This window comes from Chromobacterium sp. LK11 (genome assembly GCF_001043705.1).
GTDB lineage: Bacteria > Pseudomonadota > Gammaproteobacteria > Burkholderiales > Chromobacteriaceae > Chromobacterium > Chromobacterium alkanivorans.
The window spans coordinates 1-42,620 of record NZ_LDUR01000032.1 but is presented as its reverse complement, the minus strand read 5'-3'; the positions used below and the strand labels follow the sequence as shown (position 1 = coordinate 42,620).

Genomic DNA, 42,620 nt, shown 5'->3' with positions numbered 1-42,620 from the left:
GAACCTGTTTACGATCTGCTGCGCGTTGGCGATACGGCGTTGAAAACGCCTTCGAAATGCTCATGTACCGTGTGTACATTCCGCTTTCTTAGCCGTTTTCGCCTTGTCTCGCCTTAGCTCGCGAGATCGTAAACACGTTCTTAGAACTTGTTCAAAGTCTACTGCGCTTCGTGAAACTTGGCACGGTGAGTACCGCTTCGAAATGCTCATGTACCGCTTGTACATTCCGCTTTCTCAGCGGTTTTCGCCTTGTCTCGCTCTAGCTCGCGAGACTTTGAACAGGCTCTTAAACCCCCTCAGCGCTTGAGCTTGGCGAAGGCCGCCGCCATCGCGGTGTCGCCGGCCGGCTGCTGGCCGCGCTGGCGGTCGCCGCCGCGCCGGTCTTGCCCGCGCGGGCCGTCGTTGCGCGGGCCGCGGCTGTTGCCGGCGCCCGGCGCGTCGTCCAGCCGCATGGTCAGCGCGATGCGCTTGCGCGCCGCGTCCACTTCCATCACCTTGACCTTGACCACGTCGCCGGCCTTGACCACCTTGCGCGGGTCGTCGACGAATTTATTGGACAGCGCCGAGATGTGGACCAGGCCGTCCTGATGCACGCCGATGTCGACGAAGGCGCCGAAGTTGGCGACATTGGTGACCACGCCCTCCAGCACCATGCCCGGCTGCAAGTCCTTGATGTCCTCGACCCCGTCCTGGAAGGTGGCGGTCTTGAACTCCGGACGCGGGTCGCGGCCCGGCTTGTCCAGCTCGCGCAGGATGTCCATCACCGTGGGCAGGCCGAAGCGCTCGTCGGTGTAATCCACCGCCTTCACCGTTTTCAGGAAGCCGGAATCGCCCAGCAGCGACTTCATCTCGCGGCCGCTCTTGAGCACGATCTGCTCCACCACCGGATAGGCTTCCGGGTGCACGGCGGAGCCGTCCAGCGGGTTGTCGCCGTCGCGGATGCGCAGGAAGCCGGCCGCCTGTTCGAAGGTCTTGTCGCCCAGCCGCGGCACTTTCAGCAATTGCTTGCGGTTGCGGAAGGCGCCGTTCTGATCGCGGTAGGACACGATATTGGCCGCCAGCGTGGCGTTGAGGCCGGAGATGCGGGTCAGCAGCGGCGCCGAGGCGGTGTTGACGTCGACGCCGACGGCGTTGACGCAATCCTCCACCACCGCATCCAGCGCGCGCGCCAGCTGGCTCTGGTTGACGTCGTGCTGGTACTGGCCTACGCCGATGGACTTGGGATCGATCTTCACCAGTTCGGCCAGCGGGTCCTGCAGACGGCGGGCGATGGACACCGCGCCGCGCAGGGATACGTCCAGGTCCGGGAATTCCCGCGCCGCCAGTTCCGATGCCGAGTACACCGAGGCGCCGGCTTCGGACACCACGATCTTGGTCATGCCCAGTTGCGGATAGGCGCGGATCAGCTCCTGCGCCAGCTTGTCGGTTTCGCGGCTGGCGGTGCCGTTGCCGATGGCGATCAGATCGACATGGTGGCGCGCGCACAAGGCACCCAGCACCGCCAGCGAACGGTCCCAGTCGCGGCGCGGCTCGTGCGGATAAATGGTGGCGGTGTCCAGCAGCTTGCCGGTGCCGTCCACCACCGCCACCTTGCAGCCGGTGCGCAGGCCCGGGTCCAGGCCCAGGGTGGCGCGCTGGCCGGCCGGGGCCGCCAGCAACAGGTCGTGCAGATTGTCGGCGAACACCTTGATCGCTTCGGCGTCGGCGGCGTCCTTGAGCCGCGACACCAGCTCCAGCTCCAGCGACAGGAAGATCTTGGCGCGCCAGCACAGGCGCACGCCGTCCAGCAGCCATTTGTCGGCAGGGCGACCGGCGTCGCGCACGTCGAAGCGCGCGGCGATCAGTTGCTCGTAGGCGGAGCGTTCGGTGATCGGGGTTTCGTCCGGCTGGTACTTCAGCGTCAGGCTGAGCACGCCCTCGTTGCGGCCGCGCAACAGCGCCAGCGCGCGGTGCGAGGGCGTGGAGCGGATGGCTTCGCGGTGTTCGAAATAATCGGAGAACTTGGCGCCCTCGCTCTCCTTGCCGGCCACCACCTGGCCGGCCAGCTCGCCCTCATTCCACAGCTTTTCACGCAACTGGCCCAAGAGTTCGGCGTCTTCGGCGAAGCGCTCGATCAGGATGGCGCGCGCGCCGTCCAGCGCCGCCTTGGCGTCGGCCACGCCGGCCTCGGCGTCGACATAGGCTGCCGCGACGGCGTTGGGGTCCTGGCTAGGATCGGACAGCAGGCTGTCGGCCAGCGGCTCCAGCCCGGCTTCGCGCGCGATCTGCGCCTTGGTGCGGCGCTTGGGCTTGTAGGGGAGGTAGAGGTCTTCCAGCGTGGTCTTGTTGTCGGCGGCGTAGAGCGCGGCCTCCAGTTCCGGACTCAGCTTGCCTTGCTCGGCAATGCTGCCGAGGATGCTGACGCGGCGCTCGTCCAGCTCGCGCAGATAGACCAGGCGCTCGGCCAGGGTGCGCAATTGGGTGTCGTCCAGACCGCCGGTGGCTTCCTTGCGGTAGCGGGCGATGAAGGGAACGGTGGCGCCGCCGTCTATCAGGTCGATGGTGGCGGCCACTTGCGCCTCGCGGACGGAGAGTTCGGCCGCCAGGCGGCTGGAAATGCTTTTCAACATCGGTTTTTATTCTTTCGAGTTGAACAAAAACCGCTACTGTACCGCCATCGCCGACAAAATCAACCGGGACGCCCCATTGAGCGTCCCGGAGGGCACGGCGCAACGGCGGTGCTGGAGGGCAAGCTAGGTACCCGCCGCCACCGGGCTTTCCAGCCAGGCCTGGGCTTCTTCGGCGGTGTCGAAATACTGGGTGCGGGTATTGGACAGCAGGCCGGCGATGTGAGCGGCCAGCTTGATCCAGACGTCGCTGACCACCAGCGCCACGCGGCCGACGTGGTTTTCGTGGGCGCGCATGAATTTGACCTCTTCCACCGCCATGTCCAGCGTGAAGTCCTTCAACTCGGTCAGGTCCAGCAGCAGATCCGGCTTGGCGCATTCGGACTGACGCTTGAGCAAGGCCTCCTCCAGCAGTTTGAAGTCCGCCAGCGTGAATTCGTTGTACAGGGCCACGTCCAGGCCATAGTGTTGTTCGCGTATCGAGATCATGCCCTTCTCCATTTAACGGCGGTTTGCTTCATTGTAAATCCAGCCTGTCCGGCGCCGGCAAGCTTTTTCAGCCCTCCGCCCGAACCTGGCCCAGAGTCTTGAGCCAGGCGACAAGCCGCCCGCGGGCATTGCGGCAGGGCGAGGCGGTGTTGAACTGTATCATCCGCCCGCGCGTCCATTTGTCGTACCAGGGACGGCCGTACAGCGCCTGGTCGGAAAAACCCTCCACCAGCGCTTCCACCTGGCGCTGGCTGTCGTCCAGCATCGCGCACAGCCGGGCCCAGTCGCCGATCTCGCGGTAGTCGCGGTAGAACTTCTGCGCCAGCAGGCCCAGCTGGTTCCAGCGGTAGCCGGCGTCGGGGAAATCGATGGCCGCGCCCTCTCGCTCCAGCCGGTGCCACTTCAGCACCAGCGCCTGCCAGCCCAGCAGATAGGCCAACAGGTCCGCCGCGCTCATGCGGCTGCCCTTGGCGTGCCCGTCCAGTTCCCGGGCGAAGGCGCGCTCCGGCGGCACCCGCGCCAGCACCGCGCGCAAGCGCCGGTATTCGTCCCTCATCGCCGCCAATAAAGCGGCCTTGTCCGTCGGCACCGCCATGTTCGCCTCCCCCGCTCGCCGGGCATTGGCTACAGCTTAACGCCGGCTGGCCAGCATGCCGCTGACGATGATCAAACCCATCGCCGCCAGGCCGCCGGCGCTGAGCGGGTCTCCCCACAGGCCGACGCCCAGCAGCGTGGAGAACACCACGGTCAGGTAGGAGAGATTGGCGGCCAAGAGCTTGCGGCCCACCTTGTAGGCGCGGGTCATCGCCAATTGGGCGATGGTGGCGGTGGCGCCCAGGCCCAGCAGCAGCCAGACGTTTTCCAGCGTCACCGGATGCCAGGTTTCGAACAGCATCAGCAGCAGGCCGCCCAGCGTGGAGATCAGCGCGAAATAAAACACCACCTTCCATTCCGGCTCGCCCTGGCGGCCCAGTTCGCGCACGTGCAGATAGGACCAGCCGGCCAGCAGGCCGGAACCGACGCCGAGCAGGCCGGCCAGCCAGGCCTCGCTGGACAGCGTGGGCCGCAGCAGCAGCACCACGCCGACGAAGCCCAGCGCCAGGCCGGCCAGCGCCTGCTTGGGCAGGCGTTCGCGCAGCAGGACCACGGACAGCAGCGCCAGGAACATCGGCGAGGTGTAGTTGAGCGTCACCGCGGTGGACAAGGGCAGATGGGCGATGGCGTAGAAATACAGCAGCAGCGAGGCGTAGCCGATCAGGCCGCGCTGCACGTGGTAGCGCAGCAGGGGGGTGGCGAAGCGCTCGCGCCGCCACAGGGCCGCCGCGCCCAGCGTGACCGCGCCCACCAGGGTGCGCCAGAACACCAGCTCGGTGGAGGAGAAATACTCGGCGCCCAATTTGACGAACACCCCCATCAGGCCGAAAAACACCGCCGCCACCACCATCCAGCCCGAACCCAGGCGCCACTTTCCACTAGTCAAACCACGTTATCCTTATTCATTGTCGTTCAATCATCAGGCTCCGCCTCGAAACCGGTTCCAAGCCTCGCGAGCCAAGGCGAGACCAAGCGCAGCAAACTTTGGAAGCGGCTCAGCGCAAGGCCGCCATCAGGCCGGACCCCACAATCAAGGCCATCGCCGCCAGCGACCACCCGCTCAAAGAATCGCCCCACAGTAAGACGCCCAGCAACACGGAAAACAGCACGGTCAGATAGCCGAAACTGGCCACCAGGTATTTGCGCCCGTCCTTGTAGGCGCGGGTCATCGCCAGCTGCCCCAACATGCCGCAGACGCCGACGCCGAGCAGCGGCAGGACATTGTCCGCCGTCACCGCGCTGAAGCCCGGCCCCAAGACCAGCCAGACGCCGCCCAGCACGCTGGAAACGGTGAAGAACCAGAACACCACCTTCCAGGACGGCTCGCCCATCCGCCCCAGTTCCCGCACCTGGAACACCGCGTAGCCGGCGCTGACGCCGGACAGCAGGCCGATCAGGCCGGCCAGCCACTGCGCCGAGCTGAAAGTGGGCCGCAGCAGGATGACGATGCCGACGAAGCCCAACAGCAAGGCCAGGCCGGTGCGCGGCGTCAGCCGGTCTTTCAGCTTGACCACGCACAGCAGGGCGAAGAACAGCGAGGAGGTGTAGTTCAGCGTCACCGCGGTGGACAGCGGCAGCCGGGTCAGCGCGTAGAACAGCGCCACCATGGACGCGTAGCCGACGAAGCTGCGCTTGATGTGGCCGCGCCAATGCGGCGTCAGCGGCGATTGCCGCTTCCAGCCCATCGCCGCGCCCAGCGCCAGCGCGCCGATGGCGGTGCGCCAGAACAGCAGCTCGGTGGAGCCGAAGGCGTCGGCGCCCAGCTTGACGAACATGCTCATCAAGGCGAAACACAGCGCCGCCACCACCATCCAGCCGGAGCCCAGGCGCCCCTGGCGCAAGCGCAGTCCCAAGGCCCGCGCGCCGTCGCTCAGCGCTGGCGTCATCGCTTCAACAATTCCAGCGACAGGCAGATGGCCTCCATCTGCCGACGGTAGGTCTTGAATTCCGACGCGTTGGCGGCGCAGCGCGCCTCGGCCATGCGTTTCTTGTCCCCCAGCTGGAACACGTGCAGATTGTGCCGGACGATCCACAGCCGGTTGGAGACGAAGCGGCCGTCGCGGTATTCGGTGACCAAGCGGCCGCTGCGGCTGTTGCCGCGGGCGAAATTGGCGGCCTCGCGGTTGTCGCCCTCGCGGCGGTATTTCTGCGCCAGCCGCGCCAGGGTGTCGCCGCGTCCCGGCTTGCGCGAGAACACCTGCACATCGATGGCGGCGCGCTCGCGCTGATCGGCCTTGGGCGGCACCACGCGCAGCACGCGCTGGCCGTCCACCACGCTGGGGCGAACCTTCCAGCCCGGCGGCACATTAAAGCGCACCCGGCTGGCGGCATCGGTATAGACGGCGGCCTGGGCCAGCGGAGCCAGCAGCGCCAGCGACAAGGGCAAACAGCGGAAAAGCGTTTTGAGCATGGAATCGGGCAAACCGGAAGATAAGAGCCCGCTCAAAGTCTGCGGCAAACTTTGAACAGGCTCGTAAAAAAGGCGCGGACCTCGCCCGCGCCTTTGCATTATGACACCGCAAGCCGTCGCTTAACCAGCCAGCGCCGCGCCCATCTTGCGCCGGTAGAACTCGTGGAAGTGCAGCATGCCCTCCTCGGTGGGCGATTGGTACGGCCCCACCTCGTTCTCGCCGCGCAGCCACAAGGCGCGTCGGCCTTCGTGCATCCGGTAGCAGATTTCGTCGTCTTCCTTGGCGGTCTCGAAGTAAGCCGCCTGTTCCGCCTCGATGAACTCCGGCTCGAACCACACCACGTCCTCCGGGTAGTAAAACTCGGTCAGCACCGTGCACTGCTCCGGCCCGCGCGGCATCACCACGCTGACCACCAGCACGTGCGGATACCACTCCACCATGATGTTGGGGTAGTAGGTCAGCCAGATGGCGCCGAACTCCGGCTGCTGGTCGGCGTAGCGGCGGCGCACTTCCTCGTGCCATTTGCCGTAGACGCGGGAGCCCGAGGTGGCCAGCTGGTTTTTCACGCCCACGGTCTGCACATGGTATTGCGCGCCCCACTCCCACTTCAGATCGCCGCAATCGACGAAATTGCCGAGGCCAGGGTGGAAGGGATCGACGTGGTAATCCTCGGAATACACTTCGATGAAGGTCTTCCAGTTGAAGCCGTACTCGCTCAGATGGCTGGAATGGTAGGCGTAGCCGTCAAAGCTCATGTGCTTGGCCACGCCCAGGTTTTCCAGATCGCGCGCCACATTGCGGCGCGCGTCGAACAACAGGCCGTTCCAACGCGTCAGTTCCGTCTGGTTCAGGTTCAGGCACGGCGTCTCCGGAAAATGCGGCGCGCCCAGCAAAGTGCCTTCGGCGTCGTAAGTCCAGCCATGCAGATTGCAGACGATGTGATTGCCGTTGCCGCGGCCTTTGTAAATAACGGCCTGGCGATGGCGGCAGACATTGGAGATCAGCTTGATCCGGCCATCCACATTCTTGAGCATCTTGCCGTGGCCCATCCACTCCAGGGTCTGATAATCGCCGGCGTTCGGCGTCATCAGCTCATGGCCATAGTAGATGGGCGCGTCTCCAAACAGCAGCCGCTGTTCCTGAGCGTAATAGGCAGGATCGAAATAGGTATAGACGGGTAGCTGAGCGGCAGAAGCTTGAAGCAACTGCGCGGAAGCCAGATCAGACATTATTCCCACACCTCCGTGGTAGAAGATATAAGACCAGCCGAATCTCGCTTGAAACGAGTTTGCGGGACTATCAAAAACAATCAACAAAAACAAGGCCGAACCTTGCGACCGAGGGGCGGATTATGCCCCCGCCCCCCCACCGGGGCAAGCCTTTCCTCTCTGCTGGAAGCGGGTTTTTGGCGTAAAAACATCAGCTTGCCATACCCAATTCATACTTAGAAAAATATTTTTGATTGAAATCAAAGCTTTATCATTCACGCTGCAATGCAACATTAGAGTTGCTTAATTCATGATGTTATAATCGCCGACATCGCCGCAGCCCGGCCTTGGGGCTTTGCCCCATCTGGACTGTAGCCGATATGCCGCCAGTTACAATGCCTGCCGCGTAAAAGCAGGCGCAGCCATGCTTTTCACCGGCGTGCCGCCGCGCTGACGTCGGCTTCCGGCAATGCTATACCGATTGAAAAGCCGCGTCCGCCGCTGCGGGAATCCATCCCCGCCGCCGCTGCCGCAAGCTCGGGTCCCATGGCGACAAAACCGCTGATTTTTGCCTAAATGCCGAATTTAACGACTCATCGCGCCATGCGCCTGCAGCCTGCGACACCGCTCGGTCGGTGCCGGACCGTCATTCGCGACCGCTCCCGCCGCGCGTCACCGGAAAGCCTCTGAACACATGCAAACCTTTTTCCTCGCACCCATCGGCTTCAACGCCGGCCTGACCTCGGTGGCGCTGGGCGCCATCCACAGCCTGGAGCAAGCCGGCCTGCGCGTCGGCTTCGTCAAACCCATCGCCCAGGGCGCGGACCCCAAGGAGCCGGAACGCTCCACCCATTTCGCGCGCGCCATCTGCCGGCTCAATCCGCCGGAACCGATTCCGATGGAAAGGGTGGAGCACCTGCTGTCCAAGGGCCAGGTGGATCAATTAATGGAGGAAGTGGTCAGCCTGTACCAGCAGGCGGCCAATCAGGTGGACGTGGTGCTGGTGGAAGGCCTGGTGCCGGATCAGAAGCAGGTGTTCTCCACCTTCCTCAACACCAAGATCGCGCGCAATCTGCAGGCGCAGACCATTCTGGTCAGCGCCGCCGACAACCTGGCCAGCCACGAGATCGCCGAGCAGCTGGAAATGAGCATCCAGGCCTTTGGCGGCGGCCAGGGCGGGCAAGTGGCCGGCTACATCCTCAACCGGGTGCCCAAGGACCAGAACGCCCAGGACATCGCCACCGAGGTGCTGGAAAGCGGCAGCCTGATGAAGAAGGTGCGCCTGCCGCTGCTGGGCGCCATCCCGCACGAGCCGGAGCTGCTGGCGCCGCGCACGCTGGACGTGGCCAACCACCTGAAGGCGCGGCTGCTGCACGCCGGCCAACTGACCAGCCGCCGCGTGCGCACCATGGTGGTGACCGCCCGCACCGTGCCCAATATCGTGCACCTGCTCAAGCCCGGCGCGCTGATCATCACCCCGGGCGACCGCGAGGACATCGTGCTGGCCACCGCGATGGCGGCGATGAACGGCGTGCCGCTGGCCGGCCTGTTGCTGACCTGCGACTCGATGCCGGACCCGCGCATCATGTTGCTGTGCCAACAGGCCTTCACCGGCGGCATGCCGGTGATGGCCAGCGAATCCAACACCTTCGACACCAGCAGCGCGCTCAACAATATGAGCTTGCAAGTGCCGTCCGACGACCGCGAACGCATGGAGCGCGTGATCGAATTCGTCGCCGAGCACCTGAACGTGGCGCCGCTGAAGCAATACATCGGCGCGCCGCAAGAGCTGCGCCTGCCGCCGCCGGCCTTCCGTTACCAATTGATGGAAAAGGCGCGCAAGGCGAATAAGCGCATCGTGCTGCCGGAAGGCAACGAGCCGCGCACCATCCAGGCCGCCGCCATCTGCCACGAGAAGGGCATCGCCCGCTGCGTGCTGATCGGCCAGCGCGCCGAAATCCTGCAAGTGGCCGAGGCCCAGGGCGTGACGCTGCCGGAATCGGTGGAAATCATCGACCCCAACGAGGTGCGCGGCCGCTACGTGCCGCCTATGGTGGAGTTGCGCAAGAGCAAGGGCCTGAACGCGCCGATGGCCGAGCAGCAGCTGGAAGACAATGTGGTGATGGGCACCATGATGCTGGCCTTGAACGAGGTGGACGGCCTGGTGTCCGGCGCGGTGCACACCACCGCCAACACCATCCGTCCGGCGCTGCAGCTGATCAAGACCGCGCCGGGCGCCAGCATCGTTTCCAGCGTGTTCTTCATGCTGATGCCGGAACAGGTGCTGGTTTACGGCGACTGCGCGGTGAACCCGGACCCGGACGCCGAGCAATTGGCCGACATCGCCATCCAGTCGGCGGACTCCGCCGCCGCCTTCGGCATTCCGCCGCGCGTGGCGATGATCTCCTACTCCACCGGCTCCTCCGGCAGCGGTTCCGACGTAGAGAAAGTGCGCGAGGCCACCCGCATCGCCAAGGAAAAGCGCCCGGACCTGCTGATAGACGGCCCGATGCAGTACGACGCCGCCAGCGTGGAATCGGTGGGCCGGCAAAAAGCGCCGGACAGCGCGGTGGCCGGCCGCGCCACCGTCTTCGTGTTCCCGGACCTGAACACCGGCAACACCACCTATAAGGCAGTGCAGCGCTCGGCCAACGTGGTGTCGGTGGGCCCGATGCTGCAAGGCCTGCGCAAGCCGGTCAACGACCTGTCGCGCGGCGCGCTGGTGGACGACATCGTCTACACCATCGCGCTGACCGCGCTGCAGGCGGAGCAAGGCGAGGCCTCTTAATCCCCTCTTCCCCAACCGCCTGCCGCCCGGCAGGCGGTTTTGCCGTTCCGCGCAACACCGCCCCTCCCCTTTGCCGCCCTGTCCGGCCATGCCATTGCGTTAATTCAAACAATTGTTTTACATTGGAGCGCCATTAAGAAGCTGTTCAAAGTCTCGCGAGCAAGGGCGAGACAAGGCGAAAACTAGCGAAAAAGCGGAATGTACAAGTGGTACATGAGCATTTTGAGCTGGTTTTTAACGCCGTATCGCTGAAGCGCAGCAGACTTTGAACAGGTTCTAAGAGCCGCACAACAACAAGCTGCGTCCGCAGCCGCGTCTACAACGCATCAGAGGGGCACTCCATGTCGATTCAAACCATCACCGAATGGTTCATCCCGGACCGCGTCCGCCAATCTCCGGAACAGGCGATCCGCGGCCGCACCGTCGTCGGCGTCGGCCTGCTGGCCGGCCTGGTGGCGCCGCTGTTCGCCGTCGAATACCTGCAACTGGGCCATCGCGCCATGGCCGCCGGCATCGCGCTCGGCGGCCTGGGCCTGCTGCTGGGCCCGCTGCTGCTCAAGCTCAGCGGCGCGGTGCGCTTCAGCGCCGAATTCATCACCAGCTGCATGTACGCGATGGTGTGCTGGATGGTCTACGTCAACGGCGGCATCCAGTCCACCAGCATCGTCTGGTTCGCCGCCATTCCCTTTACCGCCGTCTTCGTCGCCACCCGTGTCTCCGGCATGGTCTGGCTGGCGCTGACCGCGGCCGCCATCGGCCTGTTCCTGTGGCTGAGCGCCCGCGGCCTGCTGCCGGCCAACCCGATTCCCCACGCCGAAATCCCCAAGCTGCAGGCCAAATCGCTGGCCGGCCTGTCGCTGGTGGTGCTGGCCCTGGCGCTGGCCTTCGACAAGGCCAAGGTGAAAAGCTTTGAAAAGCTGGAAGGCGCGCGGCGCGAGGCCGAGCAGGCGCAGCAGGCGATGCGGCAGCTGATGGCCCAGCTGACCCAGTCCATCCAGGCCGCCTCCAGCGCCAGCCGCGACATCGCCGGCAGCACCGGCAATATGGCCGACACCATGGCCAGCCAGCGCGAACGCTCCGAGGACATGGTGGTGATCGCCCAGCAGATGGCGGTGGTCACCAGCCAGAACGCCGAGCAATCGGTGACCGCCACCCAGCTGGCGCACACCGCCGGCCAGGCGGCGCTGGGCGGCGGCGCGGCGATGGACCAGGCGGTCAGGCAGTTGAGCAAGGCCGGCGAGGTGATCGCGCTGGCCTCCGGCCGGCTGGAACAGCTGGGCGAGCGCAGCGCCGAAGTCAGCGGCATCGTGCAGCTGATCCGCGACATCGCCGACCAGACCAATCTGCTGGCGCTGAACGCCGCCATCGAAGCGGCGCGCGCCGGCGAGCTGGGCCGCGGCTTCGCGGTGGTGGCCGACGAGGTGCGCAAGCTGGCCGAGCGCACCCAGAACGCCACCCTGGACATCGAGCAGAAAATCCGGCTGATCGTCGACGGCACCAACCAGGCGCTGGTGGCGATGCGGGACGGCAATCAGCAGATGCGGACCGGCCGCGACCACTCGGTGGACGCTCAGCAAAAGCTCTCCGGCATCATCCGCGAGACCGGCGAACTGGCCAGCCTGCTCAGCCAGATGTCGCAGGCGGAGGCCAATCAGAACCAGGGCTTCGCCCAATTCGCCCACGACATCACCGCGGTGGGCGAATCCACCCGCAGCCTGTCCGGCGAAACCCAGGCCATCGCCGACGCCATCGCGCGGCTGGACCGCTTGCTGGTGGAGCTGGGCCAGAACACCCGCCACCTGCAGCCGCAAACCGCCGCGGCATGAAAAACGCCGGCCCTGGGCCGGCGTCGTCCTTTGGACTGGCGAACGCCCTTACTGCGGCAACTCGCTATTGCTGAACACCTCCAACTGCACCTGCTTGACGCGCTTGTCCGCGGCCAGCCGCTGCTGCAAGGACAGCAGCTCGGCCTGGGCCGGCGCGTCGAACACCACCACGCTCTGAGTGCGGTAACGCACGCTCAGGCTGTGGTCGCGCGCCAGCGCGGCCTCGTCGCGCGGCGAAGCCAGCTTGACCATCACCACGCCGCTGACCTTGGACGGCGCCAGCTCGCCCTCGGAGCGCAGCACGTCGCCGCGCTTCAGCGTCACGCCGCCGTCGCTCGCCGTCGAGCGGGCGCTGACGCCCTGCGGCAGCTTGCCGGCCGGGGCCGCTTGTTTGTAATAGGTCTTGCCGTTGATCACCAGCGGCTGGCCGCCCGGCTTCTGCTTGAAGGACGGAACGTCGGCGGCCTGGGCGCCGGCGGCCAGGGCCAGCAGGCCGGCCAGAATCAGGGAATGTTTCATCGTTATGCTCCTTTGTGGCCGATGAAGCGGATGGACCAAGACCGCAGGGTGCCGGTGGCGTTGGGCAGGCTCAGCGTGCTCTGGCCCTGGCCGTCCCGGTAGTCGTAATAGTACTCGGCGCCGTTGGTGTCGATCACGCGCAGCCGCCATTGGCCGCGCGCCGATTCGCCGTAGAAATGGTTGGACAGCAGGCGCTGCTGGTTCAGGCCGTAGCTCTCATTCACCAGGCCGGTGCGCGGCGACAGCAATACCGAGCGGGTGCCGGCCGGCGAAATCAGCTCCACCGCCAGGTCGTTGGCGCGGCCGTGCTTGGCGTCCACCAGCACTTGCACCGCTTCCACCGTCAAATCCTCGGCGTGAGTGTACGCGCTGTCCAGCCCGGCTTCGTTGGCGTCCGGAATCGCCTTCATCACCGACACCGTCTGCCAGCGGGTCTTCTCCAGCGCCGCCAGCGGCTTGTGAGTGCGGCCCAGTTCCACCGCCTTGTCCACGTCGATCAGGCCGAAACCGTAGAACGGGTGGAAGGCGAGACCGGCGGCGTTGTTCTGCCAACCCGGCAAGGCCTGGTAGCTGTGCGCGCCGCCCTTGGCGTCCTTGAAGGCCAGGGTCACGCCGGCATGGTTGGCGTCCACCTTGCGCGCCGACTTGATCAGCAGGTGGCGCACGTCGCGCGCGCTCAGATTGGGGTAAGCCGACATCAGCAGCGCGAACGAGCCGGAAGCCGCCGGCGCCGCGGCGGAAGTGCCGTTCATGGTGCCGCGGTAATCGCAGTTCGGGTCCAGCGCGGTGCCGCCGTGCAGCTGGTTGGTGGACGGACGCAGCGTGGAGTTGGAGCCGCGGTCGCAACCCACCAGGTCGGTGGTCACCATCGCCGGGCTGGCGGTGCCGTACTCCCCGCCCGGGGAGGTCAGCAGCACATTGGCGCCCACCGAGGAGTAAGACGAGCGCACGCCGTCGGCGTTCAAGGCCGACACCACCACGTTCCAGTAATTGCTGTTGTCGGTGGTCAGGTTGGAGTCCTGCATCGGCAGGCCGTCGTTGCCGGCCTTGGCCGAGACATAGGTGGGCTTGCCTTCGCTGTCCGCACCGGACTGGAAGAGGACGTAGGCGTTGCCCGCCGATTTGACGAACACCGCGCCCTTGCCGCCGTTGCTGCGCAGGCTGACGTCCTCGTGCGCTTCGTCGCGCACCCGCAGCGTCATATCGGTGTCAGGGTTGCCCGGAATCGAGCGGATCGCCGAGCTGCCGTAGCTCTGGTTGAACACGCGGGAGCTGGTCGACGACTGGCCGGCGCCGTCGCTCGGCGATTTGCCGTGCGACAGCATCCAACCGGCGGTGGTTTGCGCCTTCAGCCAGTTGAAGCCGTTCAGGCTGGCCGCCGGCGCCACGCCGCGGCCGCCCAGATTGTTGAAGCCCACCGCGGCGGCGATGCCGGACACGGCGGTGCCGTGGCTGTCGGTGGCCGAGCTGGGGGTCGGGTCGTCGCTATTGTTGGCCAGGTTCTTGGAGCCCGGCACCACATTGCCCGCCAGGTCGGGATGGCGAATCTCCAGGCCGTCGTCGATGACGGTCACCGTCACGCCGCGGCCCTGGATATTGCGCGAATGGCTAAGCGCCAGGTTCAGATCGATGCCGGCCACGCCGCCGCGCTGCGAGAACGCGTTCTGCCCCGTGTTTTGCAGGAACCATTGCTGGGACACCAGCGGATCTCCCGCTTGCAAGGGCGTTGCGGCCTGACCGGCCAGGGACGCCAGGGCCAGCGAAACCGCGCCCACCGTGATATGGATACGCATTGCATCTCCTAAGTGTCGAAACTGCTGTCGATAGGGAACAACCGCCGCGAGTCCGGGGCTGCCACCCCATCGCTCCCGGCCATTCGCCGCCGCCTGCCAGCGACGGCGAAATCCTCGGTCCTCCGCGCCGGCGTCCGGCTTGGAAAACCAAGCCCTCCTCATCCGGACGCCCTGCGGCGAACCTGCGTCGGCGCTCGCGCCGGGCCGCCGAAGCCGCTTTCCTCGCCGCGCTCCGGCCGGCCCCGCCGGCGTCTGCCTAAGCAGTGAACCATCAAAATCGAAAATGCCAAAGTCCTATTTATTTTTATCGTATATAAAAACTTCATAATACAAAATGCAATAATTCCCATTCGCAAATATGACATTAGAAAGAAACAAGGCAGGGAAAATCTTGTCAAAATCAACCGCTTAGCATGACAAGGCCCGCGAACCGCACAGCCGCCCGCGCGACGAGCCGCCGGCGGCAAGCGCCGTCGGGGCGGCGCGCGGACGTCAGGATTTGTCAGACAGAAGGGCGAAGGAAGGGAACAAAAAGGAACAAAGACACAAATAAAAAACGCCCCGGACGGGGCGTTTCGATGGGTAGCGAGCTTGCCGCGACGTTTAGTCGCGTTCGCCGGCAAAGGCCAGCAGCAGTTGCAGCAGGCTGGTGAACAGATTGTAGATGCTGATGTAGATAGACAGCGCGGCGGAGATATAGCTGTCCTCGCCGCCGTCCACCACCACCTTGACCTGCCACAGAATCATCAGCGAGCTGAACAGCGCGAAAGCCGCGGAGATCATCAGCTGGAAAGCCGGCATGCGCAGGAAGATGTTGGCCACCACCGCCACCATCAGCACGATGGCGCCCACGGTCAGGAAGTTGCCCAGGCCGCTCAGATCGCGCTTGGTGGTGGTGGCGATGCCCGCCATCACGAAGAACACCAGCGCGGTGGCCGCGCCCGCGGTCATGATCAACTGGCCGCCGTTGGAAAACTTGAACGCCAGTTGCAGCAAGGGTCCCAACAGCAAGCCCATCAGGAAGGTGAAACCCAGCATCAGGAACACGCCGGCCGAGCTGTAGCGGTTCTTCTCGATGGCGAACACCAGGCCGTAAAACACGGCCAGGATCGCCAGCATGCCGATGATGGGGCTGCCGGCCAGGAAGCCGAAATTCATATTGGTGCCGACGATGGCGCCCATCACCGTGGGAATCATCGACAGGCCCAGCAAACCATAAGTATTGCGAAGAACCTTATGGCGTACCTCGGCCATACCGGTCGTCTGATAAGCCGTCTCAAGGTTCGGGTGCATAATTAAGCCTTTCTCCAAAGGGATTTTTATCAAATTGTACCGACAGTGACAGCCGCCGTGGCAATAAGTTTCCAGGCGGCCCGGCTTGCGCCTCGCAAACGCTTCGGGTATTCTTGCACTCCCTTGCAAATGCGGGCTTCCGGCCGAATTTGCAAGCGGCATCGAAGCGAAAGTGGCGGAATTGGTAGACGCACTGGATTTAGGTTCCAGCGCCGCAAGGCGTGAGAGTTCGAGTCTCTCCTTTCGCACCACCCCTGCAGTGATCTCCTGACCCTTCCCCCTTTAAAGCCCGCCCCGCGATGACTTCCGCCGTCCGGAATTATCAGGCCGGTCCCAAGCAAACCCCGTCGCTTACGCAACAACTTGCCCCAGCCGCGTCCCGCAGCCTGCCGCGCCATGAAAAACGCCCCCGAAACCGTTCCGCTTCGAGGGCGACAAGCCGGGCTTCGGCTTCGAATCAGCTCGCGGCGGCCGCCTGCTTGTCCATCATGATTTTCAGAATCTGCGCATCGGTCTGCACCATGCCCTGGCTGGCCAGCTTGCCGAGGTTGGCGATGGAGGCGTCCAGTTCGCATTCGACGATGCCGTCGCTGCCGGCCACGCACACCCCGTCCAGCGCCATCAGCACCGCCTTGTAGGCCGAGCCGGCCGAGGTGGACACCTTCATCGCGCAACTATTGGACGCGCCGTCGCAAATCATGCCGGCCAGGTCGCCTATCATGCTGGAAATGGCCATGCCCGCCACCGCGTAGCCGCCGCCCAGCAACTGGGCCATACCCGCCGCCGCGCCCATGGACGCGGTGGTGACCGCGCACAGCGCGGACAGCTTGGGCAAGCGGGCGTGGATGTAAATCGCCATCAGGTGCGACAGCATCAGCGCCCGCGTCAGCGCCTCGCGGTCGGCGCCGACATGCTCGGCCACCACCACCACCGGCATGGTGGCGGCGATGCCCTGATTGCCGGAGCCGGAGTTGCTCATCGCCGGCAAGGTGGCGCCGCCCATGCGGGCGTCGGACGCCGCCGTGGTGCGGGTGAGGATGCGGGTCAACAGATTGTCCGACAGCAGGCCGGCGCTCACCTGCTTGTGCAGGGTCGCGCCGATGTGCAGGCCGAACTGCCCTCCCATGCCCGCCCGCGACAGCGCCTCGTTCAGCGTGGCCGCCTCGTGGATGAAGTCCATCATTTCCAGCGGCGCCTGGACGGCGAAGTCGTAGACATCCCGCGCCGTCGCATCGGAAAAGTCGTATCCGGCGCCGGCCTGGCCCGCGGTTTCGGCTTCGGCGCGGAACAGCGCCGCGCCGTTGCGCTCGATCAGCACCACATGGGTGTGCGAATCGGCGATGCAGACGCGGGCCGTCTCGTCGCCGGCGAACACCCGGGCTTCCGAATACAGGATATTGGGCACGTCCGCGATGTGCAGCGTCACGCGCTGCTCGGCCAGCATGCGCTTGGCAGCTTCCACCACTTCGCCGCTCAAACCCTTGAGCACCTCCAGCTTGCCGTCCGGGTCGCCGCCCAGCGCGCCCACCGCGGCGGCGATCTGCAGGCCCACGGCGCCGGTGCCCGGCACGGTCACGCCCATGCCGTTCTTCATCAGATTGGGCGACACCCGCGCCTCGATGCGCTCAGGCGCGCGGCCCAGGGTCTTGGCGGCGATGGCACAGGCCAGCGCCAGGGAAATCGGCTCGGTGCAGCCCAGCGCCGGCGCCACTTCCGCGCGCGCCGCCTTGACGAACTGCGGCCACAAATCGGTGTTGAGAGTTGCTGTACACATGATGATTACGCTTTCAAATCAAATAAATGCCTTGCCGCCGCCCGCAAGAGCGGCCGGCGACGGAAATCAGGAAAAGGCCAGGAAGGGCGACACGCAGAGCAGCAGGCCGGTGGCGATGATGATCTTGAGCGCGGTTCCCTTGTATTTGTGCAGGAAGGGCACCTGGTAAACCAGATAGGCCGGAATCAAGCAGCCCACCAGACCAAAGACCGGGCTGCAGATCGAGGTGAAGCTCAGCACCGGGGCGTTCAGCACGATGGCGCCCCAGGACAGCAGGACGGTGAACGCCATGATGCCCTTGGCCACCCACTCCGGCCGGATGCTCTCCTCCGGCATCACCCGGCGCAGCAGATTCATCGCCAGACCCTGGCAGGCCTCGCGGAAGCCCAGATAGACGCCAAAGTAAGCCGTCATCACCGCGAAAATATTCAGGATCAGGCTGAACAGCTTGACGATGTCGCCCGGCATGCTGCTGGCCACCATCGCCAGCGCCGAGATGTTTTCATGCGAGGCCTTGACCGCCTGCTCATGCCCCATCGCCAGGGTGAAGGACACCGCGTAGAAGAACACCGTGACGAAGAGGATGCCGAAAGCGATGTTCATCGCCCGCATCGCCTTGTACTGCGCCACCTTGCGCGACTTCTCCCGCGCGCGGTAGGAGATCACCATCGGGCTCAGGCTCTGGATGAACAGGATGGACGTCAGCGTGAACGGCAGCATGATGATGGCGTCCTTGATCAGGCTGCCCAGCGACGGAAAGGCGCCGACATTGACCATCCTCCATTCGGACACCATGGCCAGGCCCAGCACCGCCACCACGCCCAGCTTGGTCAGCACCATGCCGGTGGAAATCTTGAACAGCAGCTGCTCGCCGCGGGAGGCCAGCGCCACCAGCAGGCAGATCAGGCCCAGGCCGTAAAAGGGATTGGCGGACAGCAAGGTCTTGGTGACGCCGAAGCTGTGCAGAAAGGAGGCGCTGTCGTTGGTGATGGCCGTGGAGTACACAAAGACCCAGATCACCAGCATGATGAAGTACAAAGCCCCCAGCAGAATGCCCCAGTTCTTGCCCAGATAGCCGCTGATCACGCTGGGATAGTCCTTGCACTCGGGCGACTCCGCCAGGGTGTTGATGAACAGGCGCTGGAACAGATACATCGCCGGATAGCCGATGACGGACGACAGCAGGAACACCCACAGCCCCATCAGCCCCACCTGCACCGGCAGAAACACAATGCCGGCGCCTATCGCCATGCCTATGCTCATCACGACCCAACCGCGGTCGACGCCGTCGAAACGCACCGCCTCCCGCCACTCCGCTTCGCTCATGCCCGCGCGTTCGGCAGCGCTTGCCCTGGGCTTGACGCCCACCTGGGTGATGTCCATACTCTTTGTTCCTTTAGTGGTTCATCTGCTGTCTCAAGCCCTCCGGCGCCAACCGGAAGCTTGGGTGTCCCCGCCGCGCTGCGCCAACAGCGCGGGAAGGGATTCTCGGACGCGTATCGGAAGCCCTCAGTCGCGGCACAGCTTCAGATAGCGGTAAAGCGTGGGTTCGGAAATCTCCAGCGCCTGCGAAGCCTTGCCGACGAAGCCGCGGATAGAAAACAAGCCGCGCTGGTTCAACTCCCTGATCACCTCCAGTTTTTCATCGCCGGACAAACGCGCCGGATCGATAGCGTACTGCTCCAGCACGCCTTGCATGATGCCCACGCCGACGTCGTCTATGCCCAATGACAAGGTTTCCTGATGCGGATCGTGAGACAGCTCCGCCGGCAGCAGCGCCTGCACCGCCTCCAGCGCGCGCTTGTAGCGGCTGTCGTCGGAATTGACGCAGAACATGGCCTGCGCGCGGCCGGCCTCGTCCTTGATCACCAGGGTGGACGAGCGCAGCGACACGCCGCCTCGGGTCTTGCTGCGGTAGTTCAGCCGGTAGTCCTCGCCGCCCTTGCCGGAACACTCCCGCGCCATGCTCAAGGCGAGATCGGTGGCCGGCGCGCCGACGCTGCGGCCGGACACATACCCGTTGCGGATGATTTTGAGCGAGGCGCTGGGATCGGACAGATCGTGCACCGCCACCTCGCTGTCCGGCCCCAACAGGGCCGACACGAAATCGGCGAGCACTTCGGCGTCTAGTTGCAGTTTCATGGCGATGACAAAAAAATTATCACGGCGAGATTCTATGCATCACCTCTCCGCCATGTCATGCGCAACCACGAGCGCATTTGACGCGCGTCAAATCCGTCCAGACCGCCGCCCGCCGCAAGCGCGGCGCCCAATGAAAAAAACCCGCCAAAATAGCGGGTTAGACAGGAAAGAAACGGCCGCCCCGGCCCGGCGAATTTGAGCGGCGGGCTCAGAAACCCGTGTCTTTCCTTCTTACCAAGCCTCGTCCGCCGGCAAACGCCTGGCGAACAGATCCACCGGCGTGTCCGGGATGAAATCCAGACTCACCCGCCCCTCCGCCACGAAGCCCAGCTTGCCCAGCACCCGCGCGGACCCGGTGTTGTCGGGGTGCACCAGGCCCACCAGCCTGTCCAGCGCGTAAACGTCCCGCGCCAGGCGCAGACAGGCGCGGCCGGACTCGGTGGCGAGACCCAGGCCCCAGTACTCGGGCAGAAAGCGGTAACCCAGCTCCACCGCGTCCACCGCCGCCATGTATTTCAAGCCGCTGAAGCCTATCACCTCGCCGCGGTCCTTCCACACGCAGGCCAGCCGGCCGAAGCCGTAGCGCTCGTAGTCCGCCAGCGGTCCGTCGCGCATCGCCTGCAAAGCCTGTTCGCGCGAGCCGAACGGCGTGTTGCCGACGTAGCGGATGGCCTCGGCCACGGTGCCCAGCCGGTAAAAGGCGTCCAGATCGTTCTCGTTGAAAGGCCGCAGCAATAGGCGGCCGGCATCCACGGCTTGCATCATCGTTTTCCGTCCGTTCGCAAAATCATGACAATGGAAACAATTTGCCAGCATTCCTCCGTCCGCGCCATGGTTTTTGCACCGCAACAAATCCGCCGGGCAAACGCGCCGGGCGGATCAGCTGATATACTGTCGCTTTGATTTTCCCCGCCGCAGAACCCCGCCATGAACGATCTGTTTGCCAATGAACCGAAGAAACCGCTGGCTGAAGCGCTGCGTCCCGGCCGCCTCGACGAGGTGATCGGCCAACGGCACCTGATCGGCCCCGGCAAGCCGCTGCGGCTGGCGGTGGAGGCGAGCACCCCGCACTCGATGATTCTGTGGGGCCCGCCAGGCGTCGGCAAGACCACGCTGGCGCGCATCCTCGCCGCCAGTTTCGACGCCGAATTCATCCCGCTGTCGGCGGTGTTCTCCGGCGTCAAGGACATCCGCGAGGCGGTGGAGCGCGCTCACGCCGCGCTGCAACGCTCCGGCCGCCACACCATCTTGTTCGTCGACGAGGTGCACCGCTTCAACAAGAGCCAGCAGGACGCCTTTCTGCCCTTCGTCGAATCCGGCCTGCTGACCTTCATCGGCGCCACCACGGAAAACCCCTCCTTCGAGGTCAATTCCGCGCTGCTGTCGCGCGCCCAGGTCTATGTGCTGAACAGCCTGGACGAGGAGGAACTGCGCCAGCTGTTCGAGCGCGCCGCCGCCAACGGCGCGCTGGACGGGCTGAGCTTCGACGACGCCGCCGTCGACACCCTGACCGGCTACGCCGACGGCGACGCCCGCCGCTTCCTCAACCTGCTGGAGCAGACCCGCACCGCCGCCTACGCGCGCAAGACCGGCCAGATCGACCGCGATTTTCTGTCCGAGGTGCTGACCGTCAACGCGCGCCGCTTCGACAAGGGCGGCGACGATTTCTACGACCAGATCTCCGCGCTGCACAAATCGGTGCGCGGCTCCAATCCGGACGCGGCGCTGTACTGGCTGACGCGAATGCTGGACGGCGGCGCCGACGCGCGCTACCTGGCGCGCCGGCTGGTGCGCATGGCCTGGGAGGACATCGGCCTGGCCGACCCGCGCGCGATGCAGATCGCCAACGAAGCGGCCGCCACCTATGAGCGGCTGGGCAGCCCGGAAGGCGAACTTGCGCTGGCTCAAGCCGCGCTGTATTTGGCCATCGCAGCCAAGAGCAACGCCGGCTACAAGGCGTATAATGAGGCCCGCGCCTTCATCAAGCAGGACAAGTCCCGGCCGGTGCCGGTACACTTGCGCAACGCGCCCACCCGGCTGATGAAGGAGTTGGGCTACGGCCACGAATACCGCTACGCCCACGACGAACCCCATGCCTACGCCGCCGGCGAGACCTATCTGCCGGAAGGGCTGGAGGACATGCGCTGGTATCAGCCGACTCCGCGCGGACTGGAAAGCAAAATACGGGACAAGCTGGATTTCCTGCGTCAGCTCGACGACGACGCCCGGCAAGACTCCGAATAAGTGAAAGAAACAGGACCAACCTAACCATGCTCGACATCAATCTGCTTCGCAACGACATCGAAGCCGTCGCCGCCCGTCTGGCCGGCCGCGGCTATGCCCTGGACACCGCAGCCTTCAACCAGCTGGAGTCCGAACGCAAATCCCTGCAGACCCGCATGCAGGAACTGCAAGCCAAACGCAACGCCTCCTCCAAGCAGATCGGCGTGGCCAAGGGCAAGGGCGAAGACGTGTCAGCCATCCTGGCCGAAGTGGCGACGCTGGGCGATGAGCTGAAAGCCGCCGAACAAGGCTTCGACGCGGTGCAAAAGCAGCTGGACGCCTGGCTGATGTCCATCCCCAACCTGCCGCACGAATCGGTACCGGCGGGCAAGGACGAAAACGACAATGTGGAAGTGCGCCGCGTCGGCGTGCCGCGTCAGTTCGACTTCGAAGCCAAAGACCATGTCGACGTCGGCGCGCCGCTGGGCCTGGACTTCGACACCGGCGCCAAGCTGTCCGGCGCGCGCTTCACCGTGCTCAAGGGCGACATCGCCCGGCTGCACCGCGCCATCGCCCAGTTCATGCTGAACACCCATACCGGCGATCACGGCTACGTCGAGCACTACACCCCCTACATCGTCAACGACAGCGCGCTGCTGGGCACCGGCCAACTGCCCAAGTTCGCCGAAGACATGTTCAAGGTCAGCAAGGGCGGCGAAGAAGGCAATGTGGACCAGTACCTGATCTCCACCTCGGAAATCACCCTGACCAACACCGTCAGTAACAGCATCCTCAAGGCCGAGGAGCTGCCGCTGAAACTGACCGCGCATTCGCCCTGCTTCCGTTCCGAAGCCGGCAGCTACGGCCGCGACACCCGCGGCATGATCCGCCAGCATCAGTTCGACAAGGTGGAGATGGTGCGCATCGAGAAGCCTGAAGACTCCTACGCCGCGCTGGAAGAGATGGTCGGCCACGCCGAAAACATCCTCAAGGCGCTGGAGCTGCCCTACCGCGTGATCACGCTGTGCACCGGCGACATGGGCTTCGGCGCCGCCAAGACTTACGATCTGGAAGTCTGGCTGCCGGCGCAGAACACCTATCGCGAAATCTCCAGCTGCTCCAACTGCGAGGCCTTCCAGTCGCGCCGCATGATGGCGCGCTACAAGGACGAAAACGGCAAGAACCAGCTGGTGCACACGCTGAACGGCTCCGGCCTGGCGGTGGGCCGCACCCTGGTGGCGGTGCTGGAAAACTACCAGAACGCCGACGGCAGCGTGACCATCCCGGCCGTGCTGCGGCCTTACTTCGGCGGCCGCGACAAGATCGGCGGCTAAGCTCGAGCCGGGCTTGCGCCCGGCCCGCGACAACGGCGCTCCGAGGAGCGCCGTTTTTCACATCCGCGCCGCCAGCAGCGCTTCGAAGTCTGCGCGCGGCAACGGCTTGCTGAACAGATAGCCCTGGCCCAGCCGGCAACCCTGCTGCAACAGGAAATCCCGCTGCGCCTCCAGCTCCACCCCCTCGGCCACCAATTCCAGCCCCAGGCTGCGGCCTATCGAAATGATGGCGCGGGTGATGGCGGCGTCGTCGCCGTCATGGTGCAGGTCCATGATGAAGGAACGGTCTATCTTCAAGCCCTTGACCGGCAGCCGCTTCAAATAGGACAGCGAAGAGTAGCCGGTGCCGAAATCGTCGATGGACAGATAGACGCCCAGCTCGCGCAGCCGCTGCAGCGCCTCCACCATGCCGCAGTCCTCGTCCATCGCCACGCTCTCGGTGATCTCCAGCTCCAGCGCCCCGCTGTCCAGCCCATGCCGGCTCAGCGCGCGCGCCACGGTGTCGGCGAAGCTGCCGTACTTGAGCTGGCGGCCGGACACATTGACCGCGATGCGGCCGGGCCCCAGCCCCATGCCTTGCCACTGGGCCCAATCGCGGCAGGCGGTGTCCAGCACCCACTCGCCCATCGGCACCATCAGCGAACCATCCTCGGCGATGGGTATGAATTTGCTCGGCGCCATCAGCCCCAGCTCGGGATGGCGCCAGCGCAGCAGGGCCTCGGCGCCGACGATGCGCCGCGTGGCCAGCTCCACCTTGGGCTGATACCAGACTTCCAGCTCTTCCTGCGCCAAGGCGCGATGCAGGCTGTACTCCAGCTTCAGCCGCTCCATCGCCCGCGCGTTCATGTCCGAGGTGTAGAACTGGAAGTTGTTCTTGCCGCGCTCCTTGGCCTGGTACATCGCGGAGTCCGCGTTCACCAGCAGCGCGTCGGCGCTGAGCCCGTCTTCCGGGTACATGCTGATGCCTATGCTGGCGGAGATGAACAGCTCGTGGCCGGTCAGGCCGGACTGTTCGGTGACGCCGTCCAGCAATTGCTGCGCCAGCTCCGCCACCTGGGTGACCCGCTCCACCACCGGCAGCAGCAGGATGAATTCGTCGCCGGACAGCCTGGCCACGGTGGAATGCGGCGGCGCGTACTGCAACAGCACCGAGGCGATGCGCACCAGCAATTCGTCGCCGGCGTGGTGGCCCAGGGTGTCGTTGACCAGCTTGAAGCGGTCCAGGTCGACGAACAGCAAGGCGAACTGCGAGCGCGCCGGCTGCGCGCGCTCTATCGCCTCCTGCAACCGCTCCAGGAACAGGGTCCGGTTGGGCAAGCCGGTCAAAGCGTCGTGGTTGGCCAGGAAGTGCAGCCGCTCCTCGGACTGCTTGCGCTGGGTGATGTCGGAGAACACCGCCACGTAATGCAGGCATTCGCCGTCCGCGTCGCGGATGGCGGTAATGCTCAGGTGCTCGGTGTACAACAGGCCGCCCTTGCGGCGGTTGACCACCTCACCCTGCCACACCCCGCTCTCTTTCAGGCTTTGCCACAGTTTCTGGTAGAAATCCGCCGGCTGCCGGCCGGACTTGAGCAAGGCCGGCGTGCGGCCCAGCGCTTCCTGACTGCTGTAGCCGGTGATGCGGCTGAACGCCGGATTCACCATCTGGATCACCCCGTTGCCGTCGGTGATCAGAATCCCCTCCAGCGTCGATTCGAACACCTTGTCCGCCAGCAACAGGCTGCGCCGCGAATGCAGCAAGGCGTCGTCGCGCTCGCGCAAGGCGGAGTGCAGCTCCTGCAGAAACTCCTGCTCCACCATCTGGATGATGTCGCGGAACCCCAGCAGCTGCAGCAAGACGCCGTCGGCGTCGTAGACCGCCAGATGGCGGATCTTGTGCTGCAGGATCAATTGCCGCGCTTGCAACAGGCTGCTGCCGTCGCGCACGCCCAAGAGCGGCCAGGAGCAGGCTTCGGCCAGCGTCGCCGGCGCGCGCCCCTCGGCCAGCAGCCGCAATAGATCGCGCAGGGTCAGAATGCCGTAGTCGCCGTTGTCGAAGTTCACCGCCAGCGCGGTGGCGCCTTGGCGCCGCATCAAGGCCAGCGCCTCCTCCGGCGAGTCCTGGGCGCCCAGCAGACACAGCGGCGCCGCGCGGTCCGCCACCACCCGCCGCACACTGAGAAAGGATTCGCTGCCCTGGCTCAACACGATGTCGGTCAGCGACACCACGCCGCACAGCTTGCCGGCCTGCTCCACCAGCGCATGACGGATGCCGCGTTCGCGAAACAGCGCTACCGCCTCGCTCACCGGCAGATCGTGCGGCAGCGCCACCAGGGGCGCGCTCATCGCGCCGCCCACCGGCCGCATGCCGGCCGCGCCGTCCAGCCGGTCCAGCGCCAGCGCGTCGGCTTCAGTCCAAATCCCCAAAGGCCGGCCCGTCTCGTCCTGCACCACGATGGAACCGCAGCCCGCCAGCAACATGCGCCGCGCCGCTTCCGCCAGCGGCGTATCCGCCGCGCACGCCAGGATATCCGGGGTAGAGATTTCTTTTATACACTGTTTTAAGTAATACATTAACAATCCAACCCGGGCTATTCACGGAAAAATTCCAAATGGCATTATAACGATGCAAACCGCCGTCATGTAGTCGGATTGCAACAGCCCCGCCCCGCAGCGGCGTCGAGACGCTCGGCCGCCGCCTCCTCGCCGCGGCTTCCCCGCGCAAGCCATTCCTTTTGCATTCAGTAAATCGTCAAATACTCATATACATGATCTAGGACAAAGCGCGGCGCCGGCAGCGCCTGCTAGGCTGCCAACAGAATCGGCGAATTTACATTCGCCACGGAAATGACAAAGGTATTGCGCGGCGCAGCATACGCCTATCGGACTCACTGCCTTGCGCATGGTCAGCCCAACCATCCACACAGCGACACAAGCACCATGAGCCAACAACGCATCCACCTATCGGTTCAGGGCCGGGTTCAAGGCGTCGGCTTCCGTCCCTTCATCTGGCGCACGGCCAGCGAGTGCGGCCTCACCGGCTTTGTCCGCAACAGCGGCGAAGGCGTCACGCTGGAACTGCAGGGCGAGCCGCAGGCGCTGAGCGCCTTCCGCCAGGCGCTGAAAACCCGGCTGCCGCCGCTGGCGCACATCGACGCGCTGCAGGAACGCGACATCCCGCTGCAGAACGCCGAACAGCGCTTTCAAATAGAAGAAAGCAGCGGCGCGATCACCCATGCCCGGCTACCGGCCGACGTGGCCACCTGTCCGCGCTGCGTGGAGGAACTGTTCACTCCCGGCGACCGCCGCTACCGCTTCCCCTTCATCAACTGCACCGATTGCGGCCCGCGCTACACCGTCACCCACCGGCTGCCCTACGACCGCGCCAACACCAGCATGCTGGCCTTTCCGCTGTGCCCGGTGTGCCGCCAGGAATACCTGGACCCGGCCAGCCGCCGCTTTCACGCCGAGCCCACCGCCTGCCCGGTGTGCGGCCCCAAGCTGCAGCTGACCGACCGCTTCGGCCAGAACCTGAACGGCGATCCCATCGTCGGCGCGGTGCAGATCCTCAATATGGGCCGCAGCATCGCGATGAAAGGCCTGGGCGGCTTCCACCTGGTCTGCGACGCGGCCAGCCCGGCGGCGGTGGCGCGGCTGCGCCAGCTCAAGCACCGCCCCGGCAAACCGCTGGCCATCATGGCGCTGAACGTGGAGTCCATCCGCGCGCTCTGCCACGTCAGCGAAGAAGAAGCCGCCTGGCTGCAGCGCCCGGAACGCCCGATAGTGCTGCTGAACAAGAAGCCCGAAGCCGACCAGTTGCTGCCGGACATCGCCCCCGGCCTGTCCGCGCTGGGCGTGATGCTGCCCTACACGCCGCTGCAATGGCTGCTGTTCCACGAAGCGCTGGGCCGCCCGCCCGGAACCAGCTGGCTGCGCCAGCCCTGCTCGCGGCTGTGGGTGATGAGCAGCGCCAACCTGTCCGGCGAGCCCATCGTCACCGGCAACCAGGAGGCGCGCGAGCGGCTGAATCAGGTGGCCGACGTCTTCCTACTGCACAACCGCGCCATCGTCACCCGTTGCGACGACAGCGTGGTGTCGCTGGAGCGGCGGCGGCCGCTGCTGTTCCGCCGCGCGCGCGGCTTCGTGCCGGATCCGGTACCGCTGGCGGAGGACGGCCCGCCGGTGCTGGCGCTGGGCGCCTATATGAAGGCCACCGCCACCGTGTTGCGCGGCAAGGACGCCTTCGTGTCGCAATACATCGGCGCGCTCAACCACCCGCTGACCTGCGAAGCGCTGCAACAGGCGGCCGACCATTTGCTCGACCTCACCGGCGTCGCCCCGCAGGCGGTGGCCTGCGACCTGGAAACCGGCACCTACTCCAGCCTGCTGGCCGAACACCTGTCCAAGCAATGGGAGGTGCCGCTGATCCGGGTCCAGCACCACCACGCCCACCTGGGCGCGGTGCTGGCCGAACACGGCGTGGCGGAGCCGGCGCTGGGCCTGGCGCTGGACGGCTACGGCCTGGGCCACAACAACGGGGCCTGGGGCGGAGAGATGATGCTGGTGGACGGTGACAGCTGCGAACGCATCGGCCACATCTCGCCGCTGCCGCTGCCCGGCGTGGGACGCAGCCGGCTGCCGCCGTGGAAGCTGGCCGTGGCCTTGTGGCAAACCCTGGAGCTGGGACCGCTGCCGCCGCGGCTGGCGGCCCAGCCCGGCGCCCAGCAATTGGAGAAACAGCTCGCGGCCCGCCGCGACTGCCAGGACAGCACCAGCCTGGGCCGCTGGTTCGGCGCCGTCGCCGGCCTGACCCGCCAATGCGGGGTGGAAACCTTCGAAAGCGAAGCCGCGCAGAGGCTGGAGGCCCAGGCCGGGCCGGCCGAACCGCTGACCGGCGGCTGGCGCACCCAGGCCAATCTGCTGGACCTGACGCCGCTGGCGCGCCATCTGTGCCAGCTGGACGACGACCAAGCCATCGCCAGCCTGTGGCACGCCACCCTGGCCGCCGCGCTGGCGGACTGGGCGATCAAGGCGGCGCGCACCACCGGCACCCGCATCGTGGCGCTGGCCGGCGGCTGCTGCGGCAATCGCCAGCTGATGGCGCAACTGCTGCCGCGGCTGGAGCAGGCCGGCCTGCGCCCGCTGACCGCGGAACAGCTGCCGCCCAACGACGGCGGCCTGAGCCTGGGCCAGGCCTGGGTGGCGCGCCAGCGCCTGCTGCGCCGGAGCTGAAACGAAAACGGCGCGTCGCCCAAGGGCGACGCGCCGTCTCGGCGGCTGAATCCCGGATCAGGACGGCAGACGCTCGCCCCACAAGTCGTGCTCGCTGCAGTCGACGATCTTCACCGAATAGAACTCGCCCGCGCGCATGCCGGCGGCGTCTTCGACGAACACCAGGCCGTCGATCTCCGGCGCGTCCGCGTAGCTGCGGCAAATCGCCGTGCCTTCGTCGTCGATCTCGTCCACCAGCACCTGCATGGTCTGGCCGACGCGGCGCTCCAGACGGCGCGCGCTGATCTCTTCCTGTACCGCCATGAAACGCTCCTTGCGCGCTTCCTTCACCTCTTCCGGCACCGGATTCGGCAAATCGTTGGCGGTGGCGCCTTCCACCGGCGAATAGGTGAAACAGCCGACGCGGTCCAGCTCCGCCTCGCGGATGAAGCTCAGCAGCTCTTCGAAATCCTCCTCGGTCTCGCCGGGGAAGCCGACGATGAAGGTGGAGCGAATCACCAGCTCCGGACAGATCTCGCGCCACTTCTTGATGCGCGCCAGCACATTGCCGCTATTGGCCGGACGCTTCATCAGCTTCAGCACTTTCTGGCTGGCGTGCTGGAACGGGATGTCCAGATAGGGCAGGATCTTGCCGTCGCGCATCAGCGGAATCACCTCGTCCACGTGCGGATACGGGTAGACGTAATGCAGACGCACCCAGATGCCGTGGCGGCCCAGCTCCTCGCACAGCTCGGTCATCCGGGTCTTCACCGGACGGCCGTTGTGGAAGCCCAGCTTGTACTTGGTGTCCACGCCGTAGGCCGAGGTGTCCTGCGAGATCACCAGGATTTCCTTGACCCCGGCCTTGGCCAGGTTCTCGGCCTCGCGCAGCACGTCATGGATGGGACGGCTTTCCAGATCGCCGCGCATCGACGGAATGATGCAGAAGGTGCAACGGTGGTTGCAGCCTTCGGAAATCTTCAGATAAGCATAATGCTTGGGCGTCAGCCGCACGCCGATGTCCGGCACCAGATCGACGAAGGGATCGTGCGGCTTGGGCAGGTGGGCATGCACCGCGCTCATCACCTCGTCGGTGGCGTGCGGGCCGGTCACGGCCAAGACCGACGGATGCGCGTCGCGCACCACGTCGCCCTTGGCCCCCAGACAGCCGGTGACGATGACCTTGCCGTTCTCGTTCAAGGCTTCGCCGATCGCGTCCAGGGACTCGGCCACCGCGGAATCGATGAAGCCGCAGGTGTTGACCACCACCAGGTCGGCGCCGGCGTAGCTGCCGGAAATATCGTAGCCTTCGGCGCGAAGGCGGGTCAGGATCTGCTCGGAGTCGCTGGAGGCTTTGGGACAGCCCAGCGACACGAAGCCGATGCTTGGAATCTTGTCTGCCATGATGATGGCCTTGCTGAAGAAAAACGCGAGAGTATACAACGATTTGACAGGCGATGCGCGGCGTTGCGAGGGCTTGGGCCGCAGGCTTGCCGATTCGTTTTCGCCAGCCGCCGCGCTCGCGCCGGGCCGGATGCGAACGCCGATGCGCGGCGCTCTCCTTTCCGATCTCACTTGATAGTAAAATCCGACGCCACCATCTAGGCCTGAGAGCCTGTTTACGATCTGCTGCGCGTCGGCGATACGGCGTTAAAAACCAGCTCAAAATGCTCATGTACCGCTCGTACATTCCGCTTTTTCGCTCGTTTTCGCCTTGTCTCGCCTTAGCTCGCGAGATCGTAAACACGCTCTAAGAACCGGACCAGTCCAGACGCTCGGCGCAGTAAAAAGCGCCGGGCACCGGACAACCCGCCTCCTCCCGCAACATCATGTCCCGGCGCTCCCGCACCTTCAGCCCGCTTGCCGCCAGTTGCGCCTCCACCCCGTCCGCATCGTGCAGATAGCGCCCGCAGGGCTGCAGCCGGTGGCCGTCGGGCAAGGCCTGTGACGCGCGCTCTATGCTGAACAACAGCAGGCCGCCCGGCTTGAGCGCGCGCGCCATCCAGCTCAAGGCCGGCTCCAGATCGCCGAAATAGCTGAGCGTGTCCAGGCAGCAGATCAGATCGACGGGCGACGGCGCCGCCGTCAGGAATTCGATGATGTCGCCTTGAGTCAAGGCGTCGTACACGCCCTTGTCCGCGGCGCGCGCCAGCATTTCGCCGCTGAGATCCACGCCGCGCAGGCTGCGCGCGTAAGGCCGCAGCGCCGTGCCTGCCAGGCCGGTGCCGCAGCCCAGATCGAGCGCGTCCAGAGCGGCGGCCGGCAGCGCCAGCCGCCGCAGGCATTGCGCCAGCCACTGCGGTCCCTGGTAGCGCAGACTGGCCAGGGTCGCGTCGAAGGCCGCGGCGTTGGCGTCGAAAGTCCGCCGGATGAAGTCGGCGCTGCACTGCGGCGGCGGTTCCGCGCCGCCGCAGGCGGCCAGCAAGTGCAAGGCCACCGGGTCGTCCGGCGCCTGCGCCAGCCAGCCATGCAGCAGGGCCAAGGCTTCGTCGCGCCGGTCCAGCTCGCAGAGCGCCTCGATGCGCGCGATCGGCCCATGCTCGGCCGGCCGCGCCACGATGCCCTGCGCGTTGTGGCGCCGCGCCTCGACGTGGCGTTCCTGGCGCAAGCACAGCCCGGCCAGCAGGAAGTGCGCGTCGGCGCAGGCCGCGTCCACGGCCAGCGCTTGCCGGCACGCCTGTTCCGCGGCGGCGAAATCGCCGTCCTGCTCGCAAGCGGCGGCCAGATTGGTCCAATACATGGGCTGGCCGCCGTCCAGCGCCGCCGCCGCGGCGAAAGCCCGCCGCGCGTCACCAGAGCGGCCTTGGCGCGCCTGCGCCATGCCCAGGCTGAAATGCCAGTCCGCGTGATCCGTCTCCGCGGCGATCGCCTCGCGCAACCAGGACTCGGCCTCCGCCGGACGCTGCGTCTGCAACAACAGAAAAGCCAGGAAGGATTTGGCCGCGACGCACGCCGGCCAGTCCCGCAAGCAAGACCGGTAACGCCGCTCCGCCTCGGCCCAGTCGCCGTCCAGATGGCTGCGCTGCGCCGCGCGCAAACGGGCGCTCAAGGCCTCGGCGGACATGTCGCGGCGCCTTGCCGGCCCGGCCGGCTTGAATCTTCAATGGAAAACGGAAAAAAACGGAAGGCGGCGAACGCCGCGAGGGAAAAGCGGGCGCCGCGAACGGCGACCGGCATCCGGCATGCGGGGGTAGGCATGGCAAGCCCTCCAGGGGCGAGCGGCGGATGGAAACGGACAGGCGGCCGTTCCAGCCGGCCGCCTGCGCCTTATCTTAAGAACCTGTTCAATGTCTGCTGCGCTTCGTGAAGCCTTGCACGGGGAGTACCAGCTCAAAATGCTCATGTACCACGAGTACATTCCGCTTTCTCAGCTGTTTTCGCCTTGTCTCGCTCTTGCTCGCGAGATTTTGAACAGACTCTAAGAATCAAACTGTCAGGACGGATCCTTGTCGTTCTCGCCGTCCTGCTTGTACGCCGGAAAGCCGAAGCCGCCGAACAGCTGCTTGGTCTGTTCCTGCATCCGGTTCTGCATGTCCAGGAACATGCTGGTGCTCTGTTCCATGTAGTTGGCCATCATGTTCTGCACCGCCGGCCCCTGAAACTTCATGAACTCGCCCCACAGATTGGCGTTCAACATGGTGTTGTCGCCGTAGATCGCGCGGGTTTGTTCCTGCATTTTCTGCTGCAGCTGGGCGAACAGTTGCAGATTGTTCTCTAGGAAGGGTCCCATCATGCCCTGCATGGCCTGGCCGTAGGAGCGGATGAACTGAGTCAGCACTTCGTAGCTGAACATCGGCATGCCGCCGTTCTCCTCCTCCAGGATGATCTGCAACAGCACACTGCGGGTGATGTCCTCTTGGCTCTTGGCGTCGACGACTTGAATGTCCACATTATCTAGCACCAATTGCTTCACATCCCCCAAGGTGATGTAGGAACTGGTGGCGGTATCGTACAGCCGGCGGTTCGGGTACTTTTTGATGACCCGCTTTTCAACACTCATGTAACGCTCCCGGTTTATTTTGTTACGGTGTGCCGTGTGCCGGCAATTTATCATAAATACAACACGCTAGAGTAAATCTTCAGTCAGCGCTCCCAATTTTGCTGCAATGCATGATACATTTAGTCGTCATTGTGCAGTGCAAAATTTTTGATTCAGACTATCTCCTTTAAGGTCTCACCCCACAGCGGAGGAATACATTATGTCCATCAGCAATGAGCAACTGAACAAGCTGTCCCTCAACGGTCTGGAAACCATTTTCCGCTTTTCGCAAATCACTCTGGATAGCGCCGAGCGCCTGGTCAAGCTGAACCTGGAAATCTCCAAGCAGTCGCTGGAAGAAAACGTCAAAATCGCCAAGCAGCTGAGCGGCGTGACCGACCCGCAAGAAGCGGTCAGCCACCTGAACAAGCTGGCGACCCAGAACATCGACACCGCTCTGGCCAACTCCCGCAATCTGTACGACATCGTTTCCTCCGCTCAAAGCGAACTGACCAAGCTGGCCGAAGAAAACCTGGGCAGCTTCAACAAGTCGCTGATCGGCGCGATCGAGTCCGCGGCCAAGAACGCCCCGGCCGGCTCCGACGCCGCGCTGAACGCGGTCAAGAGCTCGGTGGCCGCCGCCGCCGCCGCGGTCAACACCTTCAGCAAAGCCGCCCAGCAAGTGGTGGAATTCACCGACAGCAGCGTCAAGGCCGCCACCAGCGCCACCGCCGACGCCGTGAAGACCGCCAGCAAGCGCGCGCCCACTGCTTAAGAACAGTTTCAGGCTAAAGCACAACCCCGTCCAGCCGGCGGGGTTTTTCTTTGCCTTGCGCCGGAGGATGGCATGTCGGCGGCGACAGGTTTACAATCTCCGCCTTAAGCACGTTTCAGGAAACCAATAGGTTCAGCGCATGAAAATCAGCAGCAATTTTGACGCCGGCAGCATCGAGATCGTCTCCGCCGACAACTACGAAGACATCCAACTGCGCATCCGCCGCGACAATGCGGCCGAATTCGCCCAGTGGTTTTACTTCCGCGTGCAAGGCGCCGCTTATCAGCACTGCACCTTCAATTTCCTGAACGCCAGCGAAAGCGCGTACCCGGACGGCTGGATCGACTATCAGGCGGTGGCCTCCTACGACCGCATCAACTGGTTCCGCGTGCCCACCCATTATGAAAACGGCGTGATGACGATAGATCACGTGCCGCTGTCCGGCAGCATCTACTACGCCTATTTCGAACCCTATTCCTACGATCAGCACCTGAATCTGATCGGCCAGGCTCAAGGCTCCGGCCTGTGCCAAGTCAGCGATCTGGGCTTTACCGTGCAGCAGCGCGACATCAATCTGCTGACCATAGGCCACGAGGTGGAATCGGACCTGAAGATCTGGATCATCGCCCGTCAGCATCCGGGCGAAACCATGGCGGAATGGTTCATCGAGGGCCTGCTCAACCGCCTGCTGGACCCGCAGGACCCCACCAGCCGCGCGCTGCTGGACCGCGCCACTTTCTACGTAGTGCCTAACATGAACCCGGACGGCTCGGTGCTGGGCAATCTGCGCACCAACGCCGCCGGCGCCAACCTCAACCGCGAATGGGCCGATCCCAGCGCGGAGACCAGCCCGGAAGTGCTGGCGGTGCGCAACAAGATGCAGGAAACCGGCGTGGACCTGTTCCTGGACATCCACGGCGACGAGAACATCCCCTATGTGTTCCTGGCCGGCACCGAGGGCGTGCCGTCGTGGAACGAACGCCTGGAATCGCTGGCCGAGCAGTTCCGCCACCACCTGCTGCTGGCCAGTCCGGACTATCAGACCGAGCACGGCTATCCGCGCAACGCGCCGGGCAAGGCCAATATGACCATCGCCACCAACTGGGTGTGCGAAAACTTCGGCTGTCTCGCCTTCACGCTGGAAATGCCGTTCAAGGACAACGCCAATCTGCCGGACGACGACTTCGGCTGGAGCGGCCAGCGCAGCCTGCGCCTGGGCGAGGCGGCCTTGTCGCCCATCTATGCGATAGCGCAAAACCTGCGCGCCTGAGCACCAATCAGGCTGAAACCAAAAAAGCCACGGAGATCCGTGGCTTTTTTCATTTCCATTGCCGCTTAAACGTGATCCAGCAATTGCAGCGGATGATCGATGGCGATGTCGGCGCCCCACTCCGCCGGCCGGTCGCTGTCGGCGATATAGCCCCAATTGGCCAACACCGTTTTCATGCCCACGCTGCGGCCGGCGGCGATGTCGCGCTCGGCGTCGCCCACATACAGGCAATGCTCGGGGGCGATGCCGATCCGCTCGGCGGCGTAGCGCATCGGCCGCGGGTCAGGCTTGGGCACGCCCACGGTGTCGCCGCTGACCGTCACCGCCGGCGCAGCGATGAAGGGCAGCGACGGCACCAGCCTGTCGGTGAAGCGCATCGGCTTGTTGGTGATGATGCCCCAGGTCAGCCCCTTGTCCATCAAGCCCTGGATCAGGCCGTTGACGCCGTCGAACAACACGGTCTCGTCGGCGAAGCTGTGCTCGTAGTGGTCCAGGAAGCGCAAGCGATACTCCTCGAAACGCGGATGCTCGCGGTCGATGCCGAAGCCCAGGCTGACCAGCCCGCGCGCGCCGTGGCTGGCGATGGGCCGCACCGCCGCGTACGGCTGCAGCGGCAGGCCTTCCTCGGCCAGCAGACGGTTGAGCGCGGCGCCCAGATCGCGCGCGGTGTCGGCCAGAGTGCCATCCAGATCGAATAGAACTGCCTTGATCATGATTCGCTTCAATGAGGGAGCGCGGCGTCAGGCTGCCGACCACGAGCAGCCCGCCGGCCCGGTTCAACGTATGGTCTTGCCCAGGAACAGCTTGTAGGCCGGATTCTGGGTCTCCTCGACACAGGGGTAGCCCAGATTGTCGAGGAAGCGCTGGAACTCGGCGTCGTCGCTGGCCGGCACCTGTATGCCCACCAGCACGCGACCGTAATCGGCGCCGTGGTTGCGATAATGGAACAGGCTGATGTTCCAGTCCACGCTCATCGCCTCCAGGAAGCGCATCAGCGCGCCGGGGCGGTCCGGAAACTCGAAGCGCAACACCCGCTCGTCCTTCAGTTGCGGCGCGTGGCCGCCCACCAGATGACGGATGTGCAGCTTGGCCAGTTCGTTGTCGGTCAGATCGATGCTGTCCAGCTCATGGGCGTTCAGACTGGCGAGTATGCCCTCCAGGTCCTGCTTGCCGCTGATCTGCACGCCGACGAAGACATGGGCGGTGCCCGGATCGGCGAAGCGGTAATTGAACTCGGTGATGTTGCGGCCGCCGATCACGGTACAGAAGCGCTTGAAGCTGCCCGGCTTTTCCGGAATGGTCACCGCGATGATGGCCTCGCGCCGCTCGCCCAGTTCGGAACGCTCGGACACATGGCGCAGGCGGTCGAAATTCATATTGGCGCCGCAGGAAATCGCCACCAGGGTCTGATTCTCGCAGCCCTCGCGCTCCACATAGGCCTTGGCGCCGGCCACCGCCAGGGCGCCCGCCGGCTCCACGATGGAGCGGGTGTCTTCGAAAATATCCTTGATCGCCGCGCAGATGGCGTCGGTGTCCACCAGGATGATCTCGTCCAGCAGTTCCCGGCAGATGCGGAAGGTCTCCTCGCCCACCAGCTTCACCGCCACCCCGTCGGCGAACAGGCCCACGTCCTTCAATTCCACGCGCTCGCCCTTGGCGATGGATTGGCGCATCGCGTCGGAGTCCACCGGCTGCACCCCTATCACCTTGATCTCCGGCTTCAGCCGCTTGATGAAGCTGGCGATGCCGGCGGCCAGGCCGCCGCCGCCGATGGCGACGAAGATCGCGTTCAAGCCGTCCGGATGCTGGCGCAGAATCTCCATGCCTATGGTGCCCTGGCCGGCGATCACGTCCGGATCGTCGAACGGCGGGATGTAAGTCAGGCCGCTTTGCGCCGCCAACTCGCTGGCGTGCAGAAAAGCTTCATTGAAGGAGTCGCCGTGCAACACCACCTGGCCGCCGTATTGCTTGACCGCGTCGATCTTGATCTGCGGCGTGGTCACCGGCATCACGATGGTGGCCGCACAGCCCAGCCGGCTGGCGGACAGCGCCACGCCCTGCGCGTGGTTGCCGGCGCTGGCGGTGATCACGCCGCGCTCGCGCTGCTCCGCGCTGAGCTTGGCCATCTTGTTGTAGGCGCCGCGCAGCTTGAAGGAGAACACCGGCTGCAGATCCTCGCGCTTGAGCAGAATCGTGTTGCGATAGCGGCGCGACAGATTGGGCGCCAGCTCCAGCGGCGTTTCGATGGCGACGTCGTAAACCCGCGACGTCAGGATGCGTTCCAGATAGTCTTGCTTCTCTTGCATGGCAAAGCCTTTGTCCCGATCATTATTTTCCTTGAACTGCCAGAGTAGCAGGAACTCCAACCATACGGGAAGCCTTGATAATATTGGATTGTTGCATTGCGGTATCGCTATGGCTCCGCCCGCCCCGCCCGCAGAAATCGCCACTTCGCGGCAACCGGACGGCAATCCGCGTGTATAATCAACGGCTACTATTTGGACCTCAACCCCCAGCGTTGCCCATAGGAACGATGAAAACATTCACCAGCATTCTCACGGCAGCGGCGATCGCGCTGCCGTCCGTCTCTTTCGCCTCCGCCGCCTTCCTGCCGCCCGCGCCCGAGATCGCCGGCAAGGCCTATTACCTGACCGACTTCAACAGCGGGCAAGTGCTGGCCGAGCGCGACCCGGACTCCCGCGTGGAGCCGGCCTCGCTGACCAAGCTGATGACCGCCTACCTGACCTTCAAGGCGCTGAAGGAAAAGCGGCTGACCCTGGAGCAGACGCTGACGGTGTCGCAAAAGGGCTGGAAGACCGAAGGCTCGCGCATGTTCCTGGATCCCAAGGTGCCGGCCAAGGTCGACGACCTGATCAAGGGCATGATCGTGCAGTCCGGCAACGACGCCTGCGTGACGCTGGCCGAAGCCATCGCCGGCAGCGAGGAAGTGTTCGCCCAGGTGATGACCCAGCAGGCGCAGAAACTGGGCATGAAGAACACCCAGTTCCGCAACGCCACCGGCCTGCCCAATCCGGAGCACTACACCACCGTGCATGATCTGGGCATCCTGGCCGGCGCGCTGATCCGCGACTTCCCGGAGTTCTACCCGATCTACTCGATCAAGTCCTTCACCTACAACAACATCAAGCAGCCCAACCGCAACCTGCTGCTCTACCGCGACCCCAACGTCGACGGCATGAAGACCGGCTACACCGACAGCGCCGGCTACAATATGATCACCACCAGCCATCGCGACGGCCGTCGCGTGATTTCGGTGGTGGTGGGCACCGCTAGCCCGGAAGCACGCGCGGTGGAAAGCTCCAAGCTGCTCAACTACGGCTTGCAGTTTTACGATACGCCCAAACTGTATAGCGGAGCCAAGCCGGTGTCCGAGCTGCCGATCTACAAGGGCGCGGCCAAAACCGTGGCCGTCGGCTTCGCCGGCGACGTCTACGCCACCGTGGCCAAGGGCCAGGCCGCCAAGCTCAAGGCCGATCTGACCACGATGCAGCCGCTGATCGCCCCGGTCAAAGCCGGCCAGGTGGTGGGCAAGCTGGTGGTGTCGCTGGACGGCAAGCCGCTGTTCGAGCGCCCGGTGGTGGCCTTGAAGGCGGTGGAAGAAGGCGGCTTCTTCAGCCGGCTGTGGGACAGCATCAAGCTGATGCTGGGCTGGAAATAAACGGCGTCCGCCGTTGATCGCGGCGCCGGGCATCGCCCGGACGCCGCGACTGTATTATGATGTGACGTTTTAGTAATAAAGACGACCGTAAAATGTATTGGCGCGGATGGCCCGGTTTGCAGTACAACTGGCTGCTGCGCCTTTGCCCGTTTCGGGCGCGGCGTCTTTAGAACCTGTTTACGATCTGCTGCGCTTCGGCGATACAGCGTTGAAAACCGCTTCGAAATGCTCATGTACCGTGTGTACACTCCGCTTTCTCAACTGCTTTCGCCTTGTCTCGCTCTTGCTCGCGAAATCGTAAACACGTTCTTAGCGGATTTGATTGAATATGTCTGAAAAACAGGAACTCATGGAATTCCCCTGTCGCTTTCCCATCAAGGTGATGGGCGAGCGTCATGAGGATTTCGTCCTCACCATCACCGAGGTCGTGCGCGTCAACGCGCCGGACCTGGCCGACCATGACGTGACGCTGCGCGAAAGCTCCAACGGCCGCTTCTACGCGCTGACCGTCACCGTCACCGCCACTTCGCGTCAACAGCTGGACAACATCTATCTGTCGCTGACCGGCCATCCGATGGTCAAAATGGTGCTCTAAGCGCCAGGAGATTGCCGTGCCGCGCATCGTCAAACATCTGGGCCGGGTGGATTACGAACCCACCTGGCGCGCCATGCAGGCGTTCACCGACGCCCGCAACGCCGACACCCCCGATGAACTGTGGGTGGTCGAACACCCGCCCGTCTACACCCAGGGCCTGGCCGGCAAGCCGGAGCACCTGCTGCACGCCACCGCCATCCCGGTGGTGAAAACCGACCGCGGCGGCCAGATCACCTATCACGGCCCCGGCCAGTTGGTGGTTTACCTGCTGGTGGACTTCAAGCGCATGGGCATAGGCGTGCGCGAGCTGGTGCGCCGCATCGAACAGGCGGTGATAGACGCGCTGGCGGAACTGGGCATCCACGGCAACGGCGATGTGGACGCGCCCGGCGTATACGTCGCCGGCGCCAAGATCGCCTCGCTGGGCCTGCGCATCAAGAACCACGCGGTCTACCATGGCCTCAGCTTCAATGTGGACATGGACCTGGCGCCGTTCGATTCCATCAATCCTTGCGGTTACGCCAACCTCAAGGTGACCGATCTGAAACAACTGGGAGTGGAGCTGAGCCTTGCCGCCGCCGCCGATACGCTGCTGCCGCATCTGGAGCGCCTCCTGAACAGCACCGAGGAACTGACATGAAGCCGGAAAACCAGGCTGGGGTCAAACACAAGGGCGCGGCCAAAACCGCCCGCATCCCCATCAAGATCGTCCCGCTGGACGAAAAGCTGAAAAAACCGGAATGGATCCGCGCCAAGCTGCCCAACGGCCAGCGCTTCCACGAGATCAAGCAGATCCTGCGCGAGCAAAAGCTGCACACCGTCTGTGAGGAGGCCACCTGCCCGAACATCGGCGAATGTTTCAGCAAGGGCACCGCCACCTTCATGATCATGGGCGACATCTGCACCCGTCGCTGCCCGTTCTGCGACGTGGGCCACGGCCGCCCCAACCCGCTGGACCCGGACGAGCCGCGCCACCTGGCGGAGAGCGTCGCCGCGATGAAACTGAAATACGTGGTGGTCACCTCGGTGGACCGCGACGACTTGCGCGACGGCGGCGCCCAGCATTTCGCCGACTGCATCAACTCGGTGCGCGAAATGTCGCCCAACACCCAGATCGAGACCCTGGTGCCGGACTTCCGCGGCCGCCTGGACGTGGCCGTCGACATCCTGAGCCAGACGCCTCCGGATGTGATGAACCACAATCTGGAAACCGTGCCGCGGCTGTACAAGCAGGCGCGCCCGGGCTCGGATTACGCGCACTCGCTGCAATTGCTGAAGGATTACAAGGCCAAGAACCCCGAGGTTCGCACCAAGTCCGGCCTGATGGTGGGCCTGGGCGAAACCGACGAGGAAATCCTGGAAGTGATGCGCGACCTGCGCGCCCACAATGTGGACATGCTGACCATAGGCCAGTACCTGCAGCCGTCCGACGGCCACTTGCCGGTGCTGCGCTACGTGCATCCGGACGTGTTCAAGATGTTCGAGAAAAAAGCCTATGAAATGGGCTTCGTCCACGCCGCCGTGGGCGCGATGGTGCGCTCCAGCTACCACGCCGACGTGCAGGCGCACGAGGCCGGCGTGTAAACGGCCAAGCCGCCCAGACGCAAGGGAGCCCCAGGGCTCCCTTTTTCATTGCCCTGTCTTTGGTACAGGCTCGCAACGACGACGGATCGTCTATACCACGACATGCGCCCGCCATAGCGTCCGCGCAAGTTTCATCCCGCAAACCGCGCGGTCGCGCCAGCGCCCGCCTGCCGATGGAGCCGCGCCATGTCCGTCAGTCCCGCCTTCCGCCTGCTGCCCTTGCTGCCGCTGTTGCTGGCCGCCTGCGCCAACAACGCCCCGGACAAACCGTTCGCCGATTTCGACGACGCCGCCCGCAGCGTCACGCAAAGCTCCGCCGGCACCTTGGCGCGCATCCAGCAGAACACCCGCCTCAACGCGGTGCTCACCGCGCCCAACGCCCCCTTGCGCGCGGACACCTTCAGGCCTCAAGCCGGCAACGGCGCCAGCTACGATCTCGGCCCCGCGCTGGGACAGCTGCAAGCCACGCTGGACGCGCTGGAAAAATACGCCCGGACCCTGCGCAGCCTGGCCGGCGACCGCGAGGCCGAAGCCCGGGTCGACGCCGCCGCCCAAGACTTGTCCGACAGCGTCCAGGACCTGAAACTGCGCGGCGGCGACGAAACCGCCGCCAAGATTCTGGCCACCGCTGCCGACGCGCTGGGCCGCCAACTCACGACGGCGCAACGCAAGAACGCGCTGCGCAACACCATGGCCACCGCCCAGCCCGGGCTGGAATTGCTGGCCGCCAGCAGCCACCGCGCCTTGAGCGCGCTGCCCGGCTACCTGAGCGTGCTCAGGGACAGCCTGCTGCGCCACGCCAACTTCAGCCGGCCGCGCTACGGCAGCTGGGAACGCTATCAGTTCGACCTCGCCATCGCCGACCGGCTGCGCGAATTCGAACAGATCGAAGCCGCGCTGCAGGCCAGCGACAAAGCGATTCAGGCCTTCCCCGACACCAACCGCCAGTTGCTGCAAAGCCTGGACGCGCCTCAATCCAAACTGCAAGCGCTGCGCGACTTCGCCGCCGAAGCCAGGCGGCTGCGCAATTTTTATCGCGATCTGCCCGCCAAATAAAGGAGGCAGCATATGGACAGCCACCGAGTGACCGAGCTTGCCAGCGGCCTGGCATCCCGCATCAACAATCTGGCGGTCGCCAGCCTGGGCGCGGACAGCCGAGCCCTGCTGGCGCAGCAGGATGAATTGGCCAATCAGACCCTGGCGCTGATCGCGCGGGACTTGAACGCCGACACCGAAGACTTCCAACACGCCGTCGCCGCGCTGCAGGCGGCGACGGATGCTGCCGAACACGCCGGACGGCAGCTGCAACGCGTGGGCGACGCCATCAAGCTGACCGCCAAGGCGATCAGCGCGGTGGCCAAGCTGCTGGCCTGAACTGCCGCGCCGGGCGCGGCTGCAAACGGAAGCAAGCCGGCGCGTCTGCGCCCAGGCCGCCCGCGCCCACGCTCTTGCGGCCGTCCGCGCAGCCTAACGCGCCGGCGCGGGCAAGACGCACAACATCTCGAACAATAGATTGGCGCCCAGCAAGGCGGTGTTGCCGCTGTCGTCATACGGCGGCGACACCTCGACCAGATCGCCGCCGACCAGGTCCAGCCCCCGGCAGCCGCGCACGATTTCCAGCGCCTGCATCGAACTCAGGCCGCCCACTTCCGGCGTGCCGGTGCCGGGCGCGAACGCCGGATCGATGCCGTCGATATCGAAGCTCAGATACGCCGGCGCCGCTCCCATCTGCGCGCGCACCTCGGCCATCAACGGCGCCAGCGAGCGATGCCAGCACTGCTCCGCCGTCACCACCCTGAAACCGCGCTGCCGCGACCAGTCGAAGTCCGCCGCCGAATAACCGCTGCCGCGCAGGCCGATCTGAACCACCCTCCCCTCGGCCAGCAAGCCCTCCTCCCAGGCGCGGCGAAAGGTGGTGCCGTGCGCGATCCTCTCGCCGAACATCTCGTCGTTGACATCGGCGTGGGCGTCCACGTGCACCAAGCCCAGCGGGCCGTGCTTGCGCGCCAGCGCGCGCAGCGCCGGCAAGCTGACGGTGTGGTCGCCGCCTATGCCCAGCAGACGCACCGGGTGCAGCAAGGCCTGCTCGTAGGCGGCCTCGATCCGCGCCACGCTGTCCGTCAGGCTATAGGGATTGGTGGCGACATCGCCGAGGTCCGCCACTTGCAGCCGTTCGAACGGCGCCGCGCCGCTGCCCAGATTGTATGGACGCAGCAACGCCGATTGGCTGCGGATTTCACGCGGCCCGAAGCGGGCGCCGCTGCGGTTGGAAGTGCCGATATCCAGCGGCAGACCGATGAAGGCGGCGTCCAGACCGGCGGCGCTGTCGCGCAAGGGCAAGCGCATCATGCTGGCGACGCCGCCGAAACGCGGCATCGCGTTGCCGCTCAGCGGCTGGTTGAGCAAAGTGGCGGGCATAGGGCCTCCTGCATCCTGAGAGCCTGTTTACGATCTCGCGAGCCAAGGCGAGACAAGGCGAGACAAGGCGAGACAAGGCGAAAACGGCTGAGAAAGCGGAATGGACTCGTGGTACATGAGCGTTTCTAAG

At 65.0% G+C, this 42,620-nt stretch carries 35 protein-coding genes and 1 tRNA gene; 15 read left to right on the top strand and 21 right to left on the bottom strand.

Going from position 1 to position 42,620, the window contains the following annotated elements; translation table 11 throughout:
- Positions 1-296: 296 nt before the first annotated feature.
- From VK98_RS18555 to VK98_RS18525, 7 genes are all read right to left on the bottom strand, one after another.
- The gene (locus tag VK98_RS18555) at positions 297-2,609 is read right to left on the bottom strand and encodes a Tex family protein (RefSeq protein WP_048415457.1); all 2,313 of its coding nucleotides are present in this window, start codon (positions 2,607-2,609) and stop codon (positions 297-299) included.
- Between the two features lie 123 nt (positions 2,610-2,732).
- The gene (locus VK98_RS18550; protein ID WP_048415463.1) at positions 2,733-3,095 is read right to left on the bottom strand and encodes an STAS/SEC14 domain-containing protein; all 363 of its coding nucleotides are present in this window, start codon (positions 3,093-3,095) and stop codon (positions 2,733-2,735) included.
- A gap of 67 nt (positions 3,096-3,162) precedes the next feature.
- A complete protein-coding gene (locus tag VK98_RS18545) occupies positions 3,163-3,690 on the bottom strand; it encodes a ClbS/DfsB family four-helix bundle protein (protein WP_048415456.1) in 528 nt (175 codons plus the stop codon).
- A gap of 36 nt (positions 3,691-3,726) precedes the next feature.
- On the bottom strand, positions 3,727-4,539 hold the full coding sequence (locus tag VK98_RS18540) for a DMT family transporter (protein WP_048415455.1): 813 nt from the start codon (positions 4,537-4,539) through the stop codon (positions 3,727-3,729).
- A 145-nt stretch (positions 4,540-4,684) separates the two neighbouring features.
- Positions 4,685-5,575, bottom strand: coding sequence for a DMT family transporter (locus VK98_RS18535; protein ID WP_048415454.1), 891 nt, complete (start codon positions 5,573-5,575; stop codon positions 4,685-4,687).
- Positions 5,572-6,099, bottom strand: coding sequence for a hypothetical protein (locus VK98_RS18530; protein ID WP_048415453.1), 528 nt, complete (start codon positions 6,097-6,099; stop codon positions 5,572-5,574). Before VK98_RS18530 ends, VK98_RS18535 begins: the two co-directional genes overlap by 4 nt.
- A gap of 120 nt (positions 6,100-6,219) precedes the next feature.
- Positions 6,220-7,329, bottom strand: a complete 1,110-nt coding sequence (locus VK98_RS18525) for an aromatic ring-hydroxylating dioxygenase subunit alpha (RefSeq protein ID WP_048415452.1) — start codon at positions 7,327-7,329, stop codon at positions 6,220-6,222.
- 673 nt (positions 7,330-8,002) lie between these two features.
- Between VK98_RS18525 and pta the strand changes: the two genes are divergently transcribed.
- Together pta and VK98_RS18515 are read left to right on the top strand one after the other, a co-directional pair.
- Entirely contained in the window at positions 8,003-10,096 is a 2,094-nt protein-coding gene (gene pta, locus VK98_RS18520; protein WP_048415451.1) for a phosphate acetyltransferase, read from the top strand.
- Positions 10,097-10,437: 341 nt separating this feature from the next.
- Entirely contained in the window at positions 10,438-11,922 is a 1,485-nt protein-coding gene (locus tag VK98_RS18515; protein WP_048415450.1) for a methyl-accepting chemotaxis protein, read from the top strand.
- A 48-nt stretch (positions 11,923-11,970) separates the two neighbouring features.
- On the opposite strand, the gene VK98_RS18510 is transcribed toward VK98_RS18515, so the two are convergent.
- The 3 genes from VK98_RS18510 to VK98_RS18500 all read right to left on the bottom strand — a co-directional run bounded on the left by VK98_RS18510 (position 11,971) and on the right by VK98_RS18500 (position 15,527).
- Positions 11,971-12,441, bottom strand: a complete 471-nt coding sequence (locus VK98_RS18510) for a hypothetical protein (protein WP_048415449.1) — start codon at positions 12,439-12,441, stop codon at positions 11,971-11,973.
- A 2-nt stretch (positions 12,442-12,443) separates the two neighbouring features.
- Complete coding sequence (locus VK98_RS18505) at positions 12,444-14,234, bottom strand: S8 family peptidase (protein WP_048415448.1); 1,791 nt, start codon at positions 14,232-14,234, stop codon at positions 12,444-12,446.
- A 603-nt stretch (positions 14,235-14,837) separates the two neighbouring features.
- Positions 14,838-15,527: a Bax inhibitor-1/YccA family protein gene (locus tag VK98_RS18500; RefSeq protein WP_048407763.1), complete on the bottom strand. Its 690-nt coding sequence runs from the start codon at positions 15,525-15,527 to the stop codon at positions 14,838-14,840.
- A 166-nt stretch (positions 15,528-15,693) separates the two neighbouring features.
- On the opposite strand from VK98_RS18500, the gene VK98_RS18495 reads away from it, so the two are divergent.
- A tRNA-Leu gene (locus tag VK98_RS18495) sits at positions 15,694-15,778 on the top strand.
- Between the two features lie 206 nt (positions 15,779-15,984).
- On the opposite strand, the gene VK98_RS18490 is transcribed toward VK98_RS18495, so the two are convergent.
- From VK98_RS18490 to VK98_RS18475, 4 genes are all read right to left on the bottom strand, one after another.
- On the bottom strand, positions 15,985-17,301 hold the full coding sequence (locus VK98_RS18490) for a serine dehydratase subunit alpha family protein (protein WP_048415447.1): 1,317 nt from the start codon (positions 17,299-17,301) through the stop codon (positions 15,985-15,987).
- Positions 17,302-17,367: 66 nt separating this feature from the next.
- A complete protein-coding gene (locus VK98_RS18485; RefSeq protein ID WP_156187953.1) occupies positions 17,368-18,684 on the bottom strand; it encodes an amino acid permease in 1,317 nt (438 codons plus the stop codon).
- Between the two features lie 126 nt (positions 18,685-18,810).
- Positions 18,811-19,443, bottom strand: coding sequence for a transcriptional regulator (locus VK98_RS18480; RefSeq protein ID WP_048415446.1), 633 nt, complete (start codon positions 19,441-19,443; stop codon positions 18,811-18,813).
- Between the two features lie 231 nt (positions 19,444-19,674).
- Positions 19,675-20,205, bottom strand: a complete 531-nt coding sequence (locus VK98_RS18475) for a GNAT family N-acetyltransferase (RefSeq protein WP_053077483.1) — start codon at positions 20,203-20,205, stop codon at positions 19,675-19,677.
- A 165-nt stretch (positions 20,206-20,370) separates the two neighbouring features.
- On the opposite strand from VK98_RS18475, the gene VK98_RS18470 reads away from it, so the two are divergent.
- Both VK98_RS18470 and serS read left to right on the top strand, forming a co-directional pair.
- Positions 20,371-21,687, top strand: coding sequence for a replication-associated recombination protein A (locus tag VK98_RS18470; RefSeq protein ID WP_048415444.1), 1,317 nt, complete (start codon positions 20,371-20,373; stop codon positions 21,685-21,687).
- 26 nt (positions 21,688-21,713) lie between these two features.
- Positions 21,714-23,000: a serine--tRNA ligase gene (gene serS, locus VK98_RS18465; protein ID WP_048415443.1), complete on the top strand. Its 1,287-nt coding sequence runs from the start codon at positions 21,714-21,716 to the stop codon at positions 22,998-23,000.
- A 57-nt stretch (positions 23,001-23,057) separates the two neighbouring features.
- Here serS and VK98_RS18460 read toward each other — a convergent pair whose 3' ends face one another.
- The gene (locus tag VK98_RS18460) at positions 23,058-25,553 is read right to left on the bottom strand and encodes an EAL domain-containing protein (RefSeq protein WP_048415442.1); all 2,496 of its coding nucleotides are present in this window, start codon (positions 25,551-25,553) and stop codon (positions 23,058-23,060) included.
- 366 nt (positions 25,554-25,919) lie between these two features.
- Between VK98_RS18460 and hypF the strand changes: the two genes are divergently transcribed.
- Positions 25,920-28,211 (top strand): carbamoyltransferase HypF, encoded by a 2,292-nt coding sequence (gene hypF, locus VK98_RS18455; RefSeq protein WP_053077482.1) that lies wholly within the window; start codon positions 25,920-25,922, stop codon positions 28,209-28,211.
- A 57-nt stretch (positions 28,212-28,268) separates the two neighbouring features.
- On the opposite strand, the gene rimO is transcribed toward hypF, so the two are convergent.
- Positions 28,269-29,594, bottom strand: coding sequence for a 30S ribosomal protein S12 methylthiotransferase RimO (gene rimO / locus VK98_RS18450; protein WP_048415460.1), 1,326 nt, complete (start codon positions 29,592-29,594; stop codon positions 28,269-28,271).
- Here rimO and VK98_RS23890 point away from each other — a divergent pair.
- Positions 29,593-29,769: a hypothetical protein gene (locus VK98_RS23890; RefSeq protein ID WP_156187951.1), complete on the top strand. Its 177-nt coding sequence runs from the start codon at positions 29,593-29,595 to the stop codon at positions 29,767-29,769. The two genes, rimO and VK98_RS23890, sit on opposite strands and share 2 nt — an antisense overlap.
- 171 nt (positions 29,770-29,940) lie before the next feature.
- Here the strand turns inward: VK98_RS23890 and VK98_RS22955 are convergent, their stop codons facing one another.
- The gene (locus tag VK98_RS22955) at positions 29,941-31,254 is read right to left on the bottom strand and encodes a tetratricopeptide repeat protein (RefSeq protein WP_053077481.1); all 1,314 of its coding nucleotides are present in this window, start codon (positions 31,252-31,254) and stop codon (positions 29,941-29,943) included.
- A 369-nt stretch (positions 31,255-31,623) separates the two neighbouring features.
- Positions 31,624-32,190, bottom strand: a complete 567-nt coding sequence (gene phaR / locus VK98_RS18440) for a polyhydroxyalkanoate synthesis repressor PhaR (protein WP_048415441.1) — start codon at positions 32,188-32,190, stop codon at positions 31,624-31,626.
- A 199-nt stretch (positions 32,191-32,389) separates the two neighbouring features.
- On the opposite strand from phaR, the gene VK98_RS18435 reads away from it, so the two are divergent.
- Together VK98_RS18435 and VK98_RS18430 are read left to right on the top strand one after the other, a co-directional pair.
- Positions 32,390-32,944: a phasin family protein gene (locus tag VK98_RS18435; RefSeq protein WP_019101299.1), complete on the top strand. Its 555-nt coding sequence runs from the start codon at positions 32,390-32,392 to the stop codon at positions 32,942-32,944.
- 139 nt (positions 32,945-33,083) lie between these two features.
- A complete protein-coding gene (locus VK98_RS18430; RefSeq protein WP_048415440.1) occupies positions 33,084-34,214 on the top strand; it encodes a M14-type cytosolic carboxypeptidase in 1,131 nt (376 codons plus the stop codon).
- 65 nt (positions 34,215-34,279) lie between these two features.
- Here VK98_RS18430 and VK98_RS18425 read toward each other — a convergent pair whose 3' ends face one another.
- Both VK98_RS18425 and ilvA read right to left on the bottom strand, forming a co-directional pair.
- Positions 34,280-34,927 (bottom strand): HAD family hydrolase, encoded by a 648-nt coding sequence (locus VK98_RS18425; RefSeq protein ID WP_048415439.1) that lies wholly within the window; start codon positions 34,925-34,927, stop codon positions 34,280-34,282.
- Between the two features lie 63 nt (positions 34,928-34,990).
- Positions 34,991-36,520 carry a threonine ammonia-lyase, biosynthetic gene (gene ilvA, locus VK98_RS18420; protein ID WP_048415458.1) on the bottom strand — a complete coding sequence of 510 codons (1,530 nt, stop codon included), beginning with the start codon at positions 36,518-36,520 and terminating at the stop codon, positions 34,991-34,993.
- Between the two features lie 227 nt (positions 36,521-36,747).
- On the opposite strand from ilvA, the gene VK98_RS18415 reads away from it, so the two are divergent.
- From VK98_RS18415 to VK98_RS18390, 6 genes are all read left to right on the top strand, one after another.
- Positions 36,748-37,893 (top strand): D-alanyl-D-alanine carboxypeptidase family protein, encoded by a 1,146-nt coding sequence (locus VK98_RS18415; protein ID WP_048415438.1) that lies wholly within the window; start codon positions 36,748-36,750, stop codon positions 37,891-37,893.
- Between the two features lie 328 nt (positions 37,894-38,221).
- Complete coding sequence (locus VK98_RS18410; protein ID WP_019101294.1) at positions 38,222-38,488, top strand: YbeD family protein; 267 nt, start codon at positions 38,222-38,224, stop codon at positions 38,486-38,488.
- A gap of 16 nt (positions 38,489-38,504) precedes the next feature.
- Complete coding sequence (lipB, locus tag VK98_RS18405; protein ID WP_019101293.1) at positions 38,505-39,128, top strand: lipoyl(octanoyl) transferase LipB; 624 nt, start codon at positions 38,505-38,507, stop codon at positions 39,126-39,128.
- Positions 39,125-40,072, top strand: coding sequence for a lipoyl synthase (gene lipA / locus VK98_RS18400; protein ID WP_019101292.1), 948 nt, complete (start codon positions 39,125-39,127; stop codon positions 40,070-40,072). Before lipB ends, lipA begins: the two co-directional genes overlap by 4 nt.
- Positions 40,073-40,258: 186 nt before the next feature.
- Positions 40,259-41,128, top strand: a complete 870-nt coding sequence (locus tag VK98_RS18395; RefSeq protein ID WP_048415437.1) for a hypothetical protein — start codon at positions 40,259-40,261, stop codon at positions 41,126-41,128.
- Positions 41,129-41,140: 12 nt separating this feature from the next.
- Positions 41,141-41,446, top strand: a complete 306-nt coding sequence (locus VK98_RS18390; RefSeq protein ID WP_048415436.1) for a hypothetical protein — start codon at positions 41,141-41,143, stop codon at positions 41,444-41,446.
- A gap of 93 nt (positions 41,447-41,539) precedes the next feature.
- Here the strand turns inward: VK98_RS18390 and speB are convergent, their stop codons facing one another.
- Entirely contained in the window at positions 41,540-42,490 is a 951-nt protein-coding gene (speB, locus tag VK98_RS18385) for an agmatinase (protein WP_048415435.1), read from the bottom strand.
- Positions 42,491-42,620 lie beyond the last annotated feature (130 nt).

Bases quoted from the DNA above. Each gene is read 5' to 3' on its own strand.
- VK98_RS18555 (WP_048415457.1), bottom strand. From the start codon at position 2,609: ATGTTGAAAAGCATTTCCAGCCGCCTGGCGGCCGAACTCTCCGTCCGC.
- VK98_RS18550 (WP_048415463.1), bottom strand. From the start codon at position 3,095: ATGATCTCGATACGCGAACAACACTATGGCCTGGACGTGGCCCTGTAC.
- VK98_RS18545 (WP_048415456.1), bottom strand. From the start codon at position 3,690: ATGGCGGTGCCGACGGACAAGGCCGCTTTATTGGCGGCGATGAGGGAC.
- VK98_RS18540 (WP_048415455.1), bottom strand. From the start codon at position 4,539: ATGGTGGTGGCGGCGGTGTTTTTCGGCCTGATGGGGGTGTTCGTCAAA.
- VK98_RS18535 (WP_048415454.1), bottom strand. From the start codon at position 5,575: ATGACGCCAGCGCTGAGCGACGGCGCGCGGGCCTTGGGACTGCGCTTG.
- VK98_RS18530 (WP_048415453.1), bottom strand. From the start codon at position 6,099: ATGCTCAAAACGCTTTTCCGCTGTTTGCCCTTGTCGCTGGCGCTGCTG.
- VK98_RS18525 (WP_048415452.1), bottom strand. From the start codon at position 7,329: ATGTCTGATCTGGCTTCCGCGCAGTTGCTTCAAGCTTCTGCCGCTCAG.
- pta (WP_048415451.1), top strand. From the start codon at position 8,003: ATGCAAACCTTTTTCCTCGCACCCATCGGCTTCAACGCCGGCCTGACC.
- VK98_RS18515 (WP_048415450.1), top strand. From the start codon at position 10,438: ATGTCGATTCAAACCATCACCGAATGGTTCATCCCGGACCGCGTCCGC.
- VK98_RS18510 (WP_048415449.1), bottom strand. From the start codon at position 12,441: ATGAAACATTCCCTGATTCTGGCCGGCCTGCTGGCCCTGGCCGCCGGC.
- VK98_RS18505 (WP_048415448.1), bottom strand. From the start codon at position 14,234: ATGCGTATCCATATCACGGTGGGCGCGGTTTCGCTGGCCCTGGCGTCC.
- VK98_RS18500 (WP_048407763.1), bottom strand. From the start codon at position 15,527: ATGCACCCGAACCTTGAGACGGCTTATCAGACGACCGGTATGGCCGAG.
- VK98_RS18490 (WP_048415447.1), bottom strand. From the start codon at position 17,301: ATGTGTACAGCAACTCTCAACACCGATTTGTGGCCGCAGTTCGTCAAG.
- VK98_RS18485 (WP_156187953.1), bottom strand. From the start codon at position 18,684: ATGGACATCACCCAGGTGGGCGTCAAGCCCAGGGCAAGCGCTGCCGAA.
- VK98_RS18480 (WP_048415446.1), bottom strand. From the start codon at position 19,443: ATGAAACTGCAACTAGACGCCGAAGTGCTCGCCGATTTCGTGTCGGCC.
- VK98_RS18475 (WP_053077483.1), bottom strand. From the start codon at position 20,205: ATGCAAGCCGTGGATGCCGGCCGCCTATTGCTGCGGCCTTTCAACGAG.
- VK98_RS18470 (WP_048415444.1), top strand. From the start codon at position 20,371: ATGAACGATCTGTTTGCCAATGAACCGAAGAAACCGCTGGCTGAAGCG.
- serS (WP_048415443.1), top strand. From the start codon at position 21,714: ATGCTCGACATCAATCTGCTTCGCAACGACATCGAAGCCGTCGCCGCC.
- VK98_RS18460 (WP_048415442.1), bottom strand. From the start codon at position 25,553: ATGTATTACTTAAAACAGTGTATAAAAGAAATCTCTACCCCGGATATC.
- hypF (WP_053077482.1), top strand. From the start codon at position 25,920: ATGAGCCAACAACGCATCCACCTATCGGTTCAGGGCCGGGTTCAAGGC.
- VK98_RS23890 (WP_156187951.1), top strand. From the start codon at position 29,593: ATGATGATGGCCTTGCTGAAGAAAAACGCGAGAGTATACAACGATTTG.
- rimO (WP_048415460.1), bottom strand. From the start codon at position 29,594: ATGGCAGACAAGATTCCAAGCATCGGCTTCGTGTCGCTGGGCTGTCCC.
- VK98_RS22955 (WP_053077481.1), bottom strand. From the start codon at position 31,254: ATGTCCGCCGAGGCCTTGAGCGCCCGTTTGCGCGCGGCGCAGCGCAGC.
- phaR (WP_048415441.1), bottom strand. From the start codon at position 32,190: ATGAGTGTTGAAAAGCGGGTCATCAAAAAGTACCCGAACCGCCGGCTG.
- VK98_RS18435 (WP_019101299.1), top strand. From the start codon at position 32,390: ATGTCCATCAGCAATGAGCAACTGAACAAGCTGTCCCTCAACGGTCTG.
- VK98_RS18430 (WP_048415440.1), top strand. From the start codon at position 33,084: ATGAAAATCAGCAGCAATTTTGACGCCGGCAGCATCGAGATCGTCTCC.
- VK98_RS18425 (WP_048415439.1), bottom strand. From the start codon at position 34,927: ATGATCAAGGCAGTTCTATTCGATCTGGATGGCACTCTGGCCGACACC.
- ilvA (WP_048415458.1), bottom strand. From the start codon at position 36,520: ATGCAAGAGAAGCAAGACTATCTGGAACGCATCCTGACGTCGCGGGTT.
- VK98_RS18415 (WP_048415438.1), top strand. From the start codon at position 36,748: ATGAAAACATTCACCAGCATTCTCACGGCAGCGGCGATCGCGCTGCCG.
- VK98_RS18410 (WP_019101294.1), top strand. From the start codon at position 38,222: ATGTCTGAAAAACAGGAACTCATGGAATTCCCCTGTCGCTTTCCCATC.
- lipA (WP_019101292.1), top strand. From the start codon at position 39,125: ATGAAGCCGGAAAACCAGGCTGGGGTCAAACACAAGGGCGCGGCCAAA.
- VK98_RS18395 (WP_048415437.1), top strand. From the start codon at position 40,259: ATGTCCGTCAGTCCCGCCTTCCGCCTGCTGCCCTTGCTGCCGCTGTTG.
- VK98_RS18390 (WP_048415436.1), top strand. From the start codon at position 41,141: ATGGACAGCCACCGAGTGACCGAGCTTGCCAGCGGCCTGGCATCCCGC.
- speB (WP_048415435.1), bottom strand. From the start codon at position 42,490: ATGCCCGCCACTTTGCTCAACCAGCCGCTGAGCGGCAACGCGATGCCG.